Origin of the sequence: Agriterribacter sp., from assembly GCF_035497235.1 — a bacterium.
Taxonomy (GTDB): Bacteria; Bacteroidota; Bacteroidia; order Chitinophagales; family Chitinophagaceae; genus Agriterribacter.
The window spans coordinates 57,672-115,342 of the sequence record NZ_DATJEB010000014.1; the positions used below are offsets into that span (position 1 = coordinate 57,672).

Consider the following 57,671-nt stretch of genomic DNA (forward strand, 5'->3'; position numbering starts at 1 on the left):
TACAGGCAATATGCTGGTAGATAATTACCTCACGCTCGACAAACTGTTCAGGGAAAGCGAAGTGCTGATTGCCACGCATTGCGAAGATGAAAAGATCATTAAAAGCAATTACGAAAAAATAAAGAAGGCGCAACCTGTTTTAACGCCGGCACACCATCCGCTGATCCGTAATGAAGAAGCCTGTTTTGAATCATCGCTCACGGCTATACAATTTGCCCAAAAATATGACAGCCGCCTGCATATCCTGCACATTTCAACGGCTAAAGAGCTGCAATTGTTCAGCAATCTTAAACCGCTGAAAGAAAAACGCATTACCTGTGAAGTATGTGTACACCACCTGCATTTTACGGCCGATGATTACGAACGCCTGGGCTATTTGATCAAATGCAATCCCGCTATTAAGGCGCCATATAACAGGGAAGCGCTATGGGAAGCGTTATTAGACGACAGGATTGATGTAATTGCTACAGACCATGCACCGCATACTTTGCAGGAAAAAGGATATTACAGGGATAGTACCGGTAATCTTATGCTCACTGAAAGCATGCAGTATGAGCAGGCACACGCGGGGCTGCCGCTTGTGCAGCACCCGTTGTTGCTGATGCTGTATTATTACAAACAGGGAAAAATAACGCTGGAGACCATTGTGCGAAAGATGAGCCATGCCGTAGCCGATTGTTACCAGTTACCCAACCGGGGATACATCCGTGAAGGATACTGGGCCGACCTGGTGGTGGCTGATATAGATAAACCGCAATTGGTGAAGCGGGAAGATGTTTTATATAAGAGCGGGTGGAGCCCGCTGGAAGGCTTTACCTTCCCTGCAACCATTACCCATACATTTGTGAACGGTAACCTGGTATATGAAAATTATGGAAATGCGGTATGGAATGAATCTCATAAGGGCATGAGACTGGTGTTTGAGCGGTAGTGCAAAACAGACAGGATTGATTTTACAGGATTTGACCGGCGATTTTTAGCGCATGCAAATAGACAAAACCACATATAACGATCTTTCCGTCTTCAATGCTGAAGAAGCGTTTTCCGTTTTCCATAAACTCAATTTTACACGTACCACCGGCGGCAAAGAATGGCTGCGCCATATGATGCGGGAACCTTTTGACACGTTACATAAAATACAGGACACCCAAAACATTATCCGGCTTATGGTATCCCGCCTCGATGAATGGCCGGTTTCCATAACCAACGGCACCATGATAATGATGGAAAGGTTTTACGATACGCCGCTTGATCCTATTCCCCATTCAACAGATTTTTTCAGCACCCGGCTGTATAAAATCCTGCACAGCGCCGACTACGGACTAACCCGGTATTCGGTTACCCATTTCCGTGATTTTATAGCGGGTATGCAGCAACTGGCGGTATTGATTGATGCGCCACAGGCGCCGGCTAAGCTGCAAATGTTCGCCTCCAGGATACGGTCACTGCTATTGCATCAGCAACTGCAGGAATTATTGAAAAAGAAGCCGGGAGAAAGTTTTTCCATAAAAGAAAACCTGTACTACGGTCATTTTCTAAAGGCTGCTTTTAAAACGCGCTTTAGTGAATTAACGGAGATGTTTTATCAGTTAGATGCCTGGTATTCCATGGCCATGGCGGTTCAGCAGTACAGGTTAACCTTTCCTGAATTTGTTGATTCAGATGAACCCTTCATAAAAGCAGATAAGCTATATCATATTCTGCTGCCTCAGCCTGTATCTTATAACATAGCGTTATCTCCCCAAAGCAACTTTCTTTTTCTTACCGGGGCCAATATGGCGGGCAAAAGCACATTTATTAAATCGCTGGGCGTAGCCGCATACCTGGCACACCTGGGCATGGGCGTTCCCGCGGAAAAATTACGGCTTTCACTGTTTGATGGGATTTTAAGCAATATTAATGTTGAAGATAATATTGTGAAGGGCGAAAGCTATTTTTTTAATGAGGTGCAGCGTATAAAAAAAACAATACTCACCATCAGCAACGGCAAAAAATGGCTGGTGCTGATTGATGAATTATTTAAAGGCACCAATATACAGGATGCCATGCGCTGTTCGCTGGCGGTAATTAAAGGATTGACCCGTATTAAAGGTTCCTTATTTATCCTTTCCACGCACCTTTATGAAATAGGAGATGAAATGAGAGTGTATCCCACCATTTCATTCAAATACTTTGAAACCAATGTACAGAATGATAAACTGGTATTCAGTTACCAGTTGAAAGACGGTATAAGCAATGACCGGCTTGGTTATTTTATTTTAAAAAGCGAGAAGGTAGTGGAATTGCTTGAAAATCTTTAGCAGTTGCCTTATTCCCAAAACAGGAATGAAGCAAAACGGGTTAGTTTTGTAAAATGGATACTGCACTATTACTGAAAAATATTGCCATGCATATCAGCCTCACCGGTGAGGAGGCGGCTTATTTCGTTTCTTTTTTACAACATAGGAAAATCAAAAAAAAGCACTTCCTGTACCAGGAAGGAGATATCAATAAATTTCAGGCCTTTATAGTGGAAGGATGCCTGCGCAGCTATTCTATAGATAAGAACGGGTTTGAGCATGTGCTGCAGTTTGCCCCGCCCGGCTGGTGGATTGGCGATATGCAGAGTATTATAACGCAGGAACCCGGAACATTATATATTGATGCGGTTGATGATTCCGGAGTCATGCTTCTTTTTAAACCGGATCTCGAAAAAATATATACTGCCGTTCCCAAGTTTGAGCGCTTCTTTCGCATATTGGCCGAAAACGCCCTGGCTACCTGCCAGCACCGTTTAATCGGCAACCTGAGTTTGTCTGCAAAAGAACGCTATGAAAATTTTTGCCGGCTCTACCCTTCCCTGGTACAATGCCTGCCCCAAAAACAGGTAGCGGCCTATATAGGCGTTACGCCTGAGTTTTTAAGTAAAATGCTGAACCAGCCTGCCGTGGAAAAGTAACACCGGCTTAACCTGCATTAAGTTTTTCGCTTAACCTGCATTATTTTCCGGCTATAGTATCTGTGGTAGCTTTGCCCTATTAAAAACAACGATATGGCAAAAACAATACTGCACAAAGCAAATACAAGGGGCCATGCCGATCATGGCTGGCTCAACAGTTATCACACTTTTAGTTTCGCCAATTACTATAATCCTGAACGCATTCATTTTGGCGCGTTAAGGGTGCTTAATGATGATACGGTAGCCGGGGGTAAAGGTTTTGGCAAACATCCGCACGATAATATGGAAATTATTTCCATTCCGTTAGAAGGCGACCTGGAACATACAGACAGCATGGGAAACAAAACCGTAATCCGTAACGGCGATATCCAGGCCATGAGCGCGGGAACGGGCGTTGCACATAGCGAGTATAACGCCAATGCAGATAAAGAAGTAAAATTTTTGCAGATTTGGTTATTCCCCGACCGTAAAAATATTCAGCCGGTATATAGCCAGGTAACCCTGCAGGCTGCAGACAGGAAAAACAAATTGCAGCAAATCGTATCTCCACGTTCCAATGGCAGCGATGGCGTTACCGTTCAGCAGAGCGCCTGGTTCAGCCTCGGCGATCTTGAACAGGGGAAGCAGTTAAGCTACAATATCAAAAGAAAAGAAAATGGTATATACGTATTTGTATTAAAGGGGGAAGTAACCATTGAGGGTCAAAAGCTGGATACCCGTGATGGATTTGGAATATGGGAAACAGATACCATTTCTATTACAGCCGGTACCCATGCGGAAATATTGCTGATGGATGTTCCCATGGATATTTAATGAAATGTACCAACGTAAAATAATAACATGAACACGCGAACAGAGATTTTAATAATAGGCAGGGATGAATCCATCCTGCAAACAGTAGTAAGACTGGTAAATAATGATCCTTCATGGGCTGGAACAGGCACCACATCGGATGAAGAAGCTATTGAAAAATTCCATCAACATCATTTTGACGTGGTGTTGCTTACCAATGGCATTAGTGAGGAAGCGGATAAAAAGCTACGTAAAATATTTACGCACCAAAACCCGGGTATCATTATTATCCAGCATTATGGTGGTGGAAGCGGGTTATTACAAAGCGAGATAAGGGAAGCGCTTGACCAACGCAGCGCGGAAAACAAACCAACAGTTTCCATTACCGATGATGCGCTGAAAAATGCGAAATGGAATAGTAGTATTCAATAAAAGCAAAAGGCAATACCTGATTGGGTGCATTCCAAATTGCCGCATTGCTTTGCTTCATGTGGGCGGTGAAGACACCGCCCACGGCGGGCCGCCCCGGCTGGTGTCCCCCACCAGCCGGCGACAATTTGGAATGCATCCCCCTGATTTGCCTGTAAACAACATATAAAAAATAAAACAGGAATCATGAAAAAAACAATTGAAAAAATTATACCACGTCCTGACCGTCCCGGTATGGTGGGCGATGGTTTCAGGGTATTTAATTTTATTCCCGGAGCCAATATTGCTCAAAAACGCATCAGCCCTTTTTTGATGCTGGATTTTAACGCTGAATTTGATTTTGGCCCGTCCGATCATACCCGGGGAGTAGATGTGCATCCACATAAAGGGTTTGAAACAGTAACGATTGCCTATAAAGGCAGTGTGGAGCATTATGACAGCACGGGCAACAGCGGTATTATCCATCCCGGCGATGTGCAATGGATGACGGCCGGAGCGGGTATCCTGCATAAAGAATTTCATGAAAAAGAATTTTCAAAAAAAGGTGGACCTTTTGAAATGGTGCAGCTTTGGGTAAACCTGCCTAAAAAAGATAAATCAACAGCGGCGCACTACCAACCCATTACCGCCGCGCAAATGGGCAAAGTACAATTGCCCGGCAACAGTGGCATAGTAAATGTAATTGCCGGAACGTTCAATACTGTAAAAGGCCCCGCCGTTACTTACTCGCCCGTTAATTTATTTGATATTAAACTGAATAAAGCTGGCGAAGTAACTACAAACATTACTAAGGAACACAATACGGCGCTGCTGGTAGTAAACGGAAGCATAGAAGTGAATGGCGAAAAAGCTGCAGAACACAGTTTTATTTTATTTAATAACGATGGCGAAGAAATTACGATCAAAGCCACTGAAAATGCGGTAGTACTGCTTTTAAGCGGCGAACCCATTAATGAACCCATTGCCAGTTACGGACCTTTTGTAATGAACACGCAGGAAGAGATACAGGAAGCGATATTAGAATTTCAATCGGGCAAATTTGGGGTATTAGCTTAACAAGCCCTGGTATTGAAGTTTAAGGAATGTCCAATTAATAAAACGGGCTTAAAGCCATCGGCATGAAAAAAGCAATTAAGCATATTTTACAAGGCAGGGAAAAGCAGATTACCAAAGCAGATAGGGTGCTGCAATCCCTGCCGCATAAAGATTTCAGGTTTGCCAACCCCTTTATTGCATTACACCACATGCTGCCGGGGTATATTCAGCCCGGCCCGGAACTACGTATCCATCCGCACCCGCACAGGGGGTTTTCCCCGGTAACGTTTATGCTGCAGGGCGAAGGCTATCATAAAGATAATGCAGGCCACAATGAAGTTATACGCGCAGGCGATGTGCAATGGATGTTTGCCGGTAAAGGGCTTTTGCATAGCGAGGGTCCAACTGAACAACTTTTACAACATGGCGGCACGCAGGAAATGGTGCAGCTTTGGATAAATGTGCCGGCGGCGCATAAATGGGATGAGCCCACTTACCAATCGGCAACACGGCAACAATTGCCAAAAGTATTGGAGCAGGAGGCCGTAAACCTGCGGCTGGCGAGTGGGGAGTACGATGGCAAAACAGGGCCTATAAAAAGTTTCACCCCGGTTGTTACTATTGCAGGAGAAATGCAGAAAGGCTCAAGGGTACAGTTTACCGCAATACCCGGATACTGGACATTGCTATATGTAATAAAAGGAAAGATTAACGTAAATATGGAAACGGTAAGCAAGCACAACCTTATTGTTTTTGAAAAAGAAAATGAAGAAATAATGGTGTGTGCGGAAGAAGATGCGCAGATATTATTTCTTTCGGCCGAACCCATTGATGAGCCCGTAGCAGCCAAAGATAATTTTGTAATGAATACAATAGAAGAAATAGAGCAGGCAATTGCCGATTATAAGAATGGCGTGTTTGGCTGTTTGAGTTATTAAGAGCGTTTGTTAAAAGGGTGTGCTACCCTCATATTAGTTACTTCTTCTTTCCGCCCGTTCCAAAAGAGAAATAGATCTTTTTCGGTTATTTTCGACTAATTGTTTTCAAGCAATAAGAATAAGCTATAAAGCATTTATTATCAGTTTATTATAATGAAAAGACGACTAAAAGATGACTAAACAAGTTCCCATACGCCATAGCTAATTGACTTTATTTTCCCGTGCATTCGCGGAGAGAGAAGAAAATTGCCAACTTTTTTCTTTTCATGATCTTTATTTTCAATGCCAAATACCAACCAGGCGTAATCCTTTTTGAGCAAATTAGCTTCATTGCTCAATGCAGAAAAGTATTTCCAAGTTTGCCAAAATCATAGCCGTTTTTAGCTTCCTTAAATTCAACAATCTCGTTTTCCGACTGTAGATTTCGCAGTTGCTGCAGCTTAATTTTTAATTCAGGTTCTCTCATTTTTCCTCTTTTATGTACACAGAATGGTACCTGCATTTTCTTTGTACAGTGTTGAACCCATTCATCGGCAGACACTTTTTCAAAGTTAATATTTATGTTTATGAGTTAATAAACTAGAAATGGCGAGAGCAGTTGGTAATTATGGATATTTCAAAAAGGAGAATGAAATCATTCAGCCACAATAGAAAGCAATGCCGTTTATATTTAACGGGGTTTATACTTTGAATCCTGTAAAATTTGCCTGGCATCTAATTGCAGCAGCACATCAATAGCAGTATCCGGAAATTTTTCCATGTATTTTTTTATGATCTGCCATCCTATGAATAAGGAAATATTGCCCGGAGATCCTTCTCCCAATTCCTGCGTAAGCGGACCTTCTTCAACGTAAGATTGAATTTTAAGCGGGTCGCTGTTATACATTAAATCATTTTGGATCAAAAAACTCCATATCAGCCCCTCATTGGCATAACAGCCTTTTAATTGCGCCGTTGTATATCCAATCTTTAAAGTATCTGCTACCTGTGGCAGCAGCTTATTCAATACATACAACCGCTTCCCTTTGTCCACCGTGAGATCCAGTAAAGTTTTGTTTGTTGTCTGTGGTGGATAAAGGTCATCAATAATATTCTTCATACAATTTACCGCTATATAAGCCGGTTCAAATTTGCGGGATACATATTTGGGAAAGAGGGATTGCGCTATTTGGCTCTGGTATATGCTGGCATCATTACCCAGGTGAAGCTGCAACCCAACCGCAAGCGCGTCCTGCGTAATTACATCGCCGGTTTTTCCGAGGCTGGTTTGAAAAACGGCATCAAGCGGACCGACAAAAGTAATCAGCTTTTCAGGAGCATGATAGGAAGGGAAATAATACCTGGTGAACTGCAGTCCTTTTTTTACTTCATCTTCAATAGCTATAAAATTGCTGAATATTTTAGATGCCGTATCTTTTACTAACCTGTAATCGCGAAGGAACATTTTAATGGCCGTATCAGATTTACCTCCTGCATCAGTAAGGGAAAGCCCCAGGATATGCTGCATAAAATCGGGTAAAAAAACAGGGTACTTCTGCTGCAGCCGCAATATGCCAGCCGCAATATTATTGGTATCTATGGCAAAGAAATCCTGTTCAAACCGCTGCACGTTAAGATTTACTTTGATATGGGAAACATCGGGTATTTTCTTATTCCCGGTGCATGCCATAAAGCCTGTAAATGCAATTATTACCGTATAAAACCATTTTTGCATAGCAGGTGTAACGCAATAGTTCTTAAAATGTTGTGTAATCAAAGCTAAGGGTTGAAGGGCTATTGGACTCTTTTATACATATGCCGTTTATTAACTTTTCTTTTGCTTAAATAGCCGAACGAAATATAAATGGATCATGTCAGCAGATTTTGGCTTATCATCAAAATATAAATTGTACTCATTTATGTTAAGGTACAAAAGGTTTGGATTTTATTGTCTTCATGCTGGTATTTTATGCATTTGCATTGCAATGTTTGGCGCCTGCAAAAAAGAAGACCATGCTGAGCAACCTGCTACCCGGAACCATTATGAGTTGATCAATACAGGAAGTGTATGGGATATGTCTACCCAAACTTACCGGCCTTGTTATTGGCTGAATGAAGAAATACACTGGCTGGAGCTGCCTGAAGCAAAAAATGGATTTGCTTACGGACTGCAACTTGATAAGAGTAACATGTACATAGCAGGCTCTTTTGAAAACGCAGAAGGTCAAACACTGCCCTGTTATTGGAAGAATAATGAAAAAATAAACCTCCCCACCAGCAACTTGTTCCCCTTTACTTTTTGTACAACAAAGGACATAATAGTAAGAAACCATACCACGTATATACTGGGAAGCGCCGATTGGATACCTGTACTCTGGATCATTGACGCCCAGGGAGGGATTAAACATATGTATGTTGACAGCTCCTTCGTTACACAAAATATCAGGAGCAGGTCGGCAACTTTTGAAATGGCCGGTGGGAAACTATATATAGGCGGCGACAAGAGAATAAAGGTGAATCGCAGGTATGAATCGCAGGTGGGATACTGGACAATAGATGCAGCACTACATACCAACTGGCATATCGTGGAGGATCACCTGGCATATGCAACGGCTTTTAACTTAGTTATAGCAAATGAAAAAATTTTTATCACCGGAGAAAGAAGCATAGATTTTGGAGGCGCCACATTCCCAACGCCTGCATTATGGAACAGCGCCGGTAATATTCCGCTTTCCGGACTGGATAATTTAGCAGCATACCGGTTCGGTGAAGTGCATACCGACCGCCAAGGCAACCTGCTGTTAAATGTATTTGATTTTATGACCCACAAAGCACTGATCCTTTCTTTGAGCAGGCAGGGAGAGGTGCTTAAGCGGATAGAACCAATTATACCAGGTGACAGATCCTATTGCAGTTCCATTGCGGTAAATAATGACAGTACGGCTTTTGTTGGATACACGATCAACAATAGCGGGTATAGTGTATGGAGCTATTCCGGAAATAAATTAACCTCATTGCAAACGCCTCCAAACGGGGGTGTGATTATAGCTTCGGCAGAATGGAAGAAGCTACCGTAATGAGGGGGTTGTACCTGCGTTTTACTACTTACGCTTCTTTATATGCTCTGCGTCTGCTTTCCTGCTTTTAAATGGTGCAGCGCCTTCCACAGCAATAGTCAACGTTTTTCTCAGCTTGCCCAGGCCCTGTCGCCTTTTTTATACGGCACACAACCTTCATATTTTCCGGGCACTGCTACATAACGTAAAGCCTGGGTTGCGCCAATTTCTGATGTAAAATAGCCGAGCAAAGTCAGTTCCTTCATCATACGGAAATAATGTTTGGGATCTTCGGCTTTTTTTTCAGCCATATACTTTTTTGCATCCGCATCTATTTCCGTAAGTAATGTTTTACGCTCCGCGGCATCAATATCCATAAAAGATTTACCAAATTTTTTGTCGCTGGCTTCATTCAATAGTTTCATGCCTTCAAAAAACACCTTTTGATCTTTTTCATCGTAGCAATCGTTTACCATTACCGTCATAAACGCTCCTACTCCGGCAGCTTTGGCCCCAGGTGTGTTGGTTGCAGGTATGATGGTTTCAGCTATCTCATCCAGGTAAGCTATATCACCATCACTGAAAGTTCCGGTGGTTGCCGCTTTTTTATCGCCGGGTTTGCATCCCTCCAAAAAAACATTGGCTCCCACCACCGTACCACCCAGTATAAGCGCTACTCTTGATAAGGCTTCGCGTCTGTTCATAATTGATATTTTAAGGAATCAAAAATAAATTATTTGAATTTTATTTGTTCTTGTCATTTGGTTCTTGTCATTTAGCCCCTTGCGCTTCCCTGCAACTTGCAACCATCTCCCCCATTTATCCGCGGTCTGACGCTTCCTTCGTTGCGTACCGGCCGCTTTCATTTTCGCCCACCTATTCAGTCGGGCAGGGCATTTCCACATTTTCAAATTAAATATCCCCTTTCTTCAACTCCTTTACCGCATAATCCGCTGCTCTTGCCGTTAACGCCATGTATGTAATGGATGGATTTTGACAAGCCGAAGACGCCATACAGGCGCCATCTGTAATAAACACGTTTTTTACTTCGTGCATCTGGTTAAAACCGTTTAATACAGATGTTTTGGGATCACGCCCCATCCGGGCGGTACCCATTTCGTGAATACAAAAACCCGGTGCAGGCATGCTGTCATACGTGTTTACATTTTTCAGCCCTGCTTTTTCCAGCATTTCCGCCGCGCTGTTCATCATGTCTTTACGCATTGCCAGCTCATTGGCTTTAAACTCGCAATCTATATCCAGCGCAGGCATGCCCCATTTGTCTTTTTTATCTTTGCTGAGGGTTGCTTTATTTTCGTAATACGGTAAATGCTCTCCCCATGAACCAATGCCCATGCTCCAGTTGCCCGGTTCCAGTAACTGGTCTTTCAGCTCTTCTCCCACTCCATCTGCACTCCATTGCCTGCCCCTGGAAGCGCCGCCCTGGTAGCCGAAGCCCCTTACATAATCGCTTTGTTTTGTTTTTTCGCTGATATTGCGGAAACGCGGTATATAAATACCATTCGGCCGCCTGCCATAGATATACTGATCCTGGAATCCATCAAATGAGCCGCCCGCACCTACACCGTAATGATGATCCATAAGGTTGTGCCCCACCTGTTCGCTGCTATTGCCCAAACCATTGGGAAACGCATCCGACACGGAATGAAGTAAAATGGTGGCAGTGCCTAAGGTAGATGCGTTAAGGAAAATGATTCTGGCAAAATACTCTTCCGTTTTCATGGTTTCGGCGTCAATGATCCGGATGCCTTTAGCGCGTTTGCTTTCTTTATCGTAAATAACTTCCGTAACAATAGAGAAGGGGCGAAGCGTGAGATTGCCCGTTTTTTTTGCTGCGGGAAGCGTTGCCGAATTGCTGCTGAAATAACCGCCAAAAGGGCAACCTTCATGACATTTATTTCTATACTGGCAGGGACCGCGGTCGCCCACTCTTTGGGTATGGTTGGCCGACCGGCCAATGATCATTCTTCTGCCATCTGCAAATTCTTTTTTAATCCTCTCCGCCACATGTTTTTCTAAGCAGTTCATTTCCATTGGCGGTAAAAACTTTCCATCGGGCAATTGCGGAAGCCCTTCTGCGGATCCGCTTATACCCACAAAAGGTTCTACATAATCGTACCAGGGCGCTATATCTTTATAACGTATGGGCCAATCCACACCATAACCATCTTTGGCGTTGGCTTCAAAGTCTATATCGCTCCAGCGGTAGCATTGTCTGCCCCAGGTTAATGACCTTCCGCCAACATGGTAACCTCTTATCCAGTCAAACGGTTTTACCTGGTTGTAAGGATTCTCCTCATCATTCACAAAAAAATGCTTCGATACTTCGTTGTACGCGTAGCATTTACTTTGAATGGGACTATCCTTTTTATCCTGCTGCGTGCGGCTGCCATGATGCTTCAACTCCCAGGGATCAAGTGTAGTACCCGTATAATCTTTAATATGTTCAACATTTCTTCCTCTTTCCAGCACAAGGGTTTTCAATCCTTTTTCACAAAGTTCTTTTGCCGCCCATCCGCCGCTGATGCCCGACCCTACTACTATGGCATCATATGTATTTTGTGCCACGGCCTTGTTATTGATATGGATACTGTCGTTTGGCATGATGTATAAAAATCGTTTTTGGTTTATTCCTTAACCCTATTCCCATTCTCACATTTTCACATTTTCACATTTCCACATTAAAGGTTTCCTTTTTTCAATTCACTCACTGCATGGTCTGCCGCCCGGGCCGTAAAAGCCATATAGCCCAGGGATGGATTTACACATGAGGCTGATGTCATAAACGCCCCATCGGTAACAAATACGTTGGGTGCATCCCATACCTGGTTCCATTTGTTCAGCACCGATGTTTTAGGATCTTTACCCATGCGTGCCGTGCCCATTTCATGTATACCTCTTCCCAATGTACCATCACCATCGCGTCCTTTTACATTTTTAACGCCTGCCGCTTCCAGCATTTCAATGGCATCGTTTAGCATGTCTTTACGCATTTTCTTTTCATTTTCCTTGTATTCTACATCAAAGGCCAGCACCGGTAGTCCCCATTTATCTAAGCGCTGTTTCCCATTTTTATCAGGCACCGGGAGCATGCCCAAATCTTTCCCGGTTACAGGATCATTAAACTGTTCCTGCTTGTCTGAATAAGTATTTTTATCAAGATATATCCTGTTTTCGTGGTAAGGCAATGTTTCTCCAAAACCGCCTATATTCATCGTCCAGCCTCCCGGTTCCGTAAGTGCGTCTTTAAAATCGGCGCCAATAGAAATTTCTTCCAGGGAACGGCTGTAACCACCCCTTCCGCCACCACCCTGGTAGCCAAAGCCACGCAGGTAATCTCTTTTATCTCCAAAGAAATTGCGGTAACGCGGGATATAAATACCATTAGCGCGGCGTCCAAAATAATACTGGTCTTCATAACCATCTACCTGTCCGCTGGCACCTACACCCAGGTGATGATCCATTACATTATGCCCGAGCTCACCGCTGCTGCTGCCCAAACCATCGGGCCATACATCGGTAGCGGAGTTCATTAATATCCACGCGCTGTTTAATGCGGAAGCATTAACGAAAATAATTTTCGCATGGTAGGTATAGGTCTTATTGTTTTCGGCATCGAGTACTTCAACACCGGTTGCTTTTTTCCTGTCTTTATCGTATACAATTTTTGTAACGATGCTCCAGGGGCGGAGGGTAAGGTTACCGGTTTTCATAGCCGCCGGCAAAGTAGAAGACTGCGTGCTGAAATACGCGCCAAAAGGGCATCCCAGCCAGCACTTGTTGCGGTACTGGCAACTGGCTCTTCCCTGGCTGGTAAAAGGCACCGTAATATTAGCCGTACGGCCGATGATCACATGCCGTTTGCCATCGAATTTTTCTTTAATACGGGCGGCAACATCTTTTTCCACACAGGTCATTTCCATGGGTGGAAGAAATTGTCCGTCCGGCAGTTGAGGTAACCCTTCTTTGGAGCCACTGATTCCTGCAAACCGTTCGGCATAGTCGTACCATGGAGCTATTTCTTTATAGCGTACAGGCCAATCTATGCCAATGCCCTCTTTTGCGTTGGCTTCAAAATCCAGGTCAGAAAGGCGATAGCTTTGCCTTCCCCACATCAGCGAACGGCCGCCCACATGATAGCCCCTGAACCAGTCGAAGCGCTTTACTTCTGTATAAGGATTGTCTTTATCGCTACACCAGTAATCTAAGTTGGTTTCATTAAGCGGGTAGTCGCGCTTTAATACCGGGTAGTCTTTGATCATCTGTTGCGTACGCCCTCCCCTGTGCGGAAACTCCCAAGGGGCTTTATTGGCATTTACATAATCTTTTACATGCTCAATATTGCGGCCGCGTTCAAGCATTAATACTTTCAAGCCTTTTTCTGTAAGTTCTTTCGCGGCCCATCCGCCGCTTATTCCTGAGCCTATTACAATAGCATCATAAACATTATCGGGCATAACGTATCATTTTAAGATCAGCTATAGAAAGTAGCGTTGTTTTATTTACGAAATACATTATTTATTCGATACTACACATCGCATATGGTTACGCCCTGCTGCAGGGAAGCCAACTGGCCTTTGGCGTCTTTAGGCGTTGGAATAAATTCCTGTGCAACATATCCTTTAAAGCCCAGGTCAACAATGGCTTTCATGATAGCGGGATAGTATAACTCCTGCGAATCATTAATTTCTCTCCTGCCCGGAACGCCGCCCGTATGAAAATGCGAAAGATAAGGATAGTACTGCCTGATGGTTCTGATCACATCTCCTTCATCTATCTGCATATGATAAATATCATAGAGCAGCTTAAAATTTTCCGACCCTATGCGTTTGGCTAACTCTACGCCCCAGGCTGTTTTATCACACTGGTAATCTTTATGGTCTATCTTACTGTTGAGCAGTTCCATTACGAGGGTTACGTTATGTTTTTCGGCTATCCCGGTTACCTGTTTCAATCCTTCTGCACAGTTTTTCCAGCCGGTTTCATCATCTAAGTTCCTGCGGCTGCCACTAAAGCAGATCAGTTGCTTATACCCCGCTTTAGCTACAAGCGGTATCATTTCCGAATAATTTTTTATAAGCCGGGGATGGAACTCCGTATGATTCCATCCGTCTTCCAGGTTAATTTCAGCGCCGTTGCACATAGAGGAGTATAGCCCGTGCTTTTGTAAAACCGGCCAATCTTTTGGCCCAACCAGGTCAATGGCAACAATACCCATTTTCTTTACTGCAATGCAAAACTCCTCTAATGGGATACCGCCATAGCACCAGCGGCAAACAGCGTGATTGATATTCCCTTTCATACTATAAGTCTTGTCTTCTTTTCCCGGAGCGGCGCTACGTGCAAACACACCCGATGCAGTGCCCATTGCCAGGGAACCTAAAACGATATTTTTAATAGCCCGCCTGCGGGGATGTGATGAAGCATCAGCCATAATAAAAAATAAAAGTTAAGTTAGGGAATGTTTAATAAAAAAAACAAGTTGGCAGTAAATGTAAATGTTTTATTTTTAAAGCCTCTTCTGATTTTTTAATACGTTAATATTTTTTTTCATGAACAGAAAATTACGAATGGGCATGATCGGTGGAGGCAAGGATGCCTTCATCGGTGCGGTTCACCGCATTGCCGCTAACATGGACGGACTTATAGAATTATCATGCGGCGCTTTGAGTATTCGGCCGGAAATAGCCACAGACTCAGGTAAGTCCCTGTTTTTGCCGGAAGACAGGACCTATCTTACTTACGAGGAAATGCTGGAAAAAGAAAGCCGGATGCCGGCCGATAAGCGGATAGATTTTGTAACGATCGTTACACCTAATTTCGCGCATTTTGCTCCTGCCATGCTTGCGTTAAGCAAAGGGTTTCATGTGGTCATTGAAAAACCCATGACGTTTACGCTTGATGAAGCAAAGCAACTGCAAAAAAAAGTAGCCGAAACAGGATTGATATTATGCCTTACGCATACTTACTCGGGTTATCCTATGGTTAAGCAGGCCAAACAAATGATAAGAGAAGGTGTTCTGGGAAAAGTAAGAAAGGTTTGGGTAGAGTATCCGCAGGGATGGCTGAGCAGGCTTACGGAAAGAGAAGGTAACGCGCAGGCAGCCTGGAGAACAGACCCCTCCAAATCCGGCAAAAGTGGTTGTATGGGCGATATTGGCACGCATGCCGCTCATTTGGCGGAATACATTACCGGTTTAAAAATTACCAAACTGGCTGCCGACCTGAATATTATGGTAGAAGGCAGACCCTTAGATGATGATGGCAATGTGTTATTAAAGTTTGATAATGGCGCGGCGGGCGCATTACTGGCCTCGCAGGTAGCGGCAGGAGAAGAAAATGCCCTTAAAATCAGGATCTATGGCGAAAAAGGTGGTCTGGAATGGGCACAGCACGAACCTAATACCCTATTGGTGAAATGGCTGGATCAGCCCGCGCAGATCTATCGTACCGGTGGCGGTTATTTGGGTAACTATGCCAAACACAATACCCGTGTGCCGGGCGGACATCCGGAAGGATACTTAGAAGCATTCGGCAATATTTACCGCAATTTTGCATTAACGATATCTGCCCGTATTGACGGCCAGCAGCCTACCGCTGAAATATTGGATTTTCCGACTGCAGATGATGGCGTAAGAGGAATGGCGTTTATAGATAATGTGGTAAAAAGCGGCGCCAGCAACGAAAAGTGGACCGCATTTGAAGTATAAAAAAGATGTAAAATACAGGAAATAAGGCGGCAGGGAAGTATATTACCACTTCCCTCAGCCTTTTTGCTTATATCTTAGTGTCTTATACCCTATTCATAACCGTTATAAAAAAAATTATAATCATGACAAATATCCAGGGTCCAGCTATATTTCTCGCCCAGTTCCTGGGAGATGAGCCACCCTTTAATAATTTAAAATCTATCTGCGGGTGGGCCGCAGGGTTAGGTTATGCCGGCGTTCAGCTTCCCGCATGGGACAGCCGCATTATTGATTTGCAGAAAGCAGCAGAAAGCAAAACCTATGCCGATGAAATTAAAGGTATAGTAAATGAGGCGGGATTACAGATCACCGAACTTTCTTCTCATTTGCAGGGACAGTTAGTAGCCGTACACCCGGCTTACAACGATTTGTTTGACGGCTTTGCCCCTGCAGCCTATCGTGGAAATGCAAAAGCACGTACCGAATGGGCGGTGCAGCAACTAAAATATGCTGCCAAGGCTTCAAAAAACCTGGGACTGAAAGCGCACGGCACTTTTAGCGGCGCTTTGCTGTGGCAAACGGTTTACCCCTGGCCCCAGCGCCCGGCGGGTTTAGTAGAAACCGGTTTTACAGAATTAGCCAATCGCTGGCTACCCATTTTAAATGTGTTTGATGAAAATGGTATAGACCTGTGTTATGAAATACATCCGGGAGAAGACCTGCACGATGGCATTTCATATGAAATGTTTTTGGAGAAAGTGAACAACCATCCCCGGGCCTGCCTGTTGTATGATCCCAGCCATTTTGTTTTACAATGTTTAAAATACTTAGATTATATTGACAACTACCACGAACGCATACGCATGTTTCATGTAAAAGACGCGGAATTTAATGCCACCGGGAAACAGGGTGTATATGGCGGATACCAGGGATGGGTGCAACGCGCAGGGCGCTTTCGTTCTTTAGGCGACGGGCAGGTTGATTTCAAGTCAATTTTCAGCAAACTGGCGGCCTATGATTATGCCGGCTGGGCCGTGCTGGAGTGGGAATGTGCCATTAAACATCCCGAAACAGGTGCTGCCGAAGGAGCGCCGTTTATTAAAAATCATATTATACGGGTAACGGAAAAAGCCTTTGACGATTTTGCCGGAACAGGCAGCGATGAAAAATTTAATCGCAGGGTTTTGGGGCTTGAGTAGGATTTATTCGGATATTTACGCCCTGATTTTTGACAATACGATGACATTAAAAAAAGTAAGTATGAAAAAAGTGGTAGCTGTATTTTCCATTATTGCAGCCTGTTATGCCTGTGGTAGCGGGCCGGCCGAAGTTAAAAAGCCAATAAGTGTTAATGTAAACCCACAAATTGATGAAGGCCATGCCACGGCAGTTGTTGCTGCCGTGCCTGCCAGTGCCACAAACGCTGCTCCTGCCGCCGCGGCGCCGGCAAAAGATGGTAAAGCACTAATAGCGGGTTCTGATTGCCTTGCCTGTCACAATGAAACAAACAAACTGGTTGGGCCTTCTTACGCGGAGGTAGCCAAAAAATACAAAGAAGCAGATATTCCTAAACTCGTTAAAAAAATAATAGATGGCGGCTCGGGCGTTTGGGGAGAAATACCCATGCCACCTCATGCCGCCTTAGTGCATGATGATGTGGAAGCTATGGTTAAATACATTCTTACCATTAAATAAGTATCATGAAAATTTTCAGAACAGTAGTTTTAGGAAGTTTATTACTGGCAGGTACCGCTTTATTGAATAACACGGTTGCCCAGCAAAAAGACAATACCCTTACCAAAAAAGAAAAAAAGCAGGGCTGGCAATTGTTATTCAACGGAACAACCACCAATGGCTGGCACTCTTTTAATAAACCGCAGTTAGGCAGTGCATGGAATGTGGAGGACGGCGCGTTTCACCTGGGTAAGAAAGAAAACAGCGATGCCGGTGGCGATGCGGTTACCAACGAATCATTCGGCGATTTTAACCTGAAACTCGAATGGAAAATTTCGCCTAACGGTAACAGTGGTATCATGTTCCTGGTAAAAGAAGATACCAAATACAAATATGCCCATTACACCGGTCCTGAAATGCAGGTATTAGATAATAACGGGCACCCGGATGCAAAGATCATTAAACACCGCGCCGGCGACCTGTATGATTTAATTACCAGCAAACCGGAGAATGTAAAACCCGCCGGAGAATGGAATAGTGTAGAAATTAAGTTGGAAAAATCGAAACTTGAGTTCTGGCAGAACGGTGTTAAAGTAGTATCAACCACCCTTTGGGACGATAACTGGAACAAACTGGTAGCGGGCAGTAAGTTTAAAGGACTGGAAGATTTTGCGAAATTTAAATCAGGTCATATTGTATTGCAGGATCACGGCAATGAAGTGTGGTATAAGAATATTAAGATCAGGAAACTGTAGGGTAAATATTAATGGCGAAAGAAATGCAAAGGAACCGGTTAGGCAATGCTTAGCCGGTTTTTTTGTGCAATCTTTCTAAAAGTTACTACAAGCAAAATCATAAACACAGGTATAACTGTAAAGCGGGTAAGTACGTTCAGAGCAGATGCCAATGCCATAGGCTTATAAAAATACTTATCGAATCTTTCCGCCCTGTTATCGAAACAAAACAGCGCTTAATCGAATTAAGTTTCAGCGCCGGTAAAGGTTTTAGATATTTATACTGTTATAGTTGATGACGTTAACCCAATGAAAACGAAAATTCTGATATCCCTGAAAAAACGCCTTCGATTGCGCAACCCTAACCCTGGAATGCACGATCCGATACTTAAGAAAAAACCAAAAGCGAGCCCTTGAACCCTAATCCTGATCCCTTGAAAAAACTGTGAAGTCCAGTCAGTACCCCTAAAAAAACCATAACAGTTGCTTTACAACCTCTGACAAGATTTCAAATGATTGAACCGCGCCTCATTCTAGGCGCGGTTTTATTTTTTTCCGAGATAAATCTTTTCCCCATTTTTCCGCAGCGATTCATAAACCGCATCAATCACTACCATGTCTTTCAGTCCTTCTTCACCGGTCATGCCCGGATCGGGCGCACCATTGAGTATGCAATCGGCCAGCCCATCCATTTGCACGGCCTGGTGGGTAGTGAGCGGCTGGTTCATGGGGCCAAGGTGTGTTCTCCCCTGGATAGGGCCATAACCAAAAGCCGGGCTAAGTTCCGCAAATCCTTTATCGCCAATAAGGTAAAGTCTTTCGTAATTATTAAAATTATAGGAGGTTCCGCAGGAAGCGATAACACCACTGGGAAAGCCCAACTGGAAGGTAACGGTTTCATCTACATCGGCAAATTTCACCATGTCCGTTTTGCTTTCCTGGGCCGTTACCCAAACCGGTTCCTCACCGGTAGCATAACGGGCGCCATTAAGCGCATATACGCCCACGTCCATCATGGCGCCTCCCCCGGCTAATGCTTTTTTTAACCGCCATTGGGTAGGATCGCCGATTTTAAACCCCATATAATTATTTACATGCATGATCCTGCCAAACTCACCGGCTTTGCGCATCCTTACCAGCTCACGGGTATGCGGTTCAAAATGCAGGCGGTATCCCACATAAAATTTAACACCCGCTTTTTTGCACGCTGCAATCATTTCCCTTGCCTGCTGCGCATTATCGGCAACAGGCTTTTCACAAATAACATGTTTGCCCGCAGCGGCTACCTGCAGCACATGTTTATGATGGAGCGAATTGGGTGTGGTAACATATACCAGGTCTATATCAGGGTTATTGGCAATGGTATGAAGCGTATCGTAGTTATATACGTTTTTACCGGGTATTCCATAGTTGGATTTCCAGGTGGCTATTTTAGAAGGTGTTCCCGTAACAATACCCGTAAGCGTTGCCAATTTACATTCCTTCATTGCCCTGGCTACAATACTGGCATAGCCGCCCAGCCCCATCAGCGCTACGCGAAGCTGCTTACCCGGCTTTTTAAAATCAGGAAAAACAGAAGCGGGAGAAGACAGCGGCGTTAATGCTGCCGCACCTAGTCCGATGGATAGCTTTTGCAAAAAATGGCGACGGGATGACATAGTGAATGGTTTAAAGAAATGACGGCTACCAGTGTATATAACACCCGTATACCGGTAAATGAGATACGCGATAAAGATCGCATATACTCCTGAAAAATAAATATACAATTTCCGTAAAATAAAATGACATGTTGTGATATAATGCTTTTATGATTTCACCGGCAATAAAAAGACCTGTAATTTGTGCGCTACTACCATTCCATAAATAAGATGAGCATGAAAACGCAGCAATATAAAAATCATGTGCGCTATTACCCGCCGCATCATTTTGTTTTTTACCCGGTCATTGGATTATTACTTTTTATCAGCATCCGGGGGATATGCCTCGATACTGCCAATAAATGGCTGTGGATAATGGTTACGCTGTTAACAGTAGTTACCGGTTGGCTAAGTTTTATGATGAGACAGCATTACGCGCTGACCTCCCAGAACCGGATAGTGCGGCTGGAACTTCGTTTGCGCTACTACCAGCTTACACAACAACGTTTAGAAAGTATCGAAAACCAGTTAAGCTTTAAGCAACTGGCAGCATTGCGGTTTGCTCCTGATGAAGAATTTGTCTCACTTCTTCAGCGTACATTAAGCGAAGGCCTGTCTCCTGATGCCATTAAGCAGGCCATTAAAAACTGGCTGCCCGATACAATGCGGGTATAAGTATTATCTTTATAAAAAAATTATACCATGTCATTGCTGAATCAACAACACAATAAGGGCAAGAAGAAAGGAAATAAAAAAGCCAACCTGGCCAACAATCAGGGATCCAAATTCATACAAAAGCCCAAAGCCACAGGTTTTGTAAGCAAACAAACCAATACCGGTTCACAAAGAGGAAGCTAAGCTATATACTAAATGATGGAAGATCCCGTTCGGCTTGTCATACGCTCCATACAACATATTGGCATTCCGGTTAGCAGCTTACCGGTTTCGGAAGCATTCTATAACCGGTTGGGCTTTACCAATGTAATGCAGGCCGCATTTATGCATAATGGCAATAGCGGCACCTGTGTTATGATGAAGCGGGACAATATGATTATTGAATTATACCAGTTGCCCGGCAGTGAACTTGAAAACATCCGCAACCGTAAAGACGGCCATATAGATCATGTTGCTTTTGATGTGCCTGACATTAATGAAGCATTTGCCGCGCTGAAGCGTGGAGGATATACGATTATGGAAGAGGCTCCTGTATTTTTAAACTTCTGGCAAAACGGATGTAAGTACTTTAATATAGTAGGTCCCGATGGGGAAAGGCTGGAGTTTAATCAGATCCTTTGATTTGCAAATAAAAGCTATGCAGGTTTTAAAAAATCTTTTCCAGGTGGGCGGCGATATTAACGGGATCACTTTTGATCTCCGGGATGCGCTGTGGAATGATGGTAATTCCTATATTTTAAAAACAGCGGAAGGACTGATCATGTTTGATTGTGGATGTGGCGATACGATGGAGCAGCTATTTGAAAATATGCGGTACTGGGATTTGTCGCCCAGTGATATACGGTATTGTGTGCTTACGCATCCGCATTATGATCATGCCGGCGGAGCGCATATACTTAAAAAGAGGGGCGTGAAGCTGGTAGCTATTGGTGAAACCGCCGATGCCGTAGCTTCGGGTGATGAACGTTGCTGCGGTTACCTCTATCATAAAATTTTTACGCCTGTAACGGTTGACCAGATAGTGAAAGACGGAGAAAAGCTCAGCTTGCTGGGTGTGGAAATAGAAGTGATGCACCTGCCCGGACACAGCATGGGCTGTACCGCGTTTTTATTTGAATGGAGCGGTAAAAAGCTGGTGGTTAGCGGAGATGTGATCGGTACGCTGTTAGTGGGCGATTTTGGCTGGGATGGTTCCATTGATTTCGATAAAAAAATATACACAGAATCATTGCGGCGTTTTGCCAAAGTAGATTCGGATATTATGCTGCCCGGCCACGGCATGATATACTTTCATAAGCCCAGGTGGCGGGTGGAACAGGCGCTGAACTCAGCGTTGATGCAATGGCGTTAGTTTATTAATACTACATCATCTTTTGCGCTTACCACACAGGAGGATTATAGTCACATAGGAATACACATAGGCTTCTCTCTTCTATTGGACATTTATATGCCTGCTGTGTCTATGTGTTTCATTTTCAGGCCGAAGCCAGGCTATTATACGCCTGCCTTCTGTATCACTTCCAATGTTTTCCTGAGTCCTGTTTCGGCAACTTTTTGAAGATCCTGTTTCCAATATTCCGGGTTGTACATTTCCAGCGACACGCATCCTTTAAAGCCTGTTCCCTTTAAATCTTTTAAAATAGAGGTAAGCGGCAATATGCCATCGCCGGGATATACCCTGTGCTTATCTTCTAACTGCGCTAAGGCAGGAGTGGCCGGCGCATCATTGAACTGAAAAATAGCGAATGCATCTCCTTTCATCAGCTTAATACCTTCAAATCCGCCTTCACTTATATACATATGGTATACATCCGGGATAACCATTGCTTTAGGGTGATTAGCGTCTAAGGCAATGCCCACCGCCTGTCCCAGTGTTTTCAACGGAAAGAACTTTACAAAAACCAGGGCAGGTTGTATATTGTATTCTTTCAGGCCTATTTCAATAATATCCCTGTAACGGTCAGCCACCCATTTACGGTCAAAATTTTCACCAACCGTATTGGGAATGGTTTGTATATGCTGCGCGCCTATATCCGATGCCATGCGCATGCGGCGGCGGGTATCCTGCAGCGATGCGTTAAATAATTCCTGCGTGGGTGGCAAAGCATTCCACAAGCCAATAACACTCGGCACAAATAAACCCAGGTCTTTGATCTGTTTGCCAAGGTCTTTAAGGTTACCGCCATTCTTTTCATATTCCGCAAGCTCACCATCCCAGGGTTCAATGGCATCGAAGCCCGCTTTAGCGGCTATTTTTACTTTATCGGCAAGCGTTGCGGGCCGTATAGTGGCAGTGTCCAGGCAAATGGGCCACGGACTTACCCCTTTCTGGTATCTTTTTTCTTTTTTTTCAGGACCATCCTTTTGTTTAAAAGAAAGAAGCGATGCCGAACCTGCAGCTATGCCTGCAGCAGTTCCCAGTCCGATAAAATTTCTGCGTTTCATTGATGTGGTTAAAGTGTAAATAAGGTAAACTTCGTATATGCTACGTTGTTAGTAATACAAAAAAACTAAGCTACGAAAAAAATAAACGCATGCATAAAAAACACGGGCAGGCTGTTAACGATCCCGGTTCAATGTATATCTCCGGTTCAGGGGAAAAGCTTTAATTGTTTAATACCGCTATAAACGAATCCATTATTCTCCTCACATCCTTTAATGTATTTTCATCGGTTATCTGCTGCCGGTCATTCACTTTTGTTTTAATAAAGGAAATCAGCAGTTGTGTGCTTTCGTCAATCCTTGCTTCAATTACCTGCAGCGTGCCTAATAAAGACAGATGTGCCTTTTGCCCCAATGAAGATGCCGTTATCGCAACTACCGGCTTGTTTGAAAAATCGGAGGAAGAAACAGTCCAGTCTAATAAGTTCTTCAAACTTCCCGGTACACCCATAGCATATTCCGGAATACAGATCAGGATACCATTTGCTTCCTTTATTTGTTTGCGGAGATCTGTTACCTGCACGGGCGGGTTTTCAGTATCATCGTCTGGATTAAATTGCGGAAGGGTTAAATAGCTATCGGGACAAGCACGGATGAGGATACAACACATCCGTGCACACGCCTTGATTTAGCTTTATTACTACTGTAGATTCAGCTATTTATCCCTGATAAATGTTCAAAGAGCCTGAACTATCGTTACTTTATCAGGTCAATAGTTTTCTAATTACTATTTACTTAGCACAAAAAAGTTAAGTCACAATACTGTTTGCGGACTGATCTATTTAATTCTAAATTTTAACATTTATTTTACCACCCCAGCAGCCAGGCAAAGATCAGCGGCGCTACAATGGTAGCGTCACTTTCCACAATGAACTTTGGCGTATTAATATCTAATTTGCCCCAGGTAATTTTTTCATTGGGTACCGCCCCGGAGTAAGAGCCATAGGAAGTAGTGGAATCGCTGATCTGGCAGAAGTAGCTCCAGAAAGGCACATCGTGCCATTCTAAATCCTGGTACATCATGGGCACCACGCAAATGGGGAAATCGCCGGCAATACCGCCACCAATCTGGAAAAATCCCACTCCTTTTCCACCGCTGTTCTTGCGGTACCATTCCGTAAGCCAAACCATGTATTCGATACCGCTTTTCATGGTGCTGGCTTTCAGCTCCTTTTTAATAATATAGGACGCGAAAATATTACCCATGGTGCTGTCTTCCCATCCCGGCACAACGATAGGAATATTTTTTTGCGCGGCGGCCAGCATCCAGCTATTTTTCGGATCAATTTCATAGTGCTGTTCCAGCACGCCGCTCAGCAGCAGTTTGTACATGTATTCGTGGGGGAAATACCGTTCGCCAGATGCGTCTGCTTCCTTCCAGATTTTTACGATATGCTTTTGAATCCTGCGAAACGCTTCTTCCTCGGGGATGCAGGTATCGGTTACACGGTTGTAATGATTTTCGAGCAGTTCCCATTCTTCCTGCGGACTCAGGTCGCGGTAATGGGGTACGCGTTTGTAATGACTGTGCGCCACCAGGTTCATGACATCTTCTTCGAGATTAGCACCTGTACAACTAATGATCTGCACTTTATCCTGCCGGATCATTTCCGCCAGCGACAGCCCCAGTTCGGCAGTGCTCATGGCGCCTGCTAGGGTGATCATCATTTTACCGCCTTCTAATAAATGCGTTTCATATCCTTTAGCCGCATCCATCAGCGCTGCGGAATTAAAATGCCTGTAGTGATGTTGAATGAACTGCGATACGGGTCCTTTTTGCATAATAATAGCTTTATGGTATTGCCGGCAAAAATAGGATAATTAGGCGGGATGGGAAGAAGGTGATATCTCTTATACAAGTTCCTTATAAATGCCAGAATTTTTCCATTCCCATCCTTCTGACAATTCATTATCAAGTCCGCGGAGACTATTTATTATATTGTTCTTTACTTTGCTCATTAGCATTGTTACAGTACAAATGAGTGACACCCGTCCGAACGCCTGCCCCGTCCACTGGTGTCATCCCGGCGGGCAACGGAAGCCAGGCAGCTATTCTATTGCCGGCTAACTGATATCAGGCATACCATGTAAGGCTGATGCTGTTTCAGTACATAAAAAACTTCTGCCAACACACATTGAGCGATATATTTTCGCGCTTTAAAAGATCACCGTTTTATTGCCGCTTAGCATTACCCTGTCTTCCAGTACTAATTTTAAGGCCTGCGCCAGCACCATTTTTTCTATACCCTTGCCGGCGCGGGACATTTCTGCTGCATTCTGCGAATGATCAACAGGAATAACATTCTGGCAAATAATAGGGCCTTCATCTAAATGGTCATTCACAAAATGCGCGGTGGCACCAATGATCTTAACCCCACGCTCGTAAGCCTGGCGGTAAGGCTGCGCACCAATGAATGCCGGCAAAAAAGAGTGATGAATGTTGATGATCTTTTCTTTGTATTGCTGCACAAAATTAGGGGTGAGTATGCGCATATACCGGGCCAATACAATATAATCCGGCGCGTAGTTATTGATGGCGCCAGTCAGCAATTGTTCATGCTCCTCCCGCGAAAGCGTTTCAGCGGCAATATAATGATAGGGCAGGTTGAACCTTTCGGTAAAATCCTTTAACAGGTCATAATTGCTTATTACCCCGCTTATTTCCGCATTCCATTCCTTAAAATGATTGCGCATCAGCAGGTCGCCGAGGCAATGATTCTCCCTGGTAGCAAGTATTACCAATCGCTTCCTGCGGTCGGGCACTACTTCTATCCGGCTGTTGGGAGGAAGTACTGCCGTTAATGCCTCCAGCAATACCGTTTGATTGGCTTCCCCTTCCGCTTCTGTACGCATGAAGAATCGGTTGGTATCTTCATCTACAAATTCCTTATTTTTTACAATATTCAACCCGTTTTCATATAATACGCGGGTGATCTTATAGATCAGCCCCTTTTCATCGGTGCAATTCACTAATATAGTGAGCGATTTATTCATTGTAAGATGATGACAGTGAACTAAGATATGATCTAAAAAATACGATTGAACAATAATGATTTCAACAGGCGGTTTGTTTGTGCGGCAAATTAAAGAAAATCTGGTTTTAACAGTTCCTCCTCCTGTTTTTCCGCTTTACGTAAATCTCAAAGAAGAGAAACCTTTATTTTTCCGGCTTTAGGATTTACCCTGTAAATGAAACAAAAATAACGCGCATGGCAACGCCAAAGATAAAGAAAACAATATGGCAAAAAGTACGCAAACTGTTCAATGATATCCATCTCTGGCTGGGGCTTGGCAGCGGATTGATTGTAATTGTGATTTGTTTCAGCGGAACTGCATATGTATATAATACCGAACTAACGGAGATGGCTGCACCGCATTTATATGAGGTGAAACCGGCTCCAGGTGCAGAACGCATTGCTCCCGAACAACTGCTGATGAAAGTACAGGAGCTGTCGGGAGGTAAAGTAACTGCTGTTAACATACCGGCCAACCCCGAAAGAACCTACCAGTTTAATGTAAGAACGAAAGACGATAAATCGCGTTTTGGCACTACTTATATGGTTGATCCGTATACAGGGGATATTGTGGGAAATTCACTTGAAAAAAACAGTACAAAGGAATTCATGGGTACTATGTTCAGCCTGCACCGCTGGCTGCTGCTTGATAAAGTGGAGAAGCCCATTCTGAGCAGCATGACCAACAAGGAACTGGGAAGCAGTATATCCGGGTGGACTACCATTATTTTTACATTGGGCTGCATAACCGGTTTGATCATATGGTTCCCGCAAAAAATAAGAACATGGCGACAGGGATTAAAAATAAAGCTTACCGGCAACTGGAAGCGTGTTAACCACGACCTGCACAATTCACTCGCCTTTTATTCGCTCATTTTTTTATTGGTGATGGGGCTTACCGGCCCGCAGTGGTCATTTGAATGGTACAGGGACGGTTTACAAAGAACACTGGGAACATACAAACCCAAACCACAGGGAATAAGCACGGCGAATCCGGGCAATGGGGAAAAGAACAGTGAAAAAGAAAATAGCCACCCCCCCCAAATATCAGCCGGCGTAAGCACCTCGCCTGTTGAGCATGAACAACAGCCCTTAAGCATTACGGCGTATGTAGCGGCAGCCAACAAGCTGCTATCTTATAAAGGAAATTATATGGTGAGCCTGCCGGCGGATACAAAAGCTCCGGTATCTATTACTAAAACAAGAGTGGGCTTTTTTGCACCGGCAGCAGGCGATAAATTATCGCTGGATCAATACACAGCCGCTGCCGTTAAAGTAGATATTTTTAGGAACAAACCCTTCAATGAGCGGATTGCAGGCTCTATAAAGGCGCTGCATGTAGGCAATATGTATGGCGGGTTTACTAAACTGCTCTATTTTATTGCCTGTTTGATTGCTACTACCCTGCCCGTTACGGGCACCCTTATCTGGCTCAACAAACTGAAGAAAAAAAGAAAGCGGAAGCCATTTGCTTTTCAGCCTGTAAAAGAACCTTTATTTAATTAAGGCATATTAAGAAACGCCTAATGTTAGTTGAAGCGTATTATCACTAAAAGGAGAAGCATAACCTGATTAACAGGAAAAGTAATGGCTTGCCTGCTTTAGCAGTAGCAGGAAACAGGGTGTGCTTCAAAACAAAACTGTAGCCAGGTATCTTTTTTGGAGGTTGCTGAATATTTTATTATCTTAAATCTCCCGTTCCCGCTGTTTCATTATTTACAGCTAACACCTAAAATGCTAACCATGAAAGTGTACACAGTTTACCTGCTGTTCCTGTGCTGTTTATTGAGCAAGCTCTCCTTTGCACAGGATTATTTTTACAACAACCTTTATTATGACAACGATTTTCTTTTTGAAGGAGGACTATCGCTGGGCGCTATCAACTGCCTCACAGACATTGGCGGCAGGCCTGGTAATGGTAAAAAATTTCTGAAAGACCTCAACTGGCAAAACACCAGAATGAGTGGCGGTATTTTTGTAAACTTTAGCTACCGGTATACCCTGGGCGCCCGGCTGGAATTTAATATGGGTAACATGATGGCCTACGACAGCATTCTAAAAAATGATCCTTCCGAAGCACGCAACCGCTATCGCCGCAATCTTCATTTTAAAAGCCATATTACAGAACTACTGCTGCTTGCCGAATTGCACCCGCTGATGTTGTTCCCGGCCAACCACACAGCGAATGTATTTTCCCCCTATTTGGTTGGAGGTATAGGTTTGTTTCATTTTGATCCGCAGGCCTGCCTTAACGGAGAATGGGTTTTCCTGAATGACCTGTACACAGAGGGACAGGGCTTTGGAGAATATCCCGAAAGAAAAGCATACCGGCTAACGCAACTTCACTTTCCAGTGGGAGTTGGCATAAAATATGAATGCTCAGCCTTACTGAACCTCCGTGTTGAAATATTACACCGCTTTACCCGAACGGATTATTTAGATGATGTGAGTACCCGGTATATTGATCCTGCGCTATTCCAGAAATATCTTTCTCCCCACCAGGCATCATATGCCCGGCAATTGCACAACAGGCAAAAGGAAATTGATCCCTCCGCCACAACAATACCCAATGCCATAAGAGGCAACAACAGCAGGAACGATTCCTATTTTACCGTGCAGTGTAAGCTTAGCCTGATCATAGGGCGTGAAAGAAGATAAAGTGATAGAGGCTCATTATGCCACTAAGACTCTAAGGCACTAAGTGGCACCAGGATACTTTGTAAACCTTCGTGACAAGCAATGCGTGTTTTGTAAATCCTTGCGTCTTCGTGCCTTTGTGGCGAAGAACAAAGGAAAGCCATCAATAAAAAATAAAACTTATGGAATATTTACCCTTGACCAAAGAAGAAGAAACAATCGGAAAAGCTATAGTAAATGCCGCTTTTAAAATCCATACAGCGCTTGCCCCGGCTTACTTGAGAAGGTTTATGAAATATGCATGGCTCATGAACTTACTAAAAACGGCTTTCATGTGCCTCGCCAGGTAGATATTCCTATTGTTTATGATGGAATTGTTTTTAATGAAGGATTGAGATTAGATTTACTGGTGAATGATTTAGTCATAGCAGAATTAAAAGCGGTAGAAACTGTGAATCCTGTTTGGCAGGCACAAATAACAAGTCACTTAAAAATGACCAGACTCAGACCTGGATATCTTATAAACTTTACTGTTCCAATGATTAAAGAAGGTATAAAAAGGTATAGGGCATAATTGTATAATTGAACTGCAGCTACGTAAAAGAAACCTTGTGTCTTCGTGCCTTTGTGGCAAATAACGAAAAGGATTTTTCTTAAACTTCAAACAAAATTCTTAACTTCATTACTATAGCTAAAGCAGTCCACTTTTTCAGTCTAACAGTAAAAGAATCACCTCCGGCAATAACTCAACAATTGTTTTACCACCTAAAAAGATAGCATGGATTCGCGCAGAGAATTTATCAAGAAATCTGTTTTATTATCCGGTGCCGCCGGTTTTTCCACACTGCTTCCCGCCTCAGTGCAACGGGCCTTCGCTATTGATCCGCCAGCGGGAAGTACCTATCTTGATGCAGAACATATTGTTATTCTTATGCAGGAAAACAGGTCTTTCGATCATTGTTTCGGCAGCCTGCAGGGCGTAAGAGGATTTAATGACCCGAGAGCAATAACATTGCCGGATAAAAAACCGGTTTGGCTGCAAACCAATGAAAAGGGAGAAACCTATGCGCCGTTTCGTTTGGACATGAAGGATACCAAAGTAACCTGGATGGGCGATCTGCCGCATTCCCGGCCCAGCCAGGTAGACGCGCATAATGCAGGCAAATACGATAAATGGCTGACCGCGAAAAGATCGGGGAATAAAAAATATGCCGGTATGCCGTTAACGCTTGGATACTATAACAGAACTGACCTGCCATTTAACTATGGCATGGCGGATGCCTTTACGGTTTGTGATCAGCATTTCTCATCTGCCATGACAAGCACAACGCCAAACCGTTCTTTTTTCTGGACGGGTAAAGTCAGTCATGAGCAGGATGGTGTAATGCAGGCCAATATGCGCAACGAAAACTTCAGCTATGGCAAAATGCCCTGGAAAACATTTCCTGAACTGTTACAAGAAAACGATATTGCCTGGAAATTTTACCAGAACGAAATAAGCTGCGGGGGCGGGTTTAAAGGAGAAGAAAGATCATGGTTGGCCAATTTCGGATGTAACCTGTTAGAGTTTTTTGCGGCCTTTAACGTTAAGTTCTCTCCCCGGTATATACAAAACCTGCAGAAGCTGGCGGATGAATTGCCCGGTGAAATCAATAAACTACAGGAAGAAAGTCCCTCAACTGATGAAGCCGCGAAAAAAATACAAGCAGCGGTTGCTAAAAAACAGGAAGCATTAGACAACGCAAAGCAGGAACTGAACAAATGGAATACGGAAACTTTTCAAAAATTACCTGAGAAAGAAAAAGCGTTGTACCGCAATGCGTTTGTGGTAAACAATGGCGATCCTTCTTATCACAATATTACCACGCTGCAATATAAAGATGGAAATGCCGAACGTACAGTTACTGTGCCCGAAGGAGATGTGCTGTACCAGTTCAGGAAAGATGTGAATGAAAGCAAACTGCCAACGGTATCATGGCTGGCCAGCCCGCAAAATTTTTCCGATCACCCCAGTGCGCCCTGGTATGGCGCATGGTATGTGTCTGAAATATTAGATATTCTCACAAAGAATCCTGAAGTGTGGAAGAAAACCATTTTTATTTTAACCTACGATGAAAATGATGGCTACTTTGATCATGTACCGCCGTTCTCTGTGCCGGATAATAATAAACCCGAAACCGGGAAATGTTCTGCCGGCATTGATACAGAAATAGAGCACGTTCGTATGGAAAGTGAACACAAGCTGGGCGTAGCAGCCAAACAGGCCCGGGAAGCACCCATAGGGCTCGGCTTTCGCGTACCCATGATCGTTGCTTCTCCCTGGAGCCGCGGTGGTAAGGTTTGCTCAGCAGTGTATGATCATACATCTACCCTGCAGTTCCTGGAAACATTTGTAAATAAAAAGTTTAATAAAAACATCAGGCTTGATCATATCAGCCGGTGGCGCCGTACCATTTGCGGCGATCTTACAGAGATATTCAGTCCCTTCAACGGCAACAAAGTAGACAAAGTTCCTTTTCTTACACGTGATCCCTTTGTTGAAGCTATTTACAACGCGAAATTCAAAGAAGATCCATCAGGATATAAGCAATTCTCAGAAAAAGAAATTGATGCTGTGATACAGGATCCTGCCGGCGGTGCTTTGCTGCCCGGACAGGAAAAGGGCATTCGTCCGTCAAACGCTTTGCCTTATGAGCTGTATGCAGATAGTAAAATAAGTGCCGGTAAAAAGGAATTAGTATTTCAATTAAAAGCGGGCAGTGAATTTTTTGGAGCAGGGTCCGCAGGATCGCCATTTACCATATATGCACCGGGTAAATTTACCGATGAAAAAGGCGTTGCTGAAACTGCGAGAAACTGGTCTTTTGCAGTTTCGGCCGGTGATACCCTGAGCTATAGCTGGCCGGTAGCAGCCTTTGAGTATAAGCATTATCATTTGCGGTTGTACGGCCCCAACGGTTTTTACCGCGAGTGTACAGGAAATGATGAAGACCCCATACTGGAAGTAAATTGCCTTTACGAAACAGGCAGAAGGAATAAAAAGCCCACAGGTAATATTATTCTTGGTATTACCAATGCCAACCCTTCAAAACCTTTGCATATTGAGATCAGGGACAATGCGTACGGAAAGAAAACAATAAAAAAAACACTCACCAAAGCTACGGCTGAAAACATTGTACTTAATCTTAAAAGCAGTTACGGCTGGTACGATTTCAGTATAAAAGCGGCCGGTTTTGATGACTTCGAAAAACGCTATGCCGGACGGGTTGAAACAGGTAAGGAAAGCTTCACCGATCCTTTTATGGGCAGAGTAGCGGGATAAGTATCATGAAAAAAAGGATACTATTCCTGCATCCACTGGAAATATACAACCGTTTATTCTCCCGGCCGTACGAAGCCGCTAAAGCTAATGGGTGATCTGTTTGTCAATTGTACGTTTAGCTGCGCGGAGCCATTTTCATATAAAGTAAAACCGCATGACTGTACTTCCCGGTAATCTTTTGGAACAACGGTAATATTCCATCGGCCCTTATCATTTGTGGTTTTGTTAAAGCTAAAGTTTGTGGTTTTAAAATTCAAAGGGCTTGTGGTTTCACCAATGGGTGCGGAATAGGCCCGGCCAAAGTAAGGGAGGTAAAACAGGAGGGTATCCTTACGGCACACTACCTCATAGCCACCCGTCAGGTTTCTTGAGCGTCCGCGCTGCGGGAGAGCCTGGTTAGCGCTGAATATCCAGTTATCTGCCGTAATGGCCTGCGCGATGAATTCATTTGAAGTAACAACTGTGGCAGAATGCTTTGCAGGAGAACAACCGGGCTGCATAAAAATAAACAGCATTCCTGCAAATAAACAGCAGGGCTGCAGGAAATTAAATTGTTTCATATACATAGGTTTAAAAGTGCGGAAATCTTCGTTGTTAAAGTTACAGGATACCTGGCATAAGCAGGTAGGGAGTGTATAACATTTTTAAGGGGGATAACAACATTTGAGTTGGCTGTCACCCTGGAACACTGCAAAGAATTAACAAACGAAAAAACGGAAGACGGAAAGTCAACGCTTCACAAAAATAAAAAAGTAGATTTGATGAATTAAAATTCAGATAAATACAACATGTTTGAACAAGGTGTTGCTATGCTTAATTTAATTATTGAGGCACGAGCAACTTGAGCAAAGTTCCAAAAAAACAAGAGCAGTGAGTAACCAAACAAACAACGAAGGCTTTATACCTCCCCACGGTGGTTACAGAAACCTGATAACCTACCAAAAGGCAGAAATAATATATGATGGCACAGTGTATTTACCAAACGATTTTTTGGTAAATACGACCGCACTATTGATCAAATGGTACAGGCTGGCCGCAGCGGCAAACAAAATATTGCAGAAGCAGGTATGACTTCTGCCACCTCTAAAGAAACGGAGATAAAACTCACCAATGTAGCCCGCGCTTCTTTGGAAGAACTGATGATAGACTACCAGGATTTTTTAAGAACTAACAAACTTCTGCTTTGGGATAAAGAACATAAATTAACCATACGGCTTCGTGAACTAAACAAAATACCGGGTGCTACTTATGAAACTTTTAGGAAGGCTATTGAAAATGAAAGCCCTGAAATTTGTGCTAATGTGATGATTGGCTTAATAAAAGTGGTTACTTATTTGTTGAATCAACAAATAAAATCTTTGGAAAAATCTTTTTTAAAAGAAGGAGGATTACGAGAACGAATGACTAAAGCAGGATTAAACATTAGAACCAAAGGACAAAAGTGATAACAATAGCAATCTTCACGTCCTGATTGTCGTTGAAGTTCTTAAAAAAATAATGAAAACAAAAATAATTGTTATATACACCTTCACTACTGCGGAATTTCTTCCACCAGTATTTCGTTCCCTGCTTTGTTGTAATACATAGCAAATGAATGATTTTTTAGCGCAGGAGAACATAACTCAATACCATCCTCTTTTTCTGAAAAGGAACAACATGATCAGCGGAATAAACAGCATGGCGCCTACCGAAATATAAAAACCCCATTTATTGTGCAGTAAAGGAATGGCTTCGAAGTTCATACCAAAAATACCGCCGATAACTGTTGCGGGCGCCATCAGGCAGGTTACTATAGCCATTACTTTCATTACCTCATTCATGCGCAGGTTTACATTGTTAATGTAAATATCCTGCATGCTCATCATCATATCGCGGTAGTTTTCCGTAAAATCGTATGCCTGCACAATATGATCGTAAACATCTTTAAAATACTTGGTGGTGCGGTCATCCAGCAAATCACTTTCACTGCGTATAAAGCCGTTGATCAGTTCCCGTACAGGCGCGATATTGCGTTTGAGCACAATTAATTCCTTGCGTAAATGGTTCACATGTGCCAGCGACCGGGTATTGCTGCGGTGTATCACTTCTTCTTCCAGCAATTCAATCTGTTCACCCAGTCTTTCCATCACTATAAAGTAATTATCTACGATCATGTCGAGCATCGAATAGCAGAGGTAATCCGCCGTTCTTTGCCTGATCTTGCTGTTCGCCATCTTTAATTTGTGGCGCATCGGATCAAATACATCACGGGAACCATCTTCCTGGAAAGAAATAACAAAATCTTTACCCAGGGCAATACTGATCTGCTCCGTTTCCACGGTTCTGGTTGTTTCATTAAAATAGAGCATATTCAGCAGGCAGAATAAAATACCTTCCACATCATCCATCTTGGGCCGCTGTCCTATGCTCAGGATGTCTTCTGTAAGCAATGCATGTATGCCAAATTCGTTACAAATGGTTTCTACGTCCTGCTTCCGCAATCCGTCAATATTAATCCAGGTAATACGATCGTTGTTTTTAAAAGCCGTACAGTCCGTTACCTGCTTCAGGGTATGTTCTTCATAATAATTCGCGTCATAATCATACACAAATACTTTTACATCTTCCGCTTCTTCCCTAACAGGAAGTATGGTGGGATTATACTGAAATAATTCTCTTGTGCGCTGTGTACCAAACAGTGAGGCCAGCGGCAAATAACGTAGGTATTTGTTTTTTACCATCAGGTTTTATTTAATGCGTGTCAAACCGGTAGCCCGACGTTAAAAAATGATACAGGATAATTTTAGCCCCTGCCTCCTTTTTCCGTTTTGAGTGCACTTTCAATAGTAACAATATCCCGGTCAAGTAAATATAAGCCGCCCTTATCATCGCCAATCAGCTTGAGCTTATCTATCACTCTCCTGGCAAGCGCTTCTTCCTCTATCTGTTCGCTTACATACCATTGCAGGAAATTATGTGTAGTGTAGTCTTTTTCCTTCAGGCAAATATCTACCAGCTTATTGATTTCATTGCTTACATGAATTTCATGATTGAGCACCTGTTCAAACAGGGGCCGGATACCTTTGTATTTTTGAGCCGGTTGCGAAAGTGCCGGAATAATACCATGCCCTCCCCGCTCATTAATGAATTTTATGAGCTTTAGCATATGAATGCGCTCTTCATCAGCATGCTTGAATAAAAAATCGGAAATACCATTATAGCCTTCTACTTCGGCCCAACTGGCCATGGCTAAGTATATTTGCGATGATTCGGCTTCTAACTGAACCTGCTGGTTCAGCGATTTTTCAATTTTTGGGGAAATCATACTATTCAATTTAGTCAGTGAAAAAAAAGGAAGTAACCAGGTTAAAGCAACTATTCTTTTCCCGAATGTACGGAATCGTTAAATGATTGCCTAATCAGCAACAACTGGTAGAAAACCGGCTGATAAAGCATAATTTTTTTTATCTTTGCATTCTAAATTTTGCGTGTATGATCAGGACTGGTAACCCCGTTATAAGCATTTATACGGAAATGACCCCCAACCCCGAAACCATGAAGTTTGTTGCCAATAAGTTACTTTACCCGGGCAAAAGCATCGATTTCCCGGATATAGAAACGGCCAAGCCCTCTGCACTTGCACAGGAGTTTTTTGGTTTCCCGTTTATAAAAGCTGTATTTATTGCCAGCAATTTTGTAACGCTTACAAAAACGATTGAAACAGAATGGCAGGATGTGATTCCTTCTATACGCAGTTTTTTGAAAGAATATCTTGAAGAAGGCAAAGCCATTATTAATGAAGATGAAGTTGCGGCATTAAAGCCCGAAGCTTCCAACAGCGTTGCGGCCGATGATGATGATGTAGTGAAAAGAATTAAAGAGATCCTTGATAATTATGTAAAACCTGCCGTTGAAATGGATGGTGGCGCTATACAATTCAAAAGTTACGATGATGGCGTGGTGAACCTGATGCTGCAGGGTTCCTGCTCAGGCTGCCCTTCTTCCATGATCACGCTTAAGGCGGGTATTGAAGGTATGATGAAAAGAATGGTGCCTGAAGTGAAGGAAGTGGTAGCGGAAGCCGAATAAGGTAATTGGTTTGATAAGAAATATAAAGGAGATATGCCGGTGCATGTCTCTTTTTTTATGCATATTCCTTTTTTTTCCAGTTCACTTTTCTTTCTTTAAGATATTGGATAATATGGTTGAAGCAGGCTTTGTTGCCGCCAACTTTTTCGGGTGGAAAAACACCGGTTGCTGTAAATAATTTTTGTGCAATAAGATGAACAGCCGCAGTGCAGGTATAGCCGGTAGAACGTGCCATAGAGGTAGTTTGGCTTTGCACATCATAACAATCCAGCAGCGAATATTCAACGGTTTTTCTTTTGCCTTCCTGTACTCCCTGCACAATAATCTTCATTACTGTAAACTCTTCATCTCCTGCTTGCAGTTTCCATTCCTTAAATAAAATGGCGGAAGTAAACTCAAGCGGTGAAATGTGTATCCCTTTATACGCGATACTGCTTTTGTCAAAAAAACCACTTCGCTGTAAAGCAATAATCAGTTCGCAATGGCCCGGATACCGGAGCGTTTTTTCTTTCATGTTCGGAATATGGTTCATTGTATCTATAATAGAGCGCAAACCATCCGTATTAAAAGCTTCCAGGGTTCCCACACCTTCAAAATCCATCAGCTCAATTTCTGTTAATGCGGCTTTGGTAATAATTTGTCCGTTTTCCATGAGCCGGGCCGGGCGCGTGTACTCCTCAATCACATCAACCGGCGAAAAAGGCGCTTTATATTCAAAAGGCTTTTTCCTGATCTCAGGCAATCCCCCTACATAGCATTCAAAATTATCTACTACCATTTCTTCATTATAGCGGCCCAGTACCAGGTTGCTCATACCGGGCGCAACCCCACAGTCTACTATAGCAGTAACATTATTTTCTTTTGCCAGCGCATCTAACTGAAGCGTGTTTTCCGGCGAAAAAGAAATATCTACTACATCTTTCCCCGTTGCTATCACCTGCTTCAATATACGAAATCCCATAAAACCCGGAACAGCGGTTACCACTATATCAAAAGGCTTAAGCAGCACGTCATAGTTTTCCGTTCCAAAAAGATTATACTCCTCCGTTTTTACAGAAGGCGCCCTTTGTGCAAGCAAAGCAAGCGATGCGTGGCTTTTATCGAAAGATGTTACGTCAAAAGATGCGGCCAAATCTTCAGCAATGGTACGGCCAACCATGCCGGCGCCAAGAACAGCGATTTTCATTGATAATTATTTTAAACAATAAAGATATTGTTTCACTTTTACATGAAATCAAATCTCTCGTTAATGAAGGATTGCAATAATAATCTTCCGCTAAAAAAAATTGTAGTCATTGGTCCGGAGTCAACAGGCAAAAGCAGTTTGTGTGAACAGTTAGCCGGTTATTATAAAACATTATGGTGCAGGGAATACGCCAGGGAATACCTGCTGAAGTACGGAATGAATTATACTTATGATAACCTGCTGGAAATTGCAAAGGGTCAAATAGAGCTGGAGGATAAAGCGGCGGCAGAAGCAGTTGGGGATGGTGTACCTGCCCCGTTAACAGGCAATCCGCTTCTTTTTATTGACACCGATATGTATGTAATGAAAGTATGGTGTGAATTTGTTTTTAATCAATGCCATCAATGGATCATTGATCAGATTGTTACCCGCCGTTATGACCTTTACCTCTTATGCAATACCGATCTGCCCTGGGTGAAAGATGAACTCCGGGAATATCCCGACCCGGAAACAAGAGAGCGGTTGTACCGCATTTATAAAGATATTATGATCAACCAGGGCACGCCATGGGCCGATATTAGCGGAGATTATACCGGGCGGTTTGAAAAGGCGAAAAAGGCAGTAGGAAGAATTATTTTAAATTCGAAATCTAAGATTTGAGATTGATGCCGGTTACAGGTTGCAGGGTGACTGCTAACGATGGAATGAATGCCTGAACAGTGCGTGGTCAGTTGTTACTGGTGAGTCATCCTTTCGGATCTCTGACTTTCCGCTTTAGATTTCTTTTTGGTATTTCCATTTTCCGTAATCATCTTTGCCGCGTATTTGGTTGGCGCCGCGGCGCCATTAAAAGGGAAGTCCGGTGTAAATCCGGCGCTATCCCCGTAGCTGTAAGGTTTAGTGAGTTGGCAGCAGGCAATAGTCAGTGTATATTTCTTACACACTATCCGCCCCGTCCGAACGGTGTTCAACCGGGCGGGCATTTGCTACTCACCTGTTGAATCTTCATACCACTGTTTCAAAAGAACGGGAAGGTGTTCAACAGTAAACCGAGCCAGAAGACCTGCCAGATCCATTTCTTAATCAAAGGGCTTTCGGGTGAAAAGCCGGAGATGAAAATGACTTAATGCATTAAGCCGTTTCTTTTCCTTTCACCGTAGCTCATTCGCTCAATTAATTAAAATCCCGCAGGGAACAGCAAATGAACAAAATACAATTAGGGTTTATGGTAATGCTTGTAATAAGCAGCCAGCCAGTATGGGCCCAGGAAGACAGTACCCGCGCCACATCATTAAATGAAGTAGTAGTTACCGCTACCCGGTTTCCTAAAAAAGTAAGTGAAACAGGTAAGGTAGTAACGGTAATCAATAAGCAGGATATAGAAAGAAGCAACGGAAAAGATATGGCGCAATTGCTCAGCGAGCAGGCAGGTTTATTGATTAATGGTGCCTACAGCAATCCCGGAAAGGATAAAAGCGTTTACCTTCGGGGAGCAGGAACAGATTATACGGTTATTCTTGTAAACGGTATCCCCATAAGCGATCCTTCCGGCACCGGCGGAGCATTTGATATCAGGATGTTTCCCTTAGAGCAGGTGGAGCGTATTGAAATTCTCAAAGGGGCGCAATCTACTTTATATGGTTCGGACGCTATAGCAGGCGTTATTAATATCATTACAAAAAAGGCAATCAATAAACCGGTGGAAGCCTACGGCGGTATAGCAGCAGGCTCCTATAAAACATTTAAAGCCGATGCCGGGCTAAACGGAACTGCTGAAGGATCATCCTATAATATTGGTTTTACACATTATAAAACAAGAGGCATTTCTGAAGCGGCCGACACTACTGCCGGTGAAATATTTGATACAGACGGGTTTACGCAAAACGCCTTCCATGCTAATTTTGATACCCGTATAGCAAAAGGCCTGCACGTTAAACCCCATTTCAGGTATACGCATTTTAAGGGTAATTACGATGGCGGCGCTTACACGGATGCCAACAGTAAATACGAGGCGCAGTTGCTTACCACCGGTGCCCAGGCACAATATAGTTTTGCCAATGGCGGTTTAACCGCTTTTTATAATTACGATGAAGTGAACCGCAACTTTACCGAAACTTATGGCGTTTACCCTTACAAGGGAAGTAAAAACAGCGCTGAATTGTATGCCCACTATTCCTTTAATCCGCATATACAATTATTAGGAGGAGTTCATTACAACAAACAAAAAATGAATGATGAAACGGCCACACCTAAAAACCCAACGGCGGAGCTAACAAGTCCTTACCTGTCTTTTTTTGTGCGCGACCTGGGTGGTTTTAATCTTGAACTGGGCGCACGATATAATAAGCATTCGGCATATGGCAATAATTTCACCTACAGCATTAATCCTTCCTATACTTTCAGTAACGCGGTAAAGATATTCGCCAACTATGCCACCGCGTTTAAAGCGCCCTCACTGCAGGCCTTATACGGGCCTTTTAGCGCCAATGCTGATCTTGAGCCTGAAACCTCGGCCACAACAGAAGCGGGCATACAAACCTCTTTATTATCGGGCGTAGTAGATGCCAGGGCGGTATACTTCAGGCGTACTATTGAAAATGTAATTGTGTACGGACCCTCTTTCCAGTTGATCAACCTCAACAACCAGAAAGATCATGGCTTTGAATTTGAACCTACTGTTTATATTAATAAGCAATTGACACTGAAGCTTTTTTATGCTTATGTAGACGGAGAAGTAACTACAAAGCAAAATGATAAAGACAGCACCTATGCTAATTTGATCCGCAGGCCAAAACACAGCTTTGGTATAAATGCGGGCTGGGAAGTTACGCCCCGATTTTTTGTGAGCACACAGGTTAACAGCTATGGTAAAAGAAATGATCTGTATTATGATGCAGTTACTTTTTCGCAGCAGCCCGCCCTGCTGGGTGCATACACACTTTGGAATGCATATGCTTCCTACCAGTTTGCTCAAAACCGTATAAAGTTTTTTGCAGATGTAAAGAACATTACCAATGCAAAATACACGGAAGTGTATGGCTACAGTACACAGGGTTTCAATATAACCGGTGGACTAAGGGTTAAAATATAGAAAGCATTATACCAACGTGAGTTTTGGATGTTATTGTACAGAAATATTGATTTCACAGGCATTAGAAAACACGATATCACCGCTCATGATTGTATTTGAGTTGATAATTTTCAGTTCGCAATTTGCGAATTGAAAATTATTTCTACCGCTGTATCCTATTTATCCGACAGGAAGTATAAACCGGTAGCCCTGATATATTTTTGCCGGCGATAACCCTGTTTCTATATCGCACTCTTATACATTTAAACATTGCCGGCCGGACTTCCTGTTCCTGCAGTGCTTGCATTTGCCAAGCCCAATACCCCCGCGGTTCTTTTCCTTGACTGCCCGCTTATATTTTCATTACCTGTTAGCGATTGCCCGTATGAAGGGATCATTTTCTGTACTTTATTTTGCCACTCCGCTGTTTTCATTTTATCAGCAAAACAACGGTGTAAAAGATCAATCATTATGGCTACCGCCGTGGATGCGCCGGGCGATGCGCCTAATAACGCAGCTATGCTACCGTCTGCAGCGTTCACCACTTCCGTTCCAAATTCCAGCACACCGCCTTCCTCTTCATCTTTTTTAATTACCTGCACCCGCTGGCCTGCTACCTCTAAATCCCAGTCTTTGCCCACGGCATTCGGAAAATATTCCCGCAGCGCCGCTAACCTGTCTTCGCCAGACTGGCTTACCTGGTCAATAAGATATTTGGTCAGCGGCAGGTTATGAATACCCGCCATTACCATGGGTTTGATATTACTGAGCTTAATGGAAGCAGGAAGATCCCATAAAGAGCCGTTTTTAAGAAACCTGGTAGAAAAGCCTGCATAAGGACCAAACAATAACGATTTTTTTCCTTCTATCACCCGTGTGTCTAAATGCGGTACGCTCATTGGTGGTGAACCTACTGCCGCTTTTCCATATACCTTGGCGCTATGCCGTGCAATAACAGCAGGATTATTACAAATAAGCCATTGTCCGCTTACCGGGAATCCGCCATAGCCCTTACTTTCGGGTATACCCGACTTTTCCAGAAGCGGTAAAGAGCCGCCACCGGCACCTATAAAAACAAAAGCCGTGGTAATCGTTCTTTTTCTACCGGTAGTAAGATTTTTTACTTTTATATGCCATAATCCATCAGCGTCCTGGCTCAAATCGTTTACCTCGTGCGCCAGGTGCAGCTTTACACTTGGGAAGTCAAATAAATACCTGAACAATTTGCGCGTGAGGGCGCCAAAGTTAACATCGGTACCCATATCCATCCGCGTTGCGGCAACTACTGCCGAAGGATCGCGGCCTTCCATTACTAATGGTATCCATTTTTCTAATTGTCCATGATCTTCCGAATACTGCATCCCCTTAAACAGTTCATATTGTGTGAGCGCTTCATAACGTTTTTTGAGGTACGCCACATTTTCTTCGCCCTGTACAAAACTCATATGCGGTATGGAATGAATAAAATCCTCCGGATTACGGATATATCCCTGTTGTATCAGGTAGGTCCAGAACTCGCGGCTTTGTACAAATTGCCCGGCAATTTTAATGGCTTTACTGCAATCAATACTACCGTCATCCTTTTGCGGCGTATAGTTCAACTCACAAAAAGCCGAATGCCCCGTACCCGCATTATTCCACGCGTCAGAACTTTCCGCGGCTACTGTATCTAACCGCTCAATTACGTGTATAATCAGGCCGGGATCTAATTCTTTTAACATTACGCCTAATGTAGCGCTCATTATCCCGGCTCCTACCAAAACTACATCGGGGCTACTGCCTGCATGTGATTTATACATATACATTCATTTAAAATGACAGACGAAGCAATTGTTGATATTACGCCTGATGATGAAATCACCTTTCGCGGCGCCTGAAGGAAATGCAAATTTACAACAGAAATTTTTTACAAAGCTTTCCGGCTTTCATCCTTTTCTTAACTTGCACCCATGCAGGATTATTTAAAGGGTTTGAATGAGCGGCAGAAAGAAGCCGTATTATATATCAATGGTCCGTTAATGATCATCGCCGGCGCCGGCAGTGGCAAAACGAAAGTGCTTACCACCCGCATTGCTCACCTTATGGCTACTGGTGTAGACGCTTTTAATATACTGGCGCTCACCTTTACCAATAAAGCGGCCAAAGAAATGAAGGAAAGAATAGCGCATATTCTCGGCAACAATGAAGCCCGTAATTTATATATCGGAACTTTTCACAGCGTGTTTGCCCGTATCCTTCGCGGCGAAGCGCATCGTTTGGGTTATCCCAACCATTTCACCATTTATGATACGGATGACGCCAAAAGCGTCATAAAGGCCGTGGTAAATGAAATGAATTTAGACGATAAGCATTATAAGCCGGCTACGGTATATAACCGTATTTCCAGTGCAAAAAACGCGCTGGTCAATGCACAGGAATATGCCACCGATTATGGTATTCAGCAGGAAGATATGCGCAGTAACCGCCCGGCCATCGCAAAAATTTTTGACGCCTACACCAAACGTTGTTTCAGAAACGGCGCTATGGATTTTGATGACCTGCTGATAAAGATGTATGAGCTGCTTAAGCATTTCCCGGAAGCATTAAGCAAGTACCAGCGTAAATTTAAATACATTTTAATTGATGAATACCAGGATACCAATCCTGCCCAGTATGAGATCATAAAATTACTCGGCGCCATGCATGAAAATGTTTGCGTGGTGGGCGATGACGCCCAGAGTATTTACAGCTTTCGCGGCGCTACCATAGAAAATATACTGCAATTTCAGAAGGATTATGATGATGTGAAAGTGGTAAAGCTGGAACAGAATTACCGCAGCACACAAAATATTTTGCATGTAGCCAACGAAATTATAAGCAATAATAAAGGACAGATTGAGAAAACACTGTTTACCGAAAATGTAACCGGCGAAAAGATAAGCCTGGTGCGTACCATGTCGGACAATGATGAAGGAAAGTTTGTGGCCGATACCATACAGGAACAGAAGCTGCGTAACCATTTCCACAATAAGGATTTTGCCATTCTGTACCGTACCAATGCGCAAAGCCGCGCTTTTGAGGAGGCCCTGCGGCGCATGGGTATTGCCTATACTATTTACGGAGGCGTAAGCTTTTACCAGCGAAAAGAAATCAAGGATTATGTATCCTATTTACGCGTAATGGTAAACCCAACCGATGAAGAAGCTTTAAAACGCATCATCAATTACCCTGCAAGGGGAATTGGCAAAACCTCGGTAGACAGAGCTATACTGGCGGCCAATGAAAATAATATTTCTTTCTGGCAGGTATTGGAACGTGCCCGTGAATTTGGTTATAAAGGCGCAACGCTGGAATCCATTGAGAATTTTGTACTCATGATCAAAAGTTTTTCCAGCATGCTGCAGCATAAAAATGCATACGATGTGGCTGTGCACGTAGGAAAACAAACCAATTTTGTAAAGGAATTGTTTAATGACAAGAGCACCGAAGGAGTGGCCAGGTACGAGAACATACAGGAATTGCTGAACTCTATTAAAGAGTGGGTGGAAAGGCCTTTTGGAACGCCGGACGAAAGCATTACCGAAACAGGAGAAGAACCTGCAGCGGAAGAAATAACTGAAGCATTGCTTAATATGGCCGGGGAAACCGGAACAGCGGCTGACGCTGCTAACGAAACTCCGGAAACAGAAGATAAAAGCCTGGGTACGTACCTGCAACAAATTACCTTATTAACCGATGCCGATAATAAAAATGCCGATGCCGACACGGTAAAGCTCATGACCATACATGCGGCAAAAGGCTTGGAGTTTAGTTGTGTATTTGCCGCCGGACTGGAAGAAAGCCTATTCCCCAATGCTATGAGCATTAATACCCGTGAGGAACTGGAGGAAGAAAGGCGTTTGTTTTACGTGGTTGTTACCAGGGCCAAGCAAAAACTATGGATTACCCACGCCAACTCGCGTTACCGGTTCGGAAGCCTTATACAAAATGAGCCCAGCCGTTTTATCAGTGAAATACCCGAGGAATTCTTAGACCGGAGTTTCGCCGGCGGAGGCGCCCGGAACGGACTAAACAGTTCTGCTTTTGAACGGATGAGAGGGGGCACTTTTGGTGGTGCGGCATCCCGTTCAACTGCCTGGCAGGCCGAAAAGCAATATGGTGCCCCTCCCGGTAAAAAAAAGGAAACTACCCCCGCCTATATCGGCCCTATACCTCAAAACAAAGTACAAGCGCATCAGCCTTCGCCCGATTTTGCTGCAAGTGATACTTCAGACCTGCAGGCAGGACAAAAAATAGAACACCAGAAGTTTGGTTTTGGAGATGTGATAAAAGTGGAGGGCAGTGCGCAAAACCCTGTTGCGCTGGTAAAGTTTGAACACAATGGTGAAAAAAAAATTATGCTGAATTACGCGAAGCTTCGTATTATTAGTTGATCATTGTATATGCACCCCCAGTACCTCATCATAGGCCAGGGTATAGCAGGCACATTACTTAGTTATGCATTGTGGAAGCAGGACAGGTCTTTTGTGGTAATAGATGAGCCGCATGAACTGCCTAAGGCAAGCCTGGTGGCCGGAGCCGTTATTAATCCTGTAAATGTAAACAGGTGGACAATGGTGGCAGATCATCAAGATTATATTGCTGCTGCATTGGAAACCTATAGCGGCATGGAAGAAACACTTGGCATTTCTTTGATGGAAGCTATGCCCATGCTGGTATTTCATAAAGATGAAGCAAAGCGGCAATTATATAATGAGAAGCAATCGCTGTTTCCTGCGTATATACAGCAGCCCGCCGATGCGGAAATTACATTAACCCAACAACTCTTCAGAAATAAATATGGCATGGGAAAAGTGAACCCTGTATGGAGAATACACGCCGCACAATTATTGTCAGCCTGGTCTCATTTTCTAAAAAGTAAGGCGCTACTCCTACAGGAGCGCTTTAATATAGCGGAATGCCGGCTAACGCCGGAAGGCATACGATATAAAGCAATCAGTGCCGAAAAAATAATTTTTTGTGAAGGAGCGGCAGCTATACACAATCCCTTTTTTAATACCCTGCCATTTACCAAAAACCGCGGAGAAGCATTGCTGCTGTCTGTTCCGGGTTTGCCTCGGGCATATATTTATCATTACGGCATTCGCCTGGTTCCCACTGCAGAAGACTTATTCTGGTGCGGCAGCAATTACCGGTGGCAGTTCAACAACCTGTTGCCCGATCAAAACTGGCGCAGGCAAACGGAAGCAACACTCCGGCATTGGCTTAGCCTTCCTTTTAAAGTAGTTGATCATGTGGTAGCGGAACGCCCTACTACTGCAGGACAGCAATTTCTAACAGGAACACATCCCGCTATGCCATCCGTAGCTATTTTTAACGGGCTGGGCACAAAAGGATTTTCCTGCGGACCCGCCTTAGCCCGGATATTATGCAGGCAACTTACTGATCCGGACCAACCGGCTGCATTAACCGGTATGCCTTTGCGGTGATGGGTAAAGTAATATAGGCACAACAGCTTATCACGATATTTTACTGTCCTTTCTTTTTAGCTTATCTTAAGCAATATATAGATATAGTCTATGGGATTATAGATAATCATGATTAATGTCTATAGATAATAGCAGTACATTTGCATCACTAACGATAAGCCGCTGCGGTCAGTTTTCCTGCCATAGAAAAGTTCAACCTCATTATTCACGTATTGTAAAAATTAATTTCAATATGAGCAGTCGTGTATTATCTATTGGAAGCATGCTTCCTGCATTTAAGAAACAAGCCGTAATATCAACCGAAAAAGGAAAAGAGTTTATTGACCTCACCCATGACTACGCATCGGCTAAGGATCAATGGACCGTGTTATTCTGGTGGCCGAAAGATTTTACATTCGTATGTCCTACCGAAATAGCAGAATTCAATAAAAAACACAGTGAATTTGCCGACAGGGATGCCGTGCTGATTGGCGCTTCTACAGATTCTGAATTTGTGCATTTAGCCTGGAGAAAAGATCACGCAGATCTTCGTGAACTGAAGTTCCCAATGCTGGCCGATACCTCCAAATCACTTGCCGAAGCATTGGGCATTTTAACTGATGACGAAAAAGTAGCTTACCGTGCCACTTTTATAATAGATCCACAGGGTATTATCCGCTGGGTGAGCGTAAATGACCTGAACGTTGGACGCAATGTACAGGAAGTGATTCGCGTGCTGGATGCCTTGCAAACAGATGAACTGTGCCCGTGCAACTGGAAGAAAGGAGAAGAGACGTTAACCACACAATTACATTTGAATTAGGATAGTGAATGGTGAGTAGTGAGTGGTCAGGCAATTCGCCTGCTGGATTTATCTGTTAATAAAAAAAATATGATGTCTGAAATAGTAGCCATACAAAATGAAACATTAAATAACCTGTTGCATGACCTGCAGATTCCGGACTATGAGCCATCTGCCAGTCTTGAATTACTGGCTAATGCCACATCCCGTTATATTAAAGACCTGAAGATCAACGTTAGCAATACGCTGAACAACACACAGCACCTGAACAAAAAAGAAGCATTACTACTGGCGCTGGCCGTTGCAATCAATGAAAAATACACCCCCCTGAAAGAAAGTTTCACTGCACAGGCAAAAGAAGAAGGCGCAACGGAAGCGGAGCTGGCGGAAATAGCCGCCGTTACCTCGCTCATGAATACCAATAACGTATTTTACAGGTTCCGGCATTTTATGCAGAAAGACTTTTACAACAACCAGCCTGCAGGAATAAAAATGAGCGTAATGATGAACCCTGTGCTGGGGAAGGAGTTTTTTGAACTGGTAAGCCTTGTTATTTCCGCTGTCAATGGTTGTGAAATGTGCGTATCCTCGCACGAACACACTGTTTTACAGCATGGCAGCAGCGAATCAAGAATTTTTGAAGCCGTAAAAACAGGTGCAGTTATCAAAGGACTGATCACTGTGCTTTCATAACTCTTATAACGCCGGGAAACATCGCACCACAAACAGGAATTTATATTAAAACGATTCCTGGTGCTGCTTCATTTTGCCGCAGATCCACAGATTTTTATCTGCGCATCTGCGGCATTTTTTTTCTACAGGTATTTGTCGCCCCTGGCTATTTTAATTTGCGAAACATATTCTTTAATTTCCTGCTCTTTGCTGCGCTCACAGATCAGCAGCACATCGCCGGTATCAATTACAATATAATTTTCCAGACCCTGCAATACCACCAGCTTTTCATGCTTTACATTAACAATATTCTTTGACGCGTTAAACAGCATTACATTGGATGCCGAAACAGCATTGGCATTTTCATCCCTTTCCATATTTTCATATGCGGAATTCCATGTTCCCAGGTCGCTCCATCCAAAACTTGAAGGTATCAGGTATACATTATCCGCTTTCTCCATGATGCCGTAATCAATAGAAATATTGGTACACTGCGGGTAAATCCGGGCTATCGCGTCTTTTTCGGAAGCCGTGTTCAGCGCGTTTTCTTCTGCAGTAAACAGCTCATGAATTTCGGGAAGGTACTTTTCAAATGCCTGCACAATATTCTTTACTTTCCATACAAATATCCCCGCGTTCCACAAAAATTCACCGCTGGTCAGAAATGTTTTCGCTATTTCCAGGCTGGGCTTCTCCGTAAAGGTTTTTACTTTATATACATTATCACTTACTTCATACTGCTCAAATTGTATATAACCATACCCCGTGTTAGGATGGGTAGGCTTAATACCCAAAGTGAGCAACGCATTATTCTGCCGTACAAAATTCAACGCTTCATAACATACTTTTTTAAAAGCAATATGCTCCGTAACCAAATGATCCGACGGAGCGCAGATCAAACATCCGTTAGGGTTAATACTTTTCAGCTTATACGCGATATACGCAATGCAGGGAGCGGTATTTTTACGCGAAGGCTCGCCTAATATATTTTCATGCAGTACTTCGGGCAGTTGCGCTTTTACAATAGGTATATATTCCTCGGAAGTGATGATGAATATATTTTCTTTGGGAATAAAATCAACAAAACGGTCAAAGGTTTCCTGTATAAGTGTTTTACCGGTATTCAAAATATCGAGGAACTGTTTGGGGAAAGCCGTTCTGCTCATGGGCCAAAAACGACTTCCGATTCCCCCGGCCATAATAGCCACATAATGGTTTTTATTCATGCTAAATCCTGAAATATTAAAATCGTAAATAATCCTTTTTTGCAGTGTAACCTTTAAATGATCCCTTCCCGTATCAGGTCGTGCAAATGTAGCACTCCTGCATAAAGTCCGTTGCGGGTTACCAGTAACTGGCTGACATTGTTTTTTCTCATCATATCCAAAGCCGAAACCGCCAGCGCTTCTTCCTCAATGCATTTGGGGTTTTTACTCATAATATCTTCCGCGGTAATGCCCGACAAATGTTCTTCTTTCTGGAGCATCCGCCGTAAATCTCCATCTGTAACGATTCCCGCAATTACGCCCTCTTGTATTACTGCCGTAGCGCCCATCCGGTTTTGAGTGATGGCCACAATCACTTCTTTTAAATTGCTGCTCTTGTCCACCTGCGGCCGCGCATCTTTCATAAACAGGTCGCTTACTTTTAAATACAGGCGTTTACCCAGCATACCGCCGGGATGAAATTTAGCAAAATCATCGCTGGTAAAGCCTTTATATTCCATTAAACAAACCGCCAGTGCGTCACCCATTGCCAACTGGGCCATTGTGCTGGTAGTGGGCGCCAGGTTATTAGGACAGGCTTCCTGTTCAACCGTAGTATTTAAAATATAATCGGCGTTTGCAGATAAATAAGAATCCAGGTTTCCTGTCATGGCAATAACAGGGTTACCAAAATTTTTTACAAGGGGTAACAGCAATTTGATCTCAGGGCTTTCGCCGCTTTTACTTATAATGAGTATAATATCGTTTTGCTGCACCATTCCAAGGTCGCCGTGGATAGCGTCCGCTGCGTGCAGAAAAGAAGCCTGGGTTCCTGTTGAATTAAATGTAGCCACTATTTTTTGCGCTATCAGTGCGCTTTTACCAATACCACTGATCACGATCTTGCCTTTACACCCGGCTATTAATTTTACTATGGCTTCAAACTGTACATCAATAAACCCCGCCAGTTGTTTAACGGATTCAGATTCCAGTAAAATGGTTCGTCTGGCAATTGCCTGAATATCAGTTGCTCTCATTTGTAGTTTCCGCAAACCTAATTTAAAAATACTGGTTAGCAAAACATGGGATCGTGACAACACTTTTTTGCAAAAAACACTCCTATTCTTTTTTATATGCTGTACATTTCATAACTTATGTATTTTAATTAAATACATTTTTAAACCTTCATATTAAGTGCATATTAACTTTCGTGATAGCGGTTAATATAGTAACTTCGTTCACTTTTTTAAAACACATGAGAAAGTATCATGTAAGGTGAGAAGGAAAACAGACAGACATGCCAACAGTAACAAAAAAACCAACTGCAAAAGCAGTATCCCCATCCAGGAACACTAAAGGAAACAGTAAATCCAAAGCAACATCAAAAAGTGTAGACCTTAAAGCCAGTCTCCAGGAATATTTTGGTTTCAACGCGTTTAAAGGCAATCAGGAAGCCATTATTGAAAGCCTGCTTGCGGGCAATGATACTTTTGTGATAAAACCAACCGGCGGCGGAAAAAGCCTGTGCTACCAGCTTCCTGCTATTATCAGCCCGGGCTGTGCTATTATCGTTTCACCGCTTATTGCGTTAATGAAGAACCAGGTTGACCTTGTGCGGGGCTACAGCAGTAAAGATAATGTGGCGCATTTTTTAAATTCCACATTAAATAAAAGAGAAATAAAAGAAGTGCATGACGATCTGCTGAGCGGCGATACCAAGTTGCTGTATGTGGCGCCTGAAACACTGACTAAACAGGAAAACCTGGATTTTTTCCGCGACCTGGAAGTGTCTTTTTTTGCCGTGGATGAAGCCCATTGTATTTCTGAGTGGGGACATGATTTCAGACCGGAATACCGAAGGCTGCGGGACATGATGACGGAAATCAATCCTAACATACCCGTTATTGCACTTACGGCAACGGCTACACCCAAGGTACAAAGCGATATCGTTAAAAACCTCAGTCTTAAAGATCCCAAAATATATATTTCTTCGTTTAACCGGCCAAACCTTTATTACGAAATACAGCCTAAGATCAATAAGGATCAAACAATAAAAAGTATTGTGCGGTTCATTGTACATATGAAAGGCAAGAGCGGCATCATTTATACCCTTAACCGTAAAACAACGGAAGAGCTTGCCGGCATATTGGTAGCGAACGGCATTAAGGCCGTAGCTTACCATGCAGGTTTCGACAGCAAGTTGCGGGCAGGAAGGCAGGATCTTTTTATGAATGAAGATGTGCAGGTTATTGTGGCCACCATTGCATTTGGTATGGGTATTGATAAACCCGACATCCGCTTTGTGATCCATTACAATATTCCGAAATCGGTAGAAAATTATTACCAGGAAACCGGTCGTGCGGGCCGCGATGGACTGGAAGGCAAATGCATACTATACTATTCGCATAAAGATGTGGCTAAACTGGAGCATCTTATGCGCGACAAGCCTTTAAGTGAAAGAGAAGTGGGCGCCCAGCTCATCAGTGAAACGGTTGCATTTGCTGAAACGGGGGTTTGCCGCCGCAAAGTATTAATGAGCTATTTTGGAGAAGACTACGGTGATAAAAATTGCGGAAGCTGCGATAACTGCCTGCATCCGAAAGAAAGAGTGGAAGCCAAAGAAGATGCGGTGAAGGTAATGAAAGTAGTTAAAAAGTTAGATGAACGCTTCGCTACCGATTATGTGGTGAATATCCTTATCGGAAGGCTAACACCACAGATCAATATGTATCGCCACGGAGCCATAAGCGAATTTGCTGCAGGCAACGATCAGCCCGTTCATTACTGGAACTCACTGATGCGGCAAATGCTGCTGGAAGGCTTGCTGGAGAAGGACATTGAAGAATATGGCGTACTGAAACTGAGTGCAAAAGGCGAAAAGTTCCTTAAAAAGCCCACTTCATTTAAGATTGTGCTGAACAATTTATTCGAGGAAGCGGATGATGACGATGATGATGGGGCAGAAGCGGCGCCGGCCAGCAGCACAGACGATAAGTTATTTGAGATGCTAATGGAAATGCGGCAAAAGGAAGCAAAGAAAAAAGGGCTGCCACCTTTTGTAATTTTCCTTGAAACCTCACTACAGGATATGGCAACGCTGTACCCCACCACTACAACTGAGCTGGAAAAATGCCAGGGGGTAAGTAAGGGAAAAGCGCTGCGGTACGGCAAACCGTTTGTAGAGCTGATTGCCCGCTACGTGGAAGAAAATAATATTGAACGACCGGATGATTTTGTGATGAAGAGCGTGGTGAACAAGAGCGGACTGAAAGTATATATTATACAGCAAACCGATAAAAAAATTCCTTTGGAGGCCATTGCCAAGAACAAAGACCTGCGTTTAGACGCTTTGCTGGAGGAAATGGAAACCATTGCCGCCAGTGGCACAAAGCTCAACTTAGATTACGCAATTGGGGAAATGGTAGACGAGTACGACCAGGAAGATATCCTGGAATATTTTAAAAGCTGCGAAACCTCATCCTTACAGGTAGCCCAGCAGGAACTGAGCGAGGGGAACTTTACCTGGGAGCAGTTAAAGATCATGCGTATCAAGTTTTTGAATCAATACGGAATGTAGGGGGATGAATGTGGAAATGTACGAATATGAAAATCTGAAAATGGAAGTTTTGGACTTTATTTTTCGCTGTTAAACCGGAATCCCCTATTTTTGCTGCCCCTTTTGAAAGAAAGGAGCAATATGGTGCGGTAGCTCAGTCGGTAGAGCAAAGGACTGAAAATCCTTGTGTCGCCGGTTCGATCCCGGCCCACACCACAGAAACAAAAACCTCAAATGCAATACAGTAAAGCGTTTGAGGTTTTTTATTTATAATAGGTTTTAATTTTGCAGACGGTTTCGCATACGGTTTTTTAAATTATCGCATTCTCCACATCGGGCGGGTACTTATTCGTTACGTACGAAAATTTAACCCTATCATCATAAAATAGCTGCCGATCAAGTTTTAAATGATATTAGCAAGGATGACGCTATTGTGACCCCGCAGAGACTCGAACTCTGGACCCGCTGTGTTTCTATATCATCCATGAATGAAATCCGGATAACCCTGGTTTGAATCCTTGTACCTCCGGTTATTAAGTAAAGCAATTATCCATAAAACGGGCGATAATACGCGAGGCTCAACATAGTGTCGAACGGATGTGAAGTTTTTAACACCCCTTGCAAAGCCGTAATGTTCACCATCATGGCGAAGGGGTCGGATTTGAAATCGTACCCCTTATCCCGCATGTACGTACTTTTTGGAGCTGCAGGGGGGAGTCGAACCCTGGTCCATTGTCGCTTCGATTTCTGGCTCACCGGTTCGTATCCAATCCGGATTGACACCGGTTCGAATCCGCTCGGGACCTCCGAAGGTTAAATGACCAGGTACTAAAAAATAATTTATACATAAGGGACTGTAATGAAAGTATTTGCGAGTCACTTTTCCCTAATTTTGCCGGTGGTTAAAATTATTTCCTAATGCTTTACGAACTTTGGATGTATTTTTGCGTTATAATTGTGTATATTATTGATGAATACTAATGGGCAAACACAACATTAACCGGTTATAAACCGTTCCAAATCCAGCCTCCGGAAGCCTATTTTTAAATAACATAAAAAATCATAAATCATGGCAAAGCCAATCCAAACAACACCTGTTTTGAAAGGTAGGGACGCCGTTAATTTTTTTGCCAAGCTCGAAGAGAATAGGAATAAAAGAATTGATAAAAAGGAGTTATCGGACATTCGTAAAAACGCGGAAAAACTCAGATCTATTTTGAAAAGTAATTAATGGACCTTTTTGAATTAACCCTTGCCAAAGTTCATAGACATTCAGTATTAAAGGAATTTGATTGCGAAGACGAGGATTTGAACAGTTTTTTAGTAGAAAAATCTATTCCATTTCATAATGAGTTGCTTGCTACCACCTATCTTCTGGAGACAAAAGATGAAAGGAAGTTGGTAGCTTATTTTAGCATATTCAACGATTGCATAAAGGTTGAAAAAAGCGACATTCCCGCCAATAGTACACTAAGAAAATTTCTCTCAAGAGTGCCACATCCCAAACGGAGTCTGAAGTCCTTTCCATCAATCAAGATAGGCAGATTGGCTGTTTGCAAGGAGATGAAAAACTGCAGAATAGGAACCAGCATAATTGATTTTGTGATTGACCTTGCGGTTAGACAAAATGAACAATGTGCTTGTAAATATATTACCGTCGATGCTTATGGAGCGTCCATCCCTTTTTATATAAAGAAAAATTTTACGTTTCTAACGAAGAAGGATGAAGGTAAAGAAACACGGCAGATGCAGTATGACATAACCCCCATATTGAACGCCATTAAGGATGAAACAGAAGTTTTGCAGTCTACCTTATAATTCTATTTCAAAAAATTTCGAAATGCTCGGGATACTGAATACCGTAAACCAGACTGCTATGTGCGAGCTTTCCCGGATGCCGGTAATGGGCTTTACCTGGTCCCGTAGCATGATGGTGAATTTATATAGAGGCATCGCAATTGTAAAAATAAGGCACTAAATTAGTACCGGTGTTTTCCAGTTTAGTTTATTTGCTCGGTGTGTTTGCATTGGGCTTTTTAAATATAGCTACTACTGCCCAAATAATTCCTGCTATTATAAAAAAAATATATACTTTAGATAATTAACGCCTACAAGCAAAACCCTAAATTTCTATTGGCATTAACGATATTTTCTACTCAAAGATTAGGAGCACAAAATGGCGTATTTAAACGCATTGTATTGGTTAAAAATGACCGATATTTTAAACTACGTACAATTAGCAACCCAAAACGAACATGAATAATAAAAAAAACGGCCATGAGAAAGATAAGTACACTATTAATAATGATTTCACTTTTTTCGTGTAATTACAAAATTTATCCACCTAAAGACGCCTACAGTAAGCCACCATTTATATATAAGTCTGATAAATCATTTCAAGAAGTTTGGGATAATGTAATAGATTTCTTTGCACAAAAAGGTATCGCAATTTCGCTGATAGACAAAAGCAGCGGATTAATAATTTCGGTACAAACAGATATGATTTGGTCTTCTGAAAACCGAAAGACAAACAAGATGAAAAAGCCTGATGCATGGGTAGTATTGAATAACATATACGATCCTGCCCCAAATAAATATAGATATCCGGAAAGGGTATCAGGCAAATGGAATGTGAGAGTTAAGCCGGAAGGAGAAAAATGTACTATTAATGTAAACCTTCATGATTTAATTGTTTACGATTACAGTTATACAAGGACCGATATACCGGTTGAGGTAGCGGTTACGCAATCGTATAACCCTACTACAACTGGCAATTTTGAGAAGTTAATTTATGATATAATAAAGTAGTCGGATTAAGGGTAAACAATTATCTAATGTAAAATTTTTTAATCGAGACAAGAATATCTTTTATTGTAATAAACCCGGAGAAATGAGAAAGATAATATTGATAGCGATGTTGGCGCCGGCGCTGGCGTGGGGGCAAAAGACAACACTTGAAGGGCGTTATCAGGAATCGCCGGTAAAAATAACTACAGACAAACAAAAAGCCAATACGTGGCAGGCTGTAGTGGATTTCTTTATTACCAATGGTATTTCAATAACAACAGCAGACAAGCAAAGCGGGCTGATTGTTGCTACTGATTTCAGCTTTATAAAAGACAACCAACGCAATGAGCGGAAAGGTAAAATAGAAAAAGGCGCTTTGTTTACTTACGAAGAAGACGGCAAGCCAACCAACCCGGATGCATGGGTTGTGCTTAATAAGCTGGTTAAGGGGAAGATATACCCCGTAAAGCTAACCGGAAATTTAAACGTGTATATATCAGATAGCACGGTTACGGTAAGTGTCACCAACTTAAAAGGGGAATCAAATAACGATAGAGATAAATGGAGGTTTTTTCAGGTTAAATCTACAGGCGTGTTTGAAAAACAGATTGCCGACATCATTAAATATACATTGTAGCTAAAAGAAATGCAATTGACCTGGCAAGGGGCGAATTAAAGCGATGTAATGAAATAATGGCTGGAATAGAAATAAAGCTACGCAGCGATGTAGTTTAGATGCCTATACCCTCTGCTCAGTCATTCTTGTTATGGGGCGGGTAATAACGTGTGCAATGACATCGCTTTCGCTATCTTTTGATCTATTGGACAGCGCCCACTCTTCAAGATGCTCCCTGTCGAAATAAAGTAGCTTACCGTTCGGCTTTGAATATCGCACCAAACCCCAATGCACCAACTTATACAAGTAGCTTTTTGAAATGGTTAGAAAATCTGTCGCCTCTTGCAGTGTGAGTACCTTTTTTGTTAGGCTCAAATTTTTGTTAAGCTCTTTTAATATTCTTTCCTGTTCAGGTGTGAGCATATTTTAGGGTATTATTTCTTCCCCTTTTTCACAACCTTGTTAGCTTTTATTTCATAGCCGTTGGCCATCAGTAGCTCAACGATTGCCCCGGCTTTTAACTCTCCTTTCCGGAACCTGTTCAAGTATATTCTGTACATTAAATGCGAAAGCCCATTAAACAAAATCAAGCAAAACATTACCATCAATTCCCAATAGCTTGTGAGCCGCCTTTAGAAAAGCAACATCGGGCTTTCTTTTTTTACTCATTATCTGCGACAACTTAGGTTCCCCAACCCCCAGTAGCCTGGCCAATTCCTTCTGCTTTAGTTTGCGTTCATACATTTTAAGCTCAATAAGCCCTTCCAGTGTTTTCGGCGCCGGAATGGTATAAATGCTTTTTTCATATGCCTGGGCTGCTAAAGCCAGTATTCTAAGCTCTTCGGCCTCTTTGTCAGTTAAATTGGCTTCCCCCCTTTTCATCAATGCATCAATCTTTTTCATTGTTGCATTATAATCTTTTTCATTTTCGATCCGGTAGTCATCGGATTTACCTTTACGATTTGCCATATACGGTTTTTAAGATCCCCACCTGGGGCGAGACCACTTGGCCTGAATAGTCTATAGGTCATCCAGGTTAACCTTATCATATTCCTTATGAGTGCCTATGAATTTTATATAAATAGTCCTCACCCGAAATATAATCCGCACAATTAAACGATAGTCATTGCTCTTTATGTTAAAGATATTACAGATCATTACCAACCGCGTCAACAGAGCTGAATATCTGTCTCATTCATTGAAATTGGACCAATCGGATTTTTCTGTTACAGTGTACCAGTTATTAAGCTGGTCCTCCACATCCTTACGCTGATCTGTATATTCCCTGATTGTTCTATAACTGATTATTACCACGGCCTTAATTGTTCTTCAAAAATAGGATAAAAATTTCATATCGTGAAATTATATTTTAATTTTGGTAATTTTAGTGCAGCAGTAGAATATCCCGCTCCACGCCTGAAAACAGCATCAAATGCAATGTGGAATCGTTTGAGTTTTTTACGCTTCGGAATAACGGACGATTTTTAAAAAAACAAACGAATAAGTAAAGCACCCGCTGTCACCCATATTCTCCGCTACTCCCCACAAAATTGTATTAACTTTAACCTGCTTCGGATAACGGATCTTACGCACGGTTACAATATGCCTCATCCGGGACTTCTTACCACCTCAGACATGCTTACAGGCTATTTTTCATCTTTCAAACCAGCAAAAATGAAAGCATCTTATATGCCCGTTCTGCTATTGGCCGGCATTTCACTATTTGCCTGTAAAAACAAAAATGCCGCTACTCAAACTACCAACATCGCATCCATCGCTGACCTGCGTAAAGGTGATATTGTGCTATGCGGCCCTGCAAAAGGGCAGTTTGGCAACGTTGCTTTTGCGTTATCAGCTACCCAAAAAGTTAAAGACAGCTTCAATCTCGCACTGGCCCTGCTGCATTCATTTGAATATGAAGAAGCTGAGAAAGCGTTTGCCAAAGTAATTGATATGGATCCACGTTGCGCCATGGCATACTGGGGCGTGGCCATGAGTAATTTTCACCCGCTGTGGAGCCCGCCCAATAAAGCAGAAATGGAAAAAGGCGCCAGTGCCACTGAAATTGCAGCCTCACTAAAAGGCGAAAATAAAAGGGAGAATGAATATATAGACGCTATATATGATTTCTTTCATAACTGGCAGCAATTGGACCATCGCTCACGTGCCCAACAATATGAGCGGGCAATGGAGAAGATATATGCGGATAACCCCGGTGATAAGGAAGCGGCTATATTTTATGCGCTGGCG

The 57,671-nt window shown here is 43.0% G+C and carries 57 protein-coding genes, 1 tRNA gene and 1 riboswitch (2 of these 59 cut by a window edge); of the genes, 36 read left to right on the top strand and 22 right to left on the bottom strand.

The genetic code is table 11. From position 1 onward, the window contains the following. The 7 genes from VL121_RS04745 to VL121_RS04775 form a co-directional block, all read left to right on the top strand. Positions 1-931, top strand: partial view of a dihydroorotase gene (locus VL121_RS04745; RefSeq protein ID WP_325402695.1) — the 3' portion only. Its footprint begins 461 nt before the window's first position; 931 of the gene's 1,392 nt are visible here — the last part of the coding sequence; its start codon lies beyond the left edge, outside the window; it ends in the stop codon at positions 929-931. Between the two features lie 52 nt (positions 932-983). Next, on the top strand, positions 984-2,300 hold the full coding sequence (locus tag VL121_RS04750; RefSeq protein WP_325402697.1) for a MutS-related protein: 1,317 nt from the start codon (positions 984-986) through the stop codon (positions 2,298-2,300). Between the two features lie 53 nt (positions 2,301-2,353). Then, the gene (locus tag VL121_RS04755; RefSeq protein ID WP_325402699.1) at positions 2,354-2,938 is read left to right on the top strand and encodes a Crp/Fnr family transcriptional regulator; all 585 of its coding nucleotides are present in this window, start codon (positions 2,354-2,356) and stop codon (positions 2,936-2,938) included. A 93-nt stretch (positions 2,939-3,031) separates the two neighbouring features. Next, complete coding sequence (locus VL121_RS04760) at positions 3,032-3,751, top strand: pirin family protein (protein WP_325402701.1); 720 nt, start codon at positions 3,032-3,034, stop codon at positions 3,749-3,751. 27 nt (positions 3,752-3,778) lie between these two features. Then, a complete protein-coding gene (locus tag VL121_RS04765) occupies positions 3,779-4,162 on the top strand; it encodes a response regulator transcription factor (RefSeq protein ID WP_325402703.1) in 384 nt (127 codons plus the stop codon). 183 nt (positions 4,163-4,345) lie between these two features. Next, positions 4,346-5,215: a pirin family protein gene (locus tag VL121_RS04770; RefSeq protein ID WP_325402705.1), complete on the top strand. Its 870-nt coding sequence runs from the start codon at positions 4,346-4,348 to the stop codon at positions 5,213-5,215. Positions 5,216-5,277: 62 nt separating this feature from the next. Further along, positions 5,278-6,132, top strand: a complete 855-nt coding sequence (locus VL121_RS04775; protein WP_325402707.1) for a pirin family protein — start codon at positions 5,278-5,280, stop codon at positions 6,130-6,132. A gap of 334 nt (positions 6,133-6,466) precedes the next feature. Here the strand turns inward: VL121_RS04775 and VL121_RS04780 are convergent, their stop codons facing one another. Beyond that, positions 6,467-6,598 (bottom strand): hypothetical protein, encoded by a 132-nt coding sequence (locus tag VL121_RS04780; RefSeq protein WP_325402709.1) that lies wholly within the window; start codon positions 6,596-6,598, stop codon positions 6,467-6,469. A 204-nt stretch (positions 6,599-6,802) separates the two neighbouring features. After that, positions 6,803-7,888, bottom strand: a complete 1,086-nt coding sequence (gene gldB, locus VL121_RS04785) for a gliding motility lipoprotein GldB (protein WP_325402711.1) — start codon at positions 7,886-7,888, stop codon at positions 6,803-6,805. Positions 7,889-8,030: 142 nt separating this feature from the next. On the opposite strand from gldB, the gene VL121_RS04790 reads away from it, so the two are divergent. Next, entirely contained in the window at positions 8,031-9,188 is a 1,158-nt protein-coding gene (locus VL121_RS04790) for a hypothetical protein (protein WP_325402713.1), read from the top strand. A gap of 110 nt (positions 9,189-9,298) precedes the next feature. On the opposite strand, the gene VL121_RS04795 is transcribed toward VL121_RS04790, so the two are convergent. From VL121_RS04795 to VL121_RS04810, 4 genes are all read right to left on the bottom strand, one after another. Next, the gene (locus tag VL121_RS04795) at positions 9,299-9,871 is read right to left on the bottom strand and encodes a gluconate 2-dehydrogenase subunit 3 family protein (RefSeq protein WP_325402715.1); all 573 of its coding nucleotides are present in this window, start codon (positions 9,869-9,871) and stop codon (positions 9,299-9,301) included. Positions 9,872-10,079: 208 nt separating this feature from the next. Then, positions 10,080-11,792 (bottom strand): GMC family oxidoreductase, encoded by a 1,713-nt coding sequence (locus tag VL121_RS04800; protein WP_325402717.1) that lies wholly within the window; start codon positions 11,790-11,792, stop codon positions 10,080-10,082. A gap of 77 nt (positions 11,793-11,869) precedes the next feature. Continuing rightward, entirely contained in the window at positions 11,870-13,645 is a 1,776-nt protein-coding gene (locus tag VL121_RS04805) for a GMC family oxidoreductase (protein WP_325402719.1), read from the bottom strand. Between the two features lie 71 nt (positions 13,646-13,716). Further along, positions 13,717-14,622: a hydroxypyruvate isomerase family protein gene (locus VL121_RS04810; RefSeq protein WP_325402721.1), complete on the bottom strand. Its 906-nt coding sequence runs from the start codon at positions 14,620-14,622 to the stop codon at positions 13,717-13,719. A gap of 118 nt (positions 14,623-14,740) precedes the next feature. On the opposite strand from VL121_RS04810, the gene VL121_RS04815 reads away from it, so the two are divergent. The 4 genes from VL121_RS04815 to VL121_RS04830 all read left to right on the top strand — a co-directional run bounded on the left by VL121_RS04815 (position 14,741) and on the right by VL121_RS04830 (position 18,306). After that, positions 14,741-15,898, top strand: a complete 1,158-nt coding sequence (locus VL121_RS04815) for a Gfo/Idh/MocA family protein (protein WP_325402723.1) — start codon at positions 14,741-14,743, stop codon at positions 15,896-15,898. A 122-nt stretch (positions 15,899-16,020) separates the two neighbouring features. After that, a complete protein-coding gene (locus VL121_RS04820) occupies positions 16,021-17,076 on the top strand; it encodes a sugar phosphate isomerase/epimerase family protein (protein WP_325402725.1) in 1,056 nt (351 codons plus the stop codon). A gap of 61 nt (positions 17,077-17,137) precedes the next feature. After that, complete coding sequence (locus VL121_RS04825; protein ID WP_325402727.1) at positions 17,138-17,572, top strand: c-type cytochrome; 435 nt, start codon at positions 17,138-17,140, stop codon at positions 17,570-17,572. Between the two features lie 5 nt (positions 17,573-17,577). After that, positions 17,578-18,306: a 3-keto-disaccharide hydrolase gene (locus VL121_RS04830; RefSeq protein WP_325402729.1), complete on the top strand. Its 729-nt coding sequence runs from the start codon at positions 17,578-17,580 to the stop codon at positions 18,304-18,306. Between the two features lie 524 nt (positions 18,307-18,830). Here VL121_RS04830 and VL121_RS04835 read toward each other — a convergent pair. Beyond that, a complete protein-coding gene (locus tag VL121_RS04835) occupies positions 18,831-19,943 on the bottom strand; it encodes a Gfo/Idh/MocA family protein (RefSeq protein WP_325402731.1) in 1,113 nt (370 codons plus the stop codon). A 216-nt stretch (positions 19,944-20,159) separates the two neighbouring features. Between VL121_RS04835 and VL121_RS04840 the strand changes: the two genes are divergently transcribed. The 4 genes from VL121_RS04840 to VL121_RS04855 are packed head-to-tail and all read left to right on the top strand — an operon-like array spanning position 20,160 to position 21,948. Further along, the gene (locus tag VL121_RS04840) at positions 20,160-20,597 is read left to right on the top strand and encodes a DUF6526 family protein (protein ID WP_325402733.1); all 438 of its coding nucleotides are present in this window, start codon (positions 20,160-20,162) and stop codon (positions 20,595-20,597) included. A gap of 27 nt (positions 20,598-20,624) precedes the next feature. Beyond that, positions 20,625-20,780 carry a hypothetical protein gene (locus tag VL121_RS04845; protein WP_325402735.1) on the top strand — a complete coding sequence of 52 codons (156 nt, stop codon included), beginning with the start codon at positions 20,625-20,627 and terminating at the stop codon, positions 20,778-20,780. Positions 20,781-20,792: 12 nt separating this feature from the next. Beyond that, positions 20,793-21,218: a VOC family protein gene (locus VL121_RS04850; protein WP_325402737.1), complete on the top strand. Its 426-nt coding sequence runs from the start codon at positions 20,793-20,795 to the stop codon at positions 21,216-21,218. Positions 21,219-21,234: 16 nt separating this feature from the next. Then, the gene (locus VL121_RS04855) at positions 21,235-21,948 is read left to right on the top strand and encodes an MBL fold metallo-hydrolase (RefSeq protein ID WP_325402739.1); all 714 of its coding nucleotides are present in this window, start codon (positions 21,235-21,237) and stop codon (positions 21,946-21,948) included. Between the two features lie 143 nt (positions 21,949-22,091). On the opposite strand, the gene VL121_RS04860 is transcribed toward VL121_RS04855, so the two are convergent. From VL121_RS04860 to VL121_RS04870, 3 genes are all read right to left on the bottom strand, one after another. Continuing rightward, on the bottom strand, positions 22,092-23,042 hold the full coding sequence (locus tag VL121_RS04860; protein ID WP_325402741.1) for a sugar phosphate isomerase/epimerase family protein: 951 nt from the start codon (positions 23,040-23,042) through the stop codon (positions 22,092-22,094). A gap of 160 nt (positions 23,043-23,202) precedes the next feature. Beyond that, a complete protein-coding gene (locus VL121_RS04865; protein ID WP_325402743.1) occupies positions 23,203-23,649 on the bottom strand; it encodes an NADPH-dependent FMN reductase in 447 nt (148 codons plus the stop codon). A 197-nt stretch (positions 23,650-23,846) separates the two neighbouring features. After that, a complete protein-coding gene (locus VL121_RS04870; protein WP_325402745.1) occupies positions 23,847-24,821 on the bottom strand; it encodes a deoxyhypusine synthase family protein in 975 nt (324 codons plus the stop codon). Positions 24,822-24,909: 88 nt separating this feature from the next. On the opposite strand from VL121_RS04870, the gene VL121_RS04875 reads away from it, so the two are divergent. Next, entirely contained in the window at positions 24,910-25,107 is a 198-nt protein-coding gene (locus VL121_RS04875; RefSeq protein WP_325402747.1) for a hypothetical protein, read from the top strand. Positions 25,108-25,196: 89 nt separating this feature from the next. Here VL121_RS04875 and purU read toward each other — a convergent pair whose 3' ends face one another. Then, positions 25,197-26,033 carry a formyltetrahydrofolate deformylase gene (gene purU, locus VL121_RS04880; protein WP_325402749.1) on the bottom strand — a complete coding sequence of 279 codons (837 nt, stop codon included), beginning with the start codon at positions 26,031-26,033 and terminating at the stop codon, positions 25,197-25,199. Positions 26,034-26,248: 215 nt separating this feature from the next. On the opposite strand from purU, the gene VL121_RS04885 reads away from it, so the two are divergent. From VL121_RS04885 to VL121_RS04900, 4 genes are all read left to right on the top strand, one after another. Then, positions 26,249-27,559: a PepSY-associated TM helix domain-containing protein gene (locus VL121_RS04885; protein WP_325402751.1), complete on the top strand. Its 1,311-nt coding sequence runs from the start codon at positions 26,249-26,251 to the stop codon at positions 27,557-27,559. Positions 27,560-27,796: 237 nt separating this feature from the next. Then, on the top strand, positions 27,797-28,711 hold the full coding sequence (locus VL121_RS04890) for a DUF6089 family protein (RefSeq protein ID WP_325402753.1): 915 nt from the start codon (positions 27,797-27,799) through the stop codon (positions 28,709-28,711). A gap of 280 nt (positions 28,712-28,991) precedes the next feature. Further along, positions 28,992-29,264 carry a GxxExxY protein gene (locus VL121_RS04895; protein ID WP_325402755.1) on the top strand — a complete coding sequence of 91 codons (273 nt, stop codon included), beginning with the start codon at positions 28,992-28,994 and terminating at the stop codon, positions 29,262-29,264. Positions 29,265-29,468: 204 nt separating this feature from the next. Then, positions 29,469-32,012 (top strand): phosphocholine-specific phospholipase C, encoded by a 2,544-nt coding sequence (locus tag VL121_RS04900; protein ID WP_325402757.1) that lies wholly within the window; start codon positions 29,469-29,471, stop codon positions 32,010-32,012. A 53-nt stretch (positions 32,013-32,065) separates the two neighbouring features. On the opposite strand, the gene VL121_RS04905 is transcribed toward VL121_RS04900, so the two are convergent. Then, positions 32,066-32,572 (bottom strand): DUF4251 domain-containing protein, encoded by a 507-nt coding sequence (locus tag VL121_RS04905; protein ID WP_325402759.1) that lies wholly within the window; start codon positions 32,570-32,572, stop codon positions 32,066-32,068. A 459-nt stretch (positions 32,573-33,031) separates the two neighbouring features. On the opposite strand from VL121_RS04905, the gene VL121_RS04910 reads away from it, so the two are divergent. After that, the gene (locus tag VL121_RS04910) at positions 33,032-33,457 is read left to right on the top strand and encodes a four helix bundle suffix domain-containing protein (RefSeq protein WP_325402761.1); all 426 of its coding nucleotides are present in this window, start codon (positions 33,032-33,034) and stop codon (positions 33,455-33,457) included. Positions 33,458-33,634: 177 nt separating this feature from the next. On the opposite strand, the gene corA is transcribed toward VL121_RS04910, so the two are convergent. Then, entirely contained in the window at positions 33,635-34,732 is a 1,098-nt protein-coding gene (corA, locus tag VL121_RS04915) for a magnesium/cobalt transporter CorA (RefSeq protein ID WP_325402763.1), read from the bottom strand. A 62-nt stretch (positions 34,733-34,794) separates the two neighbouring features. Continuing rightward, positions 34,795-35,316 (bottom strand): ferritin, encoded by a 522-nt coding sequence (locus tag VL121_RS04920; protein ID WP_325402765.1) that lies wholly within the window; start codon positions 35,314-35,316, stop codon positions 34,795-34,797. 167 nt (positions 35,317-35,483) lie between these two features. Here VL121_RS04920 and VL121_RS04925 point away from each other — a divergent pair, with 167 nt between their 5' ends. Next, the gene (locus tag VL121_RS04925) at positions 35,484-36,080 is read left to right on the top strand and encodes a NifU family protein (RefSeq protein ID WP_325402767.1); all 597 of its coding nucleotides are present in this window, start codon (positions 35,484-35,486) and stop codon (positions 36,078-36,080) included. 55 nt (positions 36,081-36,135) lie between these two features. On the opposite strand, the gene VL121_RS04930 is transcribed toward VL121_RS04925, so the two are convergent. Continuing rightward, positions 36,136-37,266, bottom strand: coding sequence for a saccharopine dehydrogenase family protein (locus VL121_RS04930; RefSeq protein ID WP_325402769.1), 1,131 nt, complete (start codon positions 37,264-37,266; stop codon positions 36,136-36,138). A gap of 63 nt (positions 37,267-37,329) precedes the next feature. On the opposite strand from VL121_RS04930, the gene VL121_RS04935 reads away from it, so the two are divergent. Both VL121_RS04935 and VL121_RS04940 read left to right on the top strand, forming a co-directional pair. Further along, positions 37,330-37,926, top strand: a complete 597-nt coding sequence (locus tag VL121_RS04935) for an ATP-binding protein (RefSeq protein WP_325402771.1) — start codon at positions 37,330-37,332, stop codon at positions 37,924-37,926. A gap of 149 nt (positions 37,927-38,075) precedes the next feature. Continuing rightward, a riboswitch (cobalamin riboswitch) is annotated at positions 38,076-38,351 on the top strand. Between the two features lie 116 nt (positions 38,352-38,467). Further along, positions 38,468-40,357 carry a TonB-dependent receptor plug domain-containing protein gene (locus VL121_RS04940; protein ID WP_325402775.1) on the top strand — a complete coding sequence of 630 codons (1,890 nt, stop codon included), beginning with the start codon at positions 38,468-38,470 and terminating at the stop codon, positions 40,355-40,357. Positions 40,358-40,599: 242 nt separating this feature from the next. Here VL121_RS04940 and VL121_RS04945 read toward each other — a convergent pair whose 3' ends face one another. After that, positions 40,600-42,135 carry a malate:quinone oxidoreductase gene (locus VL121_RS04945; RefSeq protein WP_325402777.1) on the bottom strand — a complete coding sequence of 512 codons (1,536 nt, stop codon included), beginning with the start codon at positions 42,133-42,135 and terminating at the stop codon, positions 40,600-40,602. A 150-nt stretch (positions 42,136-42,285) separates the two neighbouring features. Here VL121_RS04945 and VL121_RS04950 point away from each other — a divergent pair, with 150 nt between their 5' ends. The 4 genes from VL121_RS04950 (at position 42,286) to VL121_RS04965 (ending at position 47,278) form a co-directional block, all read left to right on the top strand. Continuing rightward, positions 42,286-44,748, top strand: coding sequence for an ATP-dependent helicase (locus tag VL121_RS04950; RefSeq protein ID WP_325402779.1), 2,463 nt, complete (start codon positions 42,286-42,288; stop codon positions 44,746-44,748). A gap of 9 nt (positions 44,749-44,757) precedes the next feature. Beyond that, entirely contained in the window at positions 44,758-45,804 is a 1,047-nt protein-coding gene (locus VL121_RS04955) for an NAD(P)/FAD-dependent oxidoreductase (protein ID WP_325402781.1), read from the top strand. A gap of 115 nt (positions 45,805-45,919) precedes the next feature. Then, positions 45,920-46,606 (top strand): peroxiredoxin, encoded by a 687-nt coding sequence (locus VL121_RS04960; protein ID WP_325402783.1) that lies wholly within the window; start codon positions 45,920-45,922, stop codon positions 46,604-46,606. Between the two features lie 69 nt (positions 46,607-46,675). Continuing rightward, complete coding sequence (locus VL121_RS04965; protein WP_325402786.1) at positions 46,676-47,278, top strand: carboxymuconolactone decarboxylase family protein; 603 nt, start codon at positions 46,676-46,678, stop codon at positions 47,276-47,278. A 122-nt stretch (positions 47,279-47,400) separates the two neighbouring features. Here VL121_RS04965 and VL121_RS04970 read toward each other — a convergent pair whose 3' ends face one another. Further along, positions 47,401-48,483, bottom strand: a complete 1,083-nt coding sequence (locus VL121_RS04970; RefSeq protein ID WP_325402788.1) for a mannose-1-phosphate guanylyltransferase — start codon at positions 48,481-48,483, stop codon at positions 47,401-47,403. A gap of 53 nt (positions 48,484-48,536) precedes the next feature. Continuing rightward, positions 48,537-49,499 (bottom strand): KpsF/GutQ family sugar-phosphate isomerase, encoded by a 963-nt coding sequence (locus VL121_RS04975; protein ID WP_325402790.1) that lies wholly within the window; start codon positions 49,497-49,499, stop codon positions 48,537-48,539. 260 nt (positions 49,500-49,759) lie between these two features. Between VL121_RS04975 and recQ the strand changes: the two genes are divergently transcribed. From recQ to VL121_RS05005, 6 genes are all read left to right on the top strand, one after another. Then, on the top strand, positions 49,760-52,039 hold the full coding sequence (gene recQ, locus VL121_RS04980) for a DNA helicase RecQ (protein ID WP_325402792.1): 2,280 nt from the start codon (positions 49,760-49,762) through the stop codon (positions 52,037-52,039). Positions 52,040-52,161: 122 nt separating this feature from the next. Beyond that, a tRNA-Phe gene (locus VL121_RS04985) sits at positions 52,162-52,234 on the top strand. An 853-nt stretch (positions 52,235-53,087) separates the two neighbouring features. Then, the gene (locus tag VL121_RS04990) at positions 53,088-53,249 is read left to right on the top strand and encodes a hypothetical protein (RefSeq protein ID WP_325402794.1); all 162 of its coding nucleotides are present in this window, start codon (positions 53,088-53,090) and stop codon (positions 53,247-53,249) included. After that, the gene (locus VL121_RS04995) at positions 53,249-53,836 is read left to right on the top strand and encodes a GNAT family N-acetyltransferase (RefSeq protein ID WP_325402796.1); all 588 of its coding nucleotides are present in this window, start codon (positions 53,249-53,251) and stop codon (positions 53,834-53,836) included. Before VL121_RS04990 ends, VL121_RS04995 begins: the two co-directional genes overlap by 1 nt. Positions 53,837-54,295: 459 nt before the next feature. Further along, on the top strand, positions 54,296-54,826 hold the full coding sequence (locus VL121_RS05000; RefSeq protein ID WP_325402798.1) for a hypothetical protein: 531 nt from the start codon (positions 54,296-54,298) through the stop codon (positions 54,824-54,826). A gap of 82 nt (positions 54,827-54,908) precedes the next feature. Further along, positions 54,909-55,442 carry a hypothetical protein gene (locus VL121_RS05005; RefSeq protein ID WP_325402800.1) on the top strand — a complete coding sequence of 178 codons (534 nt, stop codon included), beginning with the start codon at positions 54,909-54,911 and terminating at the stop codon, positions 55,440-55,442. 102 nt (positions 55,443-55,544) lie between these two features. On the opposite strand, the gene VL121_RS05010 is transcribed toward VL121_RS05005, so the two are convergent. From VL121_RS05010 to VL121_RS21650, 4 genes are read right to left on the bottom strand one after another with little or no spacing between them, the layout of a single operon-like run. Beyond that, positions 55,545-55,844, bottom strand: coding sequence for a helix-turn-helix domain-containing protein (locus VL121_RS05010; protein ID WP_325402802.1), 300 nt, complete (start codon positions 55,842-55,844; stop codon positions 55,545-55,547). 11 nt (positions 55,845-55,855) lie between these two features. Further along, on the bottom strand, positions 55,856-55,981 hold the full coding sequence (locus tag VL121_RS05015) for a hypothetical protein (RefSeq protein ID WP_325402804.1): 126 nt from the start codon (positions 55,979-55,981) through the stop codon (positions 55,856-55,858). 16 nt (positions 55,982-55,997) lie between these two features. After that, positions 55,998-56,390 carry a helix-turn-helix domain-containing protein gene (locus tag VL121_RS05020; RefSeq protein ID WP_325402806.1) on the bottom strand — a complete coding sequence of 131 codons (393 nt, stop codon included), beginning with the start codon at positions 56,388-56,390 and terminating at the stop codon, positions 55,998-56,000. Between the two features lie 51 nt (positions 56,391-56,441). After that, entirely contained in the window at positions 56,442-56,579 is a 138-nt protein-coding gene (locus VL121_RS21650) for a type II toxin-antitoxin system HigB family toxin (protein ID WP_414635399.1), read from the bottom strand. Between the two features lie 516 nt (positions 56,580-57,095). On the opposite strand from VL121_RS21650, the gene VL121_RS05025 reads away from it, so the two are divergent. Beyond that, positions 57,096-57,671, top strand: the beginning of a protein-coding gene (locus VL121_RS05025; protein WP_325402808.1) for a tetratricopeptide repeat protein. 1,047 nt of this gene lie beyond the right edge of the window; 576 of the gene's 1,623 nt are visible here — the first part of the coding sequence; its start codon is at positions 57,096-57,098; its stop codon lies off the right edge, out of view.

Coding starts and splice junctions, on each gene's coding strand:
- VL121_RS04895 (WP_325402755.1), top strand. CDS start 28,992: ATGGCTCATGAACTTACTAAAAACGGCTTTCATGTGCCTCGCCAGGTA.
- VL121_RS04860 (WP_325402741.1), bottom strand. CDS start 23,042: ATGAAACGCAGAAATTTTATCGGACTGGGAACTGCTGCAGGCATAGCT.
- VL121_RS04760 (WP_325402701.1), top strand. CDS start 3,032: ATGGCAAAAACAATACTGCACAAAGCAAATACAAGGGGCCATGCCGAT.
- VL121_RS04885 (WP_325402751.1), top strand. CDS start 26,249: ATGGCAACGCCAAAGATAAAGAAAACAATATGGCAAAAAGTACGCAAA.
- VL121_RS05000 (WP_325402798.1), top strand. CDS start 54,296: ATGAGAAAGATAAGTACACTATTAATAATGATTTCACTTTTTTCGTGT.
- VL121_RS04940 (WP_325402775.1), top strand. CDS start 38,468: ATGAACAAAATACAATTAGGGTTTATGGTAATGCTTGTAATAAGCAGC.
- VL121_RS04965 (WP_325402786.1), top strand. CDS start 46,676: ATGATGTCTGAAATAGTAGCCATACAAAATGAAACATTAAATAACCTG.
- VL121_RS04960 (WP_325402783.1), top strand. CDS start 45,920: ATGTCTATAGATAATAGCAGTACATTTGCATCACTAACGATAAGCCGC.
- VL121_RS04815 (WP_325402723.1), top strand. CDS start 14,741: ATGAACAGAAAATTACGAATGGGCATGATCGGTGGAGGCAAGGATGCC.
- VL121_RS04845 (WP_325402735.1), top strand. CDS start 20,625: ATGTCATTGCTGAATCAACAACACAATAAGGGCAAGAAGAAAGGAAAT.
- VL121_RS04920 (WP_325402765.1), bottom strand. CDS start 35,316: ATGATTTCCCCAAAAATTGAAAAATCGCTGAACCAGCAGGTTCAGTTA.
- VL121_RS04890 (WP_325402753.1), top strand. CDS start 27,797: ATGAAAGTGTACACAGTTTACCTGCTGTTCCTGTGCTGTTTATTGAGC.
- VL121_RS05010 (WP_325402802.1), bottom strand. CDS start 55,844: ATGCTCACACCTGAACAGGAAAGAATATTAAAAGAGCTTAACAAAAAT.
- VL121_RS04905 (WP_325402759.1), bottom strand. CDS start 32,572: ATGAAACAATTTAATTTCCTGCAGCCCTGCTGTTTATTTGCAGGAATG.
- VL121_RS05020 (WP_325402806.1), bottom strand. CDS start 56,390: ATGGCAAATCGTAAAGGTAAATCCGATGACTACCGGATCGAAAATGAA.
- VL121_RS04865 (WP_325402743.1), bottom strand. CDS start 23,649: ATGTGTTGTATCCTCATCCGTGCTTGTCCCGATAGCTATTTAACCCTT.
- VL121_RS21650 (WP_414635399.1), bottom strand. CDS start 56,579: ATGATCTGTAATATCTTTAACATAAAGAGCAATGACTATCGTTTAATT.
- VL121_RS05015 (WP_325402804.1), bottom strand. CDS start 55,981: ATGTACAGAATATACTTGAACAGGTTCCGGAAAGGAGAGTTAAAAGCC.
- VL121_RS04775 (WP_325402707.1), top strand. CDS start 5,278: ATGAAAAAAGCAATTAAGCATATTTTACAAGGCAGGGAAAAGCAGATT.
- VL121_RS04975 (WP_325402790.1), bottom strand. CDS start 49,499: ATGAGAGCAACTGATATTCAGGCAATTGCCAGACGAACCATTTTACTG.
- VL121_RS04830 (WP_325402729.1), top strand. CDS start 17,578: ATGAAAATTTTCAGAACAGTAGTTTTAGGAAGTTTATTACTGGCAGGT.
- VL121_RS04780 (WP_325402709.1), bottom strand. CDS start 6,598: ATGAGAGAACCTGAATTAAAAATTAAGCTGCAGCAACTGCGAAATCTA.
- VL121_RS04945 (WP_325402777.1), bottom strand. CDS start 42,135: ATGTATAAATCACATGCAGGCAGTAGCCCCGATGTAGTTTTGGTAGGA.
- VL121_RS04810 (WP_325402721.1), bottom strand. CDS start 14,622: ATGGCTGATGCTTCATCACATCCCCGCAGGCGGGCTATTAAAAATATC.
- VL121_RS04755 (WP_325402699.1), top strand. CDS start 2,354: ATGGATACTGCACTATTACTGAAAAATATTGCCATGCATATCAGCCTC.
- VL121_RS04795 (WP_325402715.1), bottom strand. CDS start 9,871: ATGAACAGACGCGAAGCCTTATCAAGAGTAGCGCTTATACTGGGTGGT.
- VL121_RS04850 (WP_325402737.1), top strand. CDS start 20,793: ATGATGGAAGATCCCGTTCGGCTTGTCATACGCTCCATACAACATATT.
- VL121_RS04820 (WP_325402725.1), top strand. CDS start 16,021: ATGACAAATATCCAGGGTCCAGCTATATTTCTCGCCCAGTTCCTGGGA.
- VL121_RS04925 (WP_325402767.1), top strand. CDS start 35,484: ATGATCAGGACTGGTAACCCCGTTATAAGCATTTATACGGAAATGACC.
- VL121_RS04875 (WP_325402747.1), top strand. CDS start 24,910: ATGCCAGAATTTTTCCATTCCCATCCTTCTGACAATTCATTATCAAGT.
- VL121_RS04790 (WP_325402713.1), top strand. CDS start 8,031: ATGTTAAGGTACAAAAGGTTTGGATTTTATTGTCTTCATGCTGGTATT.
- purU (WP_325402749.1), bottom strand. CDS start 26,033: ATGAATAAATCGCTCACTATATTAGTGAATTGCACCGATGAAAAGGGG.
- VL121_RS04800 (WP_325402717.1), bottom strand. CDS start 11,792: ATGCCAAACGACAGTATCCATATCAATAACAAGGCCGTGGCACAAAAT.
- VL121_RS04835 (WP_325402731.1), bottom strand. CDS start 19,943: ATGTCATCCCGTCGCCATTTTTTGCAAAAGCTATCCATCGGACTAGGT.
- VL121_RS04955 (WP_325402781.1), top strand. CDS start 44,758: ATGCACCCCCAGTACCTCATCATAGGCCAGGGTATAGCAGGCACATTA.
- VL121_RS04970 (WP_325402788.1), bottom strand. CDS start 48,483: ATGAATAAAAACCATTATGTGGCTATTATGGCCGGGGGAATCGGAAGT.
- VL121_RS04990 (WP_325402794.1), top strand. CDS start 53,088: ATGGCAAAGCCAATCCAAACAACACCTGTTTTGAAAGGTAGGGACGCC.
- VL121_RS04765 (WP_325402703.1), top strand. CDS start 3,779: ATGAACACGCGAACAGAGATTTTAATAATAGGCAGGGATGAATCCATC.
- VL121_RS04770 (WP_325402705.1), top strand. CDS start 4,346: ATGAAAAAAACAATTGAAAAAATTATACCACGTCCTGACCGTCCCGGT.
- VL121_RS04930 (WP_325402769.1), bottom strand. CDS start 37,266: ATGAAAATCGCTGTTCTTGGCGCCGGCATGGTTGGCCGTACCATTGCT.
- VL121_RS04950 (WP_325402779.1), top strand. CDS start 42,286: ATGCAGGATTATTTAAAGGGTTTGAATGAGCGGCAGAAAGAAGCCGTA.
- VL121_RS04750 (WP_325402697.1), top strand. CDS start 984: ATGCAAATAGACAAAACCACATATAACGATCTTTCCGTCTTCAATGCT.
- VL121_RS04805 (WP_325402719.1), bottom strand. CDS start 13,645: ATGCCCGATAATGTTTATGATGCTATTGTAATAGGCTCAGGAATAAGC.
- VL121_RS04910 (WP_325402761.1), top strand. CDS start 33,032: ATGGTACAGGCTGGCCGCAGCGGCAAACAAAATATTGCAGAAGCAGGT.
- VL121_RS04855 (WP_325402739.1), top strand. CDS start 21,235: ATGCAGGTTTTAAAAAATCTTTTCCAGGTGGGCGGCGATATTAACGGG.
- VL121_RS04870 (WP_325402745.1), bottom strand. CDS start 24,821: ATGCAAAAAGGACCCGTATCGCAGTTCATTCAACATCACTACAGGCAT.
- VL121_RS05005 (WP_325402800.1), top strand. CDS start 54,909: ATGAGAAAGATAATATTGATAGCGATGTTGGCGCCGGCGCTGGCGTGG.
- recQ (WP_325402792.1), top strand. CDS start 49,760: ATGCCAACAGTAACAAAAAAACCAACTGCAAAAGCAGTATCCCCATCC.
- VL121_RS04840 (WP_325402733.1), top strand. CDS start 20,160: ATGAAAACGCAGCAATATAAAAATCATGTGCGCTATTACCCGCCGCAT.
- VL121_RS04825 (WP_325402727.1), top strand. CDS start 17,138: ATGAAAAAAGTGGTAGCTGTATTTTCCATTATTGCAGCCTGTTATGCC.
- VL121_RS04935 (WP_325402771.1), top strand. CDS start 37,330: ATGAAGGATTGCAATAATAATCTTCCGCTAAAAAAAATTGTAGTCATT.
- VL121_RS04900 (WP_325402757.1), top strand. CDS start 29,469: ATGGATTCGCGCAGAGAATTTATCAAGAAATCTGTTTTATTATCCGGT.
- VL121_RS04995 (WP_325402796.1), top strand. CDS start 53,249: ATGGACCTTTTTGAATTAACCCTTGCCAAAGTTCATAGACATTCAGTA.
- corA (WP_325402763.1), bottom strand. CDS start 34,732: ATGGTAAAAAACAAATACCTACGTTATTTGCCGCTGGCCTCACTGTTT.